Annotated in this window: 47 protein-coding genes and 1 tRNA gene (1 of these 48 running past the window's edge); 9 read left to right on the top strand and 39 right to left on the bottom strand. The window is 51.0% G+C overall.

Going from position 1 to position 57,671, the window contains the following annotated elements; translation table 11 throughout:
* The 8 genes from MJZ26_04280 to MJZ26_04245 all read right to left on the bottom strand — a co-directional run.
* Nucleotides 1-416: the start of an O-acetylhomoserine aminocarboxypropyltransferase/cysteine synthase gene (locus MJZ26_04280; GenBank protein MCQ2104992.1), read on the bottom strand. 862 nt of this gene lie to the left of the window's left edge; the window shows 416 of its 1,278 coding nt (coding positions 1-416); the start codon lies at nucleotides 414-416; its stop codon lies off the left edge, out of view.
* A gap of 310 nt (nucleotides 417-726) precedes the next feature.
* Nucleotides 727-1,890, bottom strand: coding sequence for a GGDEF domain-containing protein (locus tag MJZ26_04275; GenBank protein ID MCQ2104991.1), 1,164 nt, complete (start codon nucleotides 1,888-1,890; stop codon nucleotides 727-729).
* A gap of 20 nt (nucleotides 1,891-1,910) precedes the next feature.
* Entirely contained in the window at nucleotides 1,911-2,774 is an 864-nt protein-coding gene (locus MJZ26_04270) for a patatin family protein (GenBank protein MCQ2104990.1), read from the bottom strand.
* A gap of 36 nt (nucleotides 2,775-2,810) precedes the next feature.
* Nucleotides 2,811-3,347 (bottom strand): NUDIX domain-containing protein, encoded by a 537-nt coding sequence (locus MJZ26_04265; protein ID MCQ2104989.1) that lies wholly within the window; start codon nucleotides 3,345-3,347, stop codon nucleotides 2,811-2,813.
* A gap of 16 nt (nucleotides 3,348-3,363) precedes the next feature.
* On the bottom strand, nucleotides 3,364-5,952 hold the full coding sequence (locus MJZ26_04260; GenBank protein MCQ2104988.1) for an ATP-binding protein: 2,589 nt from the start codon (nucleotides 5,950-5,952) through the stop codon (nucleotides 3,364-3,366).
* Between the two features lie 25 nt (nucleotides 5,953-5,977).
* Entirely contained in the window at nucleotides 5,978-7,072 is a 1,095-nt protein-coding gene (locus MJZ26_04255) for a BMP family ABC transporter substrate-binding protein (GenBank protein ID MCQ2104987.1), read from the bottom strand.
* Entirely contained in the window at nucleotides 7,062-8,156 is a 1,095-nt protein-coding gene (locus tag MJZ26_04250; protein ID MCQ2104986.1) for a BMP family ABC transporter substrate-binding protein, read from the bottom strand. Before MJZ26_04250 ends, MJZ26_04255 begins: the two co-directional genes overlap by 11 nt.
* Nucleotides 8,153-10,708: a response regulator gene (locus MJZ26_04245; GenBank protein ID MCQ2104985.1), complete on the bottom strand. Its 2,556-nt coding sequence runs from the start codon at nucleotides 10,706-10,708 to the stop codon at nucleotides 8,153-8,155. Before MJZ26_04245 ends, MJZ26_04250 begins: the two co-directional genes overlap by 4 nt.
* Nucleotides 10,709-10,785: 77 nt before the next feature.
* Here MJZ26_04245 and MJZ26_04240 point away from each other — a divergent pair, with 77 nt between their 5' ends.
* Nucleotides 10,786-11,880: a beta-lactamase family protein gene (locus tag MJZ26_04240; GenBank protein ID MCQ2104984.1), complete on the top strand. Its 1,095-nt coding sequence runs from the start codon at nucleotides 10,786-10,788 to the stop codon at nucleotides 11,878-11,880.
* A gap of 184 nt (nucleotides 11,881-12,064) precedes the next feature.
* Here MJZ26_04240 and MJZ26_04235 read toward each other — a convergent pair whose 3' ends face one another.
* The 10 genes from MJZ26_04235 to MJZ26_04190 form a co-directional block, all read right to left on the bottom strand.
* Nucleotides 12,065-12,529 (bottom strand): TraR/DksA C4-type zinc finger protein, encoded by a 465-nt coding sequence (locus MJZ26_04235; protein ID MCQ2104983.1) that lies wholly within the window; start codon nucleotides 12,527-12,529, stop codon nucleotides 12,065-12,067.
* Between the two features lie 96 nt (nucleotides 12,530-12,625).
* A complete protein-coding gene (locus MJZ26_04230) occupies nucleotides 12,626-13,540 on the bottom strand; it encodes an MlaD family protein (protein ID MCQ2104982.1) in 915 nt (304 codons plus the stop codon).
* Nucleotides 13,533-14,564: an HPr(Ser) kinase/phosphatase gene (gene hprK / locus MJZ26_04225; GenBank protein MCQ2104981.1), complete on the bottom strand. Its 1,032-nt coding sequence runs from the start codon at nucleotides 14,562-14,564 to the stop codon at nucleotides 13,533-13,535. Before hprK ends, MJZ26_04230 begins: the two co-directional genes overlap by 8 nt.
* Before the next feature lie 5 nt (nucleotides 14,565-14,569).
* Entirely contained in the window at nucleotides 14,570-14,887 is a 318-nt protein-coding gene (gene raiA / locus MJZ26_04220; GenBank protein ID MCQ2104980.1) for a ribosome-associated translation inhibitor RaiA, read from the bottom strand.
* Between the two features lie 164 nt (nucleotides 14,888-15,051).
* Nucleotides 15,052-16,647, bottom strand: a complete 1,596-nt coding sequence (rpoN, locus tag MJZ26_04215; protein MCQ2104979.1) for an RNA polymerase factor sigma-54 — start codon at nucleotides 16,645-16,647, stop codon at nucleotides 15,052-15,054.
* Between the two features lie 12 nt (nucleotides 16,648-16,659).
* A complete protein-coding gene (lptB, locus tag MJZ26_04210) occupies nucleotides 16,660-17,397 on the bottom strand; it encodes an LPS export ABC transporter ATP-binding protein (protein ID MCQ2104978.1) in 738 nt (245 codons plus the stop codon).
* Nucleotides 17,394-19,019, bottom strand: a complete 1,626-nt coding sequence (gene lptC, locus MJZ26_04205; GenBank protein ID MCQ2104977.1) for an LPS export ABC transporter periplasmic protein LptC — start codon at nucleotides 19,017-19,019, stop codon at nucleotides 17,394-17,396. Before lptC (MJZ26_04205) ends, lptB begins: the two co-directional genes overlap by 4 nt.
* Nucleotides 19,016-19,852 carry an LPS export ABC transporter periplasmic protein LptC gene (gene lptC / locus MJZ26_04200; GenBank protein MCQ2104976.1) on the bottom strand — a complete coding sequence of 279 codons (837 nt, stop codon included), beginning with the start codon at nucleotides 19,850-19,852 and terminating at the stop codon, nucleotides 19,016-19,018. The genes lptC (MJZ26_04205) and lptC (MJZ26_04200) overlap by 4 nt, the downstream gene beginning before the upstream one ends.
* 167 nt (nucleotides 19,853-20,019) lie before the next feature.
* The gene (locus tag MJZ26_04195) at nucleotides 20,020-20,379 is read right to left on the bottom strand and encodes a hypothetical protein (protein ID MCQ2104975.1); all 360 of its coding nucleotides are present in this window, start codon (nucleotides 20,377-20,379) and stop codon (nucleotides 20,020-20,022) included.
* Nucleotides 20,380-20,531: 152 nt separating this feature from the next.
* A tRNA-Ser gene (locus tag MJZ26_04190) sits at nucleotides 20,532-20,620 on the bottom strand.
* Nucleotides 20,621-20,695: 75 nt separating this feature from the next.
* Between MJZ26_04190 and MJZ26_04185 the strand changes: the two genes are divergently transcribed.
* From MJZ26_04185 to MJZ26_04170, 4 genes are all read left to right on the top strand, one after another.
* Nucleotides 20,696-24,013: a transglycosylase domain-containing protein gene (locus MJZ26_04185; protein ID MCQ2104974.1), complete on the top strand. Its 3,318-nt coding sequence runs from the start codon at nucleotides 20,696-20,698 to the stop codon at nucleotides 24,011-24,013.
* A 31-nt stretch (nucleotides 24,014-24,044) separates the two neighbouring features.
* Nucleotides 24,045-25,373, top strand: a complete 1,329-nt coding sequence (locus MJZ26_04180; protein ID MCQ2104973.1) for a hypothetical protein — start codon at nucleotides 24,045-24,047, stop codon at nucleotides 25,371-25,373.
* 8 nt (nucleotides 25,374-25,381) lie between these two features.
* Nucleotides 25,382-26,167, top strand: coding sequence for a sulfite exporter TauE/SafE family protein (locus MJZ26_04175; GenBank protein MCQ2104972.1), 786 nt, complete (start codon nucleotides 25,382-25,384; stop codon nucleotides 26,165-26,167).
* Between the two features lie 93 nt (nucleotides 26,168-26,260).
* A complete protein-coding gene (locus MJZ26_04170; protein ID MCQ2104971.1) occupies nucleotides 26,261-26,599 on the top strand; it encodes a helix-turn-helix domain-containing protein in 339 nt (112 codons plus the stop codon).
* A gap of 5 nt (nucleotides 26,600-26,604) precedes the next feature.
* Here the strand turns inward: MJZ26_04170 and MJZ26_04165 are convergent, their stop codons facing one another.
* From MJZ26_04165 to MJZ26_04155, 3 genes are all read right to left on the bottom strand, one after another.
* Nucleotides 26,605-26,922 carry a GIY-YIG nuclease family protein gene (locus MJZ26_04165; GenBank protein ID MCQ2104970.1) on the bottom strand — a complete coding sequence of 106 codons (318 nt, stop codon included), beginning with the start codon at nucleotides 26,920-26,922 and terminating at the stop codon, nucleotides 26,605-26,607.
* A 97-nt stretch (nucleotides 26,923-27,019) separates the two neighbouring features.
* Nucleotides 27,020-28,408, bottom strand: coding sequence for a Na+/H+ antiporter NhaA (gene nhaA, locus MJZ26_04160; GenBank protein MCQ2104969.1), 1,389 nt, complete (start codon nucleotides 28,406-28,408; stop codon nucleotides 27,020-27,022).
* 263 nt (nucleotides 28,409-28,671) lie between these two features.
* A complete protein-coding gene (locus MJZ26_04155) occupies nucleotides 28,672-29,838 on the bottom strand; it encodes a ribose-phosphate pyrophosphokinase (GenBank protein MCQ2104968.1) in 1,167 nt (388 codons plus the stop codon).
* 93 nt (nucleotides 29,839-29,931) lie between these two features.
* Between MJZ26_04155 and MJZ26_04150 the strand changes: the two genes are divergently transcribed.
* Nucleotides 29,932-31,107, top strand: a complete 1,176-nt coding sequence (locus MJZ26_04150) for a BamA/TamA family outer membrane protein (protein MCQ2104967.1) — start codon at nucleotides 29,932-29,934, stop codon at nucleotides 31,105-31,107.
* Nucleotides 31,108-31,186: 79 nt separating this feature from the next.
* Here the strand turns inward: MJZ26_04150 and MJZ26_04145 are convergent, their stop codons facing one another.
* Nucleotides 31,187-31,579, bottom strand: a complete 393-nt coding sequence (locus MJZ26_04145) for an NADH-quinone oxidoreductase subunit A (protein ID MCQ2104966.1) — start codon at nucleotides 31,577-31,579, stop codon at nucleotides 31,187-31,189.
* 68 nt (nucleotides 31,580-31,647) lie between these two features.
* On the opposite strand from MJZ26_04145, the gene MJZ26_04140 reads away from it, so the two are divergent.
* Nucleotides 31,648-32,502, top strand: a complete 855-nt coding sequence (locus MJZ26_04140) for a hypothetical protein (protein MCQ2104965.1) — start codon at nucleotides 31,648-31,650, stop codon at nucleotides 32,500-32,502.
* Nucleotides 32,503-32,587: 85 nt separating this feature from the next.
* Here MJZ26_04140 and zapA read toward each other — a convergent pair whose 3' ends face one another.
* Both zapA and MJZ26_04130 read right to left on the bottom strand, forming a co-directional pair.
* A complete protein-coding gene (zapA, locus tag MJZ26_04135; protein MCQ2104964.1) occupies nucleotides 32,588-32,908 on the bottom strand; it encodes a cell division protein ZapA in 321 nt (106 codons plus the stop codon).
* Nucleotides 32,908-33,720 carry a hypothetical protein gene (locus MJZ26_04130; protein ID MCQ2104963.1) on the bottom strand — a complete coding sequence of 271 codons (813 nt, stop codon included), beginning with the start codon at nucleotides 33,718-33,720 and terminating at the stop codon, nucleotides 32,908-32,910. The genes zapA and MJZ26_04130 overlap by 1 nt, the downstream gene beginning before the upstream one ends.
* A gap of 155 nt (nucleotides 33,721-33,875) precedes the next feature.
* On the opposite strand from MJZ26_04130, the gene uvrC reads away from it, so the two are divergent.
* A complete protein-coding gene (gene uvrC / locus MJZ26_04125) occupies nucleotides 33,876-35,705 on the top strand; it encodes an excinuclease ABC subunit UvrC (protein MCQ2104962.1) in 1,830 nt (609 codons plus the stop codon).
* A 515-nt stretch (nucleotides 35,706-36,220) separates the two neighbouring features.
* Here uvrC and lysA read toward each other — a convergent pair.
* From lysA to MJZ26_04105, 4 genes are all read right to left on the bottom strand, one after another.
* Nucleotides 36,221-37,483 (bottom strand): diaminopimelate decarboxylase, encoded by a 1,263-nt coding sequence (lysA, locus tag MJZ26_04120; protein ID MCQ2104961.1) that lies wholly within the window; start codon nucleotides 37,481-37,483, stop codon nucleotides 36,221-36,223.
* A gap of 271 nt (nucleotides 37,484-37,754) precedes the next feature.
* Nucleotides 37,755-38,402 carry a VWA domain-containing protein gene (locus MJZ26_04115; GenBank protein ID MCQ2104960.1) on the bottom strand — a complete coding sequence of 216 codons (648 nt, stop codon included), beginning with the start codon at nucleotides 38,400-38,402 and terminating at the stop codon, nucleotides 37,755-37,757.
* 130 nt (nucleotides 38,403-38,532) lie between these two features.
* Nucleotides 38,533-39,630 carry a macro domain-containing protein gene (locus MJZ26_04110; GenBank protein MCQ2104959.1) on the bottom strand — a complete coding sequence of 366 codons (1,098 nt, stop codon included), beginning with the start codon at nucleotides 39,628-39,630 and terminating at the stop codon, nucleotides 38,533-38,535.
* 102 nt (nucleotides 39,631-39,732) lie between these two features.
* A complete protein-coding gene (locus tag MJZ26_04105; GenBank protein MCQ2104958.1) occupies nucleotides 39,733-40,272 on the bottom strand; it encodes a glycogen-binding domain-containing protein in 540 nt (179 codons plus the stop codon).
* Between the two features lie 184 nt (nucleotides 40,273-40,456).
* On the opposite strand from MJZ26_04105, the gene rpe reads away from it, so the two are divergent.
* Complete coding sequence (gene rpe / locus MJZ26_04100) at nucleotides 40,457-41,104, top strand: ribulose-phosphate 3-epimerase (GenBank protein ID MCQ2104957.1); 648 nt, start codon at nucleotides 40,457-40,459, stop codon at nucleotides 41,102-41,104.
* 50 nt (nucleotides 41,105-41,154) lie between these two features.
* Here rpe and MJZ26_04095 read toward each other — a convergent pair whose 3' ends face one another.
* The 11 genes from MJZ26_04095 to MJZ26_04045 form a co-directional block, all read right to left on the bottom strand.
* A complete protein-coding gene (locus MJZ26_04095; protein ID MCQ2104956.1) occupies nucleotides 41,155-41,907 on the bottom strand; it encodes a hypothetical protein in 753 nt (250 codons plus the stop codon).
* A gap of 281 nt (nucleotides 41,908-42,188) precedes the next feature.
* Complete coding sequence (locus MJZ26_04090) at nucleotides 42,189-43,925, bottom strand: DUF4832 domain-containing protein (GenBank protein ID MCQ2104955.1); 1,737 nt, start codon at nucleotides 43,923-43,925, stop codon at nucleotides 42,189-42,191.
* 105 nt (nucleotides 43,926-44,030) lie between these two features.
* Nucleotides 44,031-46,778: a glycoside hydrolase family 127 protein gene (locus MJZ26_04085; protein MCQ2104954.1), complete on the bottom strand. Its 2,748-nt coding sequence runs from the start codon at nucleotides 46,776-46,778 to the stop codon at nucleotides 44,031-44,033.
* A 236-nt stretch (nucleotides 46,779-47,014) separates the two neighbouring features.
* Nucleotides 47,015-48,802: a glycoside hydrolase family 9 protein gene (locus MJZ26_04080; GenBank protein ID MCQ2104953.1), complete on the bottom strand. Its 1,788-nt coding sequence runs from the start codon at nucleotides 48,800-48,802 to the stop codon at nucleotides 47,015-47,017.
* Between the two features lie 176 nt (nucleotides 48,803-48,978).
* Nucleotides 48,979-49,791 (bottom strand): dipeptide/oligopeptide/nickel ABC transporter ATP-binding protein, encoded by an 813-nt coding sequence (locus MJZ26_04075; GenBank protein ID MCQ2104952.1) that lies wholly within the window; start codon nucleotides 49,789-49,791, stop codon nucleotides 48,979-48,981.
* Nucleotides 49,781-50,779, bottom strand: coding sequence for an ABC transporter ATP-binding protein (locus MJZ26_04070; GenBank protein MCQ2104951.1), 999 nt, complete (start codon nucleotides 50,777-50,779; stop codon nucleotides 49,781-49,783). The genes MJZ26_04075 and MJZ26_04070 overlap by 11 nt, the downstream gene beginning before the upstream one ends.
* A gap of 11 nt (nucleotides 50,780-50,790) precedes the next feature.
* Nucleotides 50,791-51,636 (bottom strand): ABC transporter permease, encoded by an 846-nt coding sequence (locus tag MJZ26_04065; protein MCQ2104950.1) that lies wholly within the window; start codon nucleotides 51,634-51,636, stop codon nucleotides 50,791-50,793.
* Nucleotides 51,637-51,638: 2 nt separating this feature from the next.
* Nucleotides 51,639-52,808, bottom strand: a complete 1,170-nt coding sequence (locus MJZ26_04060; GenBank protein ID MCQ2104949.1) for an ABC transporter permease — start codon at nucleotides 52,806-52,808, stop codon at nucleotides 51,639-51,641.
* Between the two features lie 18 nt (nucleotides 52,809-52,826).
* Nucleotides 52,827-54,656: an ABC transporter substrate-binding protein gene (locus MJZ26_04055; protein ID MCQ2104948.1), complete on the bottom strand. Its 1,830-nt coding sequence runs from the start codon at nucleotides 54,654-54,656 to the stop codon at nucleotides 52,827-52,829.
* 354 nt (nucleotides 54,657-55,010) lie between these two features.
* The gene (eno, locus tag MJZ26_04050; protein ID MCQ2104947.1) at nucleotides 55,011-56,429 is read right to left on the bottom strand and encodes a phosphopyruvate hydratase; all 1,419 of its coding nucleotides are present in this window, start codon (nucleotides 56,427-56,429) and stop codon (nucleotides 55,011-55,013) included.
* A gap of 139 nt (nucleotides 56,430-56,568) precedes the next feature.
* Nucleotides 56,569-57,390, bottom strand: coding sequence for a hypothetical protein (locus MJZ26_04045; protein MCQ2104946.1), 822 nt, complete (start codon nucleotides 57,388-57,390; stop codon nucleotides 56,569-56,571).
* Nucleotides 57,391-57,671 lie beyond the last annotated feature (281 nt).

Below are 57,671 nucleotides of genomic sequence, written 5' to 3'. Positions count from 1 at the left end.
TTCTCGACTTCTTCGTCAGAAGCGTCCTGGTCGATGAAGGTGCATTCGATGCCCAGCTTCTTCATGGTAACGCTGAAGAGGTTGCTGGTACCGCCGTAAATTGCGGAAGTGGAAATGAAGTGGTCGCCAGCTTCGCAGATGTTGAACACGGCGTAGAAGTTTGCAGCCTGACCGGAGGAAGTGAGCATGGCACCTACGCCACCTTCCAGCTGGGCGATCTTGGAAGCCACAGCGTCGTTGGTGGGGTTCTGGAGACGAGTATAGAAGTAGCCGGATTCCTTCAGGTCGAACAGGTCAGCCATCTGGGCGGAAGTGTCGTACTTGAAAGTGGTGCTCTGGTAAATGGGGAGAACGCGGGGTTCGCCCTTTTTCGGGGTCCAGCCAGCCTGAACGCACAATGTTTCGAGATTTGCCATGATTTTTCCTTTTTACACTGTTCAGATCCCTCGACGATGCTCGGGATGACATTACATTGCGGGGGTCATCTTGAGCTATACGAAACTAAGAACTTTAGTTCTCAAGTTGAGTTATGCCCTTTGGGTAGGAGAGCGTAGCACAGAGTCGAAAGATCCAAGATATACTTGCATGTCAAAATATAGCTAGACCCTATAGCTTTTTATATAAAAATCCAATACACTAATTAACGATTGTTTAAATAATCACAGCCGATTAAGGTGCAGATTATAAGTAGTAATAAGATTTTTCTATAACCTTGCAGACCTAGGTCTAACGACGGCGACGATCCTGGTCCACATTCTGGGCGTAGTACGTCTTCTTGTCCTCGTACATGCGCTTATCGATTTCATTGATGAACTCATCAACACTGAACTTCTCGAAATTCATCTTGCAGCTTCCCATGGAAACCGTCAGCTTATACGGCGCGCTAGAATTTTGATTGAACTCCTGGAAGGTACGACGGATCTCGGACATGCAGGATGCAATCACACGGTCATCCTGGCTGTTGACAAGGACGATGAACTCATCGCCAGCATAGCGGATAACTGCACCCAGGTCAACCACAACACCGCGCAAGACCTTCGCCGCAGAAACCAAGGCGAGATCACCGACTGCGTGTCCATAGGTATCGTTAATGGACTTAAACCCGTTCAAGTCCAACATGATGCCCGTAACGGACTTGTCCTTCTTCTTCGAATACATCTTGAGAAGATAATCCAGGTAGGACCGGTTATAAAGTCCTGTAAGCGAATCCCTGAAGATCATCTCGTTCTGCAAGCTAGAGAGAATTCCCGCTACAGAAATGGCCAGGCAGACAGAAGTAACAGAAATACCGTAGAACAGGGACTGTACAACGCCGCCCACCATCACCGGCATAGCAAAGACAAACACCGGGAAGAACTTCAGCGCCCCGCCACGGACTCGGCTTCGCAGGTAGATAACCAAGGAATCCAATAGAATCACGTAATTGGCAACCGCAAAGCCAAAGAAGAGAGGCTTTCGCACATACACGTTAGCGTCGGACACGTCAAAGACCATCGGTACAAACAAATTAACAATCAATAAAATCAGGGATAGGGCATGGGTTCCTATAAGGAAAACATGCTGCCTCCGAGAAATACTGCCGTTCAGGTGGATGCAGAAGAAATAGACCCAGGCAATGGCCGCTGATATCTGTGCAAAGAACAGCCAGCTGTTCCCGGCATAAATCAGGAAACGGTAAAAATTCCCGGGCTTTCCATCCACAGCGTAAACAAGGGGATCGACCAGGCAGTTGGTCAAGGAGAAGAACATCAACAGCAGCAGGGAGAAGTTATCCGATGACCGATCACGGAAACGCCAGATATTGCCGACAAAGAGCACGCACAGCAACAACACGCCCAACATGTTGGACACGTTAATGGTGGTCAGATCAAAGCTCGGCGCATTCGTCATACAAAACCCAGTATACCGTTTTACAGCCCCAGGAATTCCTTCAGCCTAGGCATATTGGCCTCCCCATCCTTAAGGCCCATCTTGTAGAGTTCCACAAGCTTACTTGCATCCTTCTCGATGCGGCTGATCTTGAATGGTTCGCTAGGACGGAAGACAAAACTCTTTCCGGCCTTTTCGTTTTCCTTCAGTTTTGCAAGAGCCTCATTGTAGCGGATGTGGCGGGTTGCAGCAGCCTCCACAAACTTCGGGTACTTGCGGTACATCAGCTTGAACAGCGGAATCAGGGAGTTGGGCTTTTTCACATAGCCTTCCTGCTGAGTCAGGATAACCACCTGCTTTTTAAAGCCCTTGCGTTCCATGAATCCAAAGGGAATGCTGTCGCCAATGCCACCATCCAGAAGCTTCATGCCGCGAAGTTCCACGATCTTGCTCATCAGGGGCAGCGATGCAGAAGCACGAACACATTCCAGGCCATCGCCCTTGTCCACTTCCTGTGTCAGCAGGTACTCCGCCTCGCCTGTCTCCAGATTGGTAGCCACGGAGTAGAAGTCGGAAACCTTTGCGTTCTCCTCGAACTTGGCGTAGTCAAAGGGATCGATTTCACGAGGAATGGTAATGTAGCAGAACTCCCTGGGGAAATAGTCACCCGTCTTGATAAGCTGCTTAAAGCCCATGTAGCGCGGATCCTGGGAATGGACCGTATCGATACGCATATTGCGTTCACGCTGTTCCGACATGAAACTGCAAATATGGGTGGCTCCGGCAGAGGTTCCCGCGTAACCGCCAAACTTCAAGCCATTATCGTGCATGACATCCAATACGCCGGAACTGTATGCCCCGCGCATGCCACCACCTTCAAGAACCAGTGCAATATCCTTATACATATTCTACAAACCCGCAATTACATTATTCAAGACAAATTATACAATATTTCCCTTGAGCCACTCAAAATCCTTAGGATGAGATACAAATTTTTGAGGGCACAGTCTATACTTTGTTAAAAACTGATCCCTGGTCATCCATACGAAATCATCCACTTCACCAGGCTGAGGAACCAGCGACGCCGCTTCCTCCGGAGACAAGGTAATGCGATAGACATCGTAGTATTCGTTGTCCAGGTAGGCACCGCCATTCAATACACTTTCGTGTGTCGACTCGAACAGGTATTCCAGATCCCCGGGGCGCTTGGTTACACCCAATTCCTCGCGGAGTTCCCTGACGGCGGCATTCAGGCTACTGTCGCCAGCGGAGATATGGCCAGCGCAACTTGTATCCAAAAGGCCGGGGTTGTTTTCCTTTACTGCAGCACGAAGCTGGAACAGGATACGCTCATCCTTGTCAAAGGCCCAGATATGCACGGTACGGTGCCAGAGGCCTTCGGCATGAACCTTGGTTCGGCCACAGGAGTAGCCACTAAAGTTTCCATCCCTGTTCAAGATATCAATCTGTTCTTCCATAAGTCCTCCTCTCGAATCAAGCCAGGATATCCTTAAGCACCTTCAAGAAGTTGCTGTATTCGCGGATAACATCGCCATGTTTCATCTGGACAAAGTCGTAACGACCTTCCTTGCAGGCAAACTCCAGAGATTTCGCCTTGCCGGAAAGTTCCACCGCCCCGATGGTGAGCGACGTACTCTTCAGGGCATGAACCTCTATACGATACTTCTCAAAATCGCCATCCTTGAGGGCATCTTCCAAAACCGCAATCTTCGAGCTATTGCAATATTCAATCAGCATCTCGCGATAGAACGCTTCGTCATTCATGCAATAGCCCAAGCCCACCTTGACGTCTACAAATCCTGTGGCTGCAAGGTCGGCAAGCCCCTTTGGAACGTCGTCATTCAAGGGCTGCGACTCCGGCACCTGTCCCATCTGGACATGGACGGCAGGCTCGTTTACCAGAGGTCGACTTTCTACCCCATTTCGTATTTCCAGACCCTCTGCAAAAGCTTGCTCTGTCGCCTGCTTGCATTCAACCACAAGATTTCTCGGAAGATACTTCTTGAGCATGACCAGCAGATCGTCTTCGCGAACAGGCTTTGAGAGATAATCCGTAAAGCCAGCCTTGATGTAACCTTCACGTACACCAGTAATGGCGTTTGCCGTAAGCATAATCACCGGAGTCTTCTCGTTGGGATTTCCTACCAGAGTCTTCATCACCTCAAGTGTTTCAATACCATCCATCACAGGCATCATGTGGTCTAGGAAGATGACATCGTAATGCTTGCGCTTGATTCGTTCCAAGGCCTCCATACCATTGTTGGCTTCGTCAATCTGGATTTCGGTATCCTTAAGAAGGCCGCGCATCACGCGGAGGTTCATAGGCACGTCATCAACCACAAGGATATTGGCGTCCGACGCACGGAACTTGTCTCGCACAATTTCGGAAGCCTCTGTATACACCTTGTACTTGGCGTTAAAATCACCCATGGGCGTATGCTTCTTGACAACCTGGGGAATGCAGACCGTAAACGAGGAGCCCTTTCCGTAGATGCTTTCCACTCGAATGACACCGTTCATCAGATCCACAAGATGCTTGGTCAAGTTCAAGCCAAGTCCCGTGCCTTCGATATTCCTGTTGCGTTTTTCTTCAAGACGCTGGAATGTCATGAACAACTTACCCTTGTCCTCTTCGCGAATACCGATGCCCGTATCCTCCACAGAAACGATCAGGTTAATGCTGGATACTTCCTCGGCAGCCAACGGATTGCTGGGAGTTGTCTTTTCGTAGCGGACATTCAGGGTGATGCTTCCGCGTGACGTATACTTTACTGCATTTGACAGCAAGTTGTTTATAATCTGGCGTACACGAACTTCGTCGCCGTACAATTCCGAGGGAATATTCTCATCGACTTTCACTACAAAGTCAAGGGACTTGTCCTTAGCTCGGGAGGCAACCATGTTGTAGCAATCATTCAAAACCGAGAACAGGCTATATTCCACCGGAACAATTTCCATCTTGCCCGATTCAATCTTTGAAATATCCAGGATATCGTTAATCAAGGAAAGCAGGGTATGTCCAGCACTTCGAATGTTGTTGGCATACTCTCTCAATGTCGGGTCCTTGCATTCCTTCAGCAACATGGTGTCCATGCCCAATATGCCATTAATAGGAGTACGAATCTCATGGCTCATGTTTGCAAGGAACTGGCTCTTGGCCTGGCTTGCATTTTCGGCAATGGACTTGGCGCGACGCAAGCTTTCGTTTTCGTCAATCTTTCTCTGGGAAATAACCAGGTAGCCATAGCCTACAACAAAAAGCAGCACCAGCATGCCGAACACCCAGAATATAAGGCGATTGATATTTTCCACGCCCTTGGTTGCCTCATGTTCAGAAACAGCACCGACCAAGGAAAGTCCGGGGAACTTCAAGTCTGCCATAAAGACATAGTAGCCATCGCCATCGACTTTCTCCAGCACAGAGGCCGTAATGGAAGTATTCAATAGTTTCTTAAGCTTGTAGCGGACATCAGAAAAACGTTCAGCCTGCCACAGGGATAACGAGGACAAGGAAGTATCCAGAGCGCCCACCACCTCAATGCCATCCTCGTCACGAATGGAAACGTAGCTATCGTCGTTGTAGCCCCTTAAGCCAAAATAAGCCCTGGCACTGCTGTCGCTATAGAACTTGTAAAGAACATAAAGGACGTTACGATTATGGAACACGGGAACACTAAGCAAGAAGCCTTCGTCCTTCTTGTAGCTTGCAGCAAGGTTTCCACGAGAAGAACGGGTAATACCGGAATAATCCCTTGCAGAAAGATTAAGACTACTGTCTCCACTTACCAGGAACCCCTTCGTGGAGAGCAAGCCATAAGAAACACCCGGTTCCACATCGGCATAGGCCTCTAGAACTTTATGGGCGCTGGAATTGTCAAGTTCAATTTCCTTGGAAATACCCTTCAGAGCCTGTAACTGGATCTCAAACTTTTCATTCACCAAGTCGGCCATAATTGCAGACTGCTTGGATACCTGACTGCACATGTACTCGGTATAAAGAATGTTCAGCTTGGCAAAAAGCAAGAAACCTACAACAACAAAGACCGCACATAAAACGGCCATCAAAAAAATGGTCCGAAAACTAAGGTTATTCTTCATTGAACTTTACTCCCGCCACAAACCAGTTCATTTCTTCGCGCAGCGTCAAATCACTAACAATTTCATCCTTGCCACAACGGATCACACCCGTGTTATCTACAATAGGGCCTACAAACACGTCACGACCAGACAGCAATTCAAGAGTGGCGCTCTGAATCAAAGACCTGGTGGAATCCGAAACAAACTCGGAATAGAAGGCAAGAGAAACTGCATCTTTCTCCAAGCCAAGCCAGTAATTATTTTCGCTGTTCTTCTGCTGTAGATAATCCTGAATAAATTCCTTATAGACCACCTTCCAGTCAGTCACTACGGAAGTAAGCATTTTCTGGGAACGGTCACCCCTCCCCACGTTGTAGCCAACGGAATAGATGTTCATGGATTCCGCGGCATCGATTACATGGGCCTGATTCTGATGGTAAGCCACCAGGTCAACGTTCTCGGAGGCAACAAGCTTTTCCACGGCCCTTGTTTCGGCAGTGGCATCATCCCACGATTTCGTCCAGCTCACAACGACCGTGGCCTCGGGATTCACGCGCCTAACGCCCAGCGTAAAGGCATTGATACCGCGGTTCACCTCGCTATTGTTCATTGCCGCCACATAGCCAATCCGTCCGGTTTTCGTCTGCATACCAGCCACGATACCCGACAGGTACCGCGCCTGGTAAACGCGGGCAAAGAACGCCTTGTAATTGTTGGCAGAAAAACCTCCGGAACAGCAGAAAAACTGTACGTCGGGATGAGTCTTTATAATGTCGGCAACTTCGTCGGGATAGTTGTAGCTGCCAAGAATAATCATCTTGACCCCGGACTGGATCATCTTTTCAATGGCCTTGCCGCAAAGTCCCGAATATTCCGTCACATTCTGCTCCAGCACAAGGTCTACGCCAAGTTCGTCGGTGGCTTGCTTGACGCCTTCATAGTGAATGCGGTTCCAGCCCACCTCATCGATACTGCCCGGCACAATAATACCGATGGTCACCTTATCAACCTTCTTCTCACTGCCGAAAGTGGTGATCAGCACAACAATCACAGCAAGAATCGCCATAAGGAACATGGCAATGGCGGTAATGTGCTTATTGTTCATTTACAACTCCCTCAACATACCAGTCGAAATTATTCAGCATGTCCATATCCGTCATGCTTTCGCCAGACTCGATACGCAAATTCCCGCTGTTATCCTTGATCGGTCCAAAAAACACATCGAACTCACCGCTTTCAAGACGAAGCATTTCCCGTTCGACAACCTTACGCGCCTCCTCGGAGACGTTCTTGGACAAAGGCGCAAGACCGATCATACCGCTTTCTGCGCCAAGCCAGTACTGGTTGCTGACAAACTTATTCTGCAGCACTTCCAAGATTCGAGGCACATAAAAGCGGTCCCATTTCCATACGGGGGCCGTCAGGAATTTCCCTGGATAGCGGGAACCATTGTCCAGGTTGTAACCGATAATCCAGACATCACGTTCCTGCGCCACGTCGTAGGCGGACAGAGCATCAGAATGAACCGTGATTACATCAATTGGATGGCTATCCAGAAGTTCCTTCGTCACCTGGGCCGTGACAACGCTATCTACCCAGGACTTACTCCAGCGAACAAAAACCTTGGCATCGGGATTCACCTTACGAACGCCCAGGGTAAAAGCATTAATACCTCGATTGACTTCGGAAATGTCAAAGGCGGCCACATAGCCAATGTTCCCTGTCTTGGTAGTCAAACCAGCAACGATTCCAGACAGGTATCGCATCTGGTAGATTCGACCGAAGAATGTGGAGAAATTATTGCTGTTCTTGATTCCGGACGCATGAAAGAACTTTACCTCGGGATGTCTTGCAGCCACCTTCAACGCCACCTCGCCAAGCCCGAAGGAATTGCACACGACAACCTTTGCGCCTTCGCTAATCACGCGTTCCATGTCAGATTCCATAACGGAATCGCCAACAGCATTCTCTATGTAGGTAACGTTCAAATTAAGTTCCTTGGCAGCCACCTCCATGCCATTGAAATGCGACTCGCTCCAGCTATGGTCATTTCGGTCGCCATTCATGAACATGACCACCTTGGTCTTGTTCAAGGTCACGTTGGTTTCTCTCTTCTGGACTTCGGTAAAAAGCATTCCTCCAAGAATCAAGGCTACCACAATCGCGGCGATAACACCTACTATTCTCATAAGTCGTTCAATCCTTTTCTAAGCTCGGAAATTAACGATTCGTATACACCAAGCAATTCTGCATGATGTTCCTGGATGTAATCAAATCTCTGGTCCTTGCAGGCAAGGTCGATATTCTTCGCAATCTCGTACACATTCTCGGCCCCGATGGTCAAAGACATTCCCTTAAGGGAGTGAACAAGAATCTGGTAATTTTTCCAGTCCCTACGTTCAAAGGTACTCCGGATGGACTTGGACTTTTCATCATTGACATACTCGCCAAGCATTTCAATGTAGAACGATTCGTCATTAGCGCAATACTCAAGTCCTACACTGACATTCAGGCAACGGCGGAAAACAGCAATACGTTCCGCAGGGGACACCGTTACCGTTTTCAACTCAATTTCCTGAGATTCCTCCTTAACGGGAGTTTCCTTCTTGACCTCAATATCTGCCAAGTCGTCCTGGGTCAGCACCTGATCCTTAGGCAGATGCCACTTCAGCAAGCGAACAAGGTCGCGCTCCTTGAGGGGCTTCGGAATATAATCCGCAAAGCCGGCGTTCAGGAACGATTTCGTCGAATCCTCCCCATTGCCTGCAGTAAACATGATTACCGGAGTTTCCTGATTGGGCGAATCCTTCAGGGCCTTGATGCGTTCCAACGTTTCAAAGCCGTCCATGGCAGGCATCATCTGGTCTAGGAATATAATGTTATAACGACGGTTCTGGATAAGTTCCAGGGCGCGGGCTCCATTCAACGCCGTATCGATCTGAGCCTTGGAATCCTTCAGCAGACCACAGAAAACCTTCAAGTTCATTTCCATGTCATCCACCACAAGAATACGGACACCAGGAATAAAGATCTTCTCGGCAAAGCCGTTGTCAATACCCGTGGCAATCTTGTACTTAGTGGCAAAATCACCCATAGGTTCCACATTCAGAACCTGCTGAGGAATGGAGAGGGTGGTGGTGGTACCTTCCCCATACTTATGATTCACGGTGCAATCCCCGCCATAGGCAGACATCAGCATCTTGGTCAGATTCGCTCCCAAGCCAAGTCCGTTCCCTTCAGATCGTGCGGCACCAAGGCCAGAATCCTTCACCGTAATATTCAGCATCACACTCTCGCCCGTGGCAAGCCCAAGAATATTAGGCATGGGCGAATAATCCACCATTACCTGGACACCGCCTATTTCCGTATGCTCCACGGCATCCATCAAAACATTATTCAACGCCTGGCGCAAGCGGCTCCTGTCACCCCAGATACTCGAAGGAATGGACGGATTGCAGTCGATGCTCAATCTCAGGTTTTTGGCGGCAGCCTTCGCGGAAACAGAATCAAAACAATCCTTCAGCACAGAGAACAAGTCGTATTCCATCTCGCTCAGCTTGAGCGCTCCACCTTCTATTCGGGCATAGTCCTGCACGTCGTTAATAACAGAAAGCAACCCGTTGCCAACGCTCCTTATGTTCGCGCCATAATCCGAAATGGATTTTTCACGGGAACTTTTTTGAATAATGGAGGATAGCCCAACAATTCCGCTGACAGGTCCCCTCAGCTCGTTACAGATGTTTCCCAGGAACAGAAGTTTTGAACGATTGCCTCGTTCAGCCTTGATACAAATGCGATAAAGAATGGTGACCACAACGAAAGAGAAAACGAAAAGAAGTATCATCACCAGGATATTCTGCAGGAAAAATCCTCTATCCCTTCCGCTTACCAGTGAACGATCCACAAGGCGTACCATGTACCAGTAATTCAAAATAGGTTCTACATATACCGTATATTTTCGGGAATCAAGAATAAAGTCGAAACTTCCAAGTTCCACCTGAATAATCTTACGTGCAAGCGCTTCCTTTTCGCTGCCCCAGAAAAGGGACGACAAGTAGCCAACACCCTGGTCGGAAACATTGGAGTGGGATACAACAAGCCCACTCTTGCTCATGATAAACCACTGGTCGTTTTCGAACTCAACCTTGGTAACGCGGGTTTTAACCTTATCCAGCAAAATGTTGAACACAAGAACGCTTTTCTTGTCGGCCAGCCTCTTGCATACAGACACCACGGGCACACCGTACTTGGCATCTGTATAGGTCGGAACAATGGCAATCTCACCACGTTGCTTGAAAGCCTCGCTATACCACGGTCGCCTCGTTGGATCATAGGATACGTCCGACTGCCAGTTCAAAGGGTCGACCAATCGATCGTTGATATAGGCGAACAATCCTCTGAAATTGGGATGATTCTCGCTTACATGGCGTTCCGTTTCCTTAAGCAGCAAAGCCTCCACCTCGGCGGCGGCAGCACCTCTCTCCATCATTTCATCAATACGTAAACTCGTTGCTTCCAGGAATTGAATTCCCTCCTGCAATACGTTTTCCACACTGGCGGCATCCCGCTGGGTAACGGATTCCGCCACCTTAGCGGCACCCCTAAACAAAAGGTTCTTGTAGGATTTGTATGTATTGAATACAATCAAAACAAGGCCAACAGAAAAAATCGCCACGAACGTGACGTACAAGATCATGGAGCCTTGTTTCTTCAAGGTTTTGAGACGGTTTGTTTCTGGCATACTTATTAAACTACACTACTGATACAAAATATAAGATAATGGCTTCCGCCTCATTTCCAGTTTGCTATTTTCCTTATATGAATTTCAACCAGGAAAAAATCAGCAGCCTCATGCAGGAAGCCCTCCGACAAGGGATTTTCAACAAAGCCGTGGCAGGCTTTATTCTCCCCGACGGAAGCACACGAATGGAAGCCCTCGGAACCCCCGAGGACACGGTTTTTGACATAGCCTCACTGACCAAGGTTTGCCCCACGTCGACACTTGCCCTCAGTTATATTCTAGAAGGAAAGCTCTCCGTCGATACCAAGGTCATCGACTATATTCCTGAATTACAGACAAACTACCGCGAAGACATCAAGGTGTTCCATCTGCTGACCCACAGCCTGGACTACCGCGTGCCCATGAAGACCTTGCGGGAACTTCCGCCGGAGGGGATTCTTGACGCCTTGTATAGATACCAGTTCAATGCCGCGCCAGGCGCACAGTTCAACTACGGTAATCCGGCAAGCGTGCTGCTGGGCATGATCCTCTGCCGCCTTACGGGCAAGAGCCTGCAGGAGCAAGGTTACGAGCGTTTCTTCAAGCCTCTCGGAATGACCCGCTCCGGCTGGGACCCGCTAATTCGAGATGTAAACCCGATTCCCAGGGAAGAAATTAGCCCTACCGAAATCTGCGGCTTCCGCGGTCGCGAAATCCAGGGCGAAATTCACGACGAAAGCGCCTGGGTTTTGCGTAAGCTTTTTCCGGTAGGTAGCGCAGGCATGTTCAGTTGCGTTCCCGACCTTCTAAAGTTCGTCCAGATGATGTTAAACGACGGCATCAACGTAAATGCCCCCGAAGGCGCTAGCAACAGGAGAGTCGCTCCCGCAGGCATTCTCCAACTGGCTAGCGTCAACGCTTTCACCAACCCAACCTACGGCAACTGCCCTGCAGGCGCCGCTGGCGACTGCACCGCCCTAGGCTGGGAACTGAACGCAGCCAAGTTCATGGGAACCAAGGTCTCCCCCAGGACCTTCGGAAAAACAGGCTTTACCGGGGCAAGCATCGTCGCCGACCCAGACAAGGGGGCCGCCGTGGTATTGCTAAGCAACTTCACCTATCCCCATAGGGAACCCAACGCAGACCGCATCCACGCCTTCCGTGCCCAGCTGGCCGACGCCTTCTTCGGGTAGGAACACGCCCTAAGTCAGGCCCATTTCCTCCGGCATTCGCACGATAAAAAAATCCCCCCGCGGACTCTATCCGCGGGGGATTTTTCGCACCTGCCAGGCCGAACACTCTACGGCCTCTCAGCGATGCGACACCCAAATTCTATCGCAAGAGAATCGTTTCTCCCCTGCTTCGCATAAAGAAGAATTACTTCTTCTTGCTGAGCATTTCTTTACGCTGGGCTTCGGCAAGCATGCGGGCCATTTCAAGACGGTTGTCTTCACGTTCCTTACGCTTGGTTTCTTCCTTACAGTTGACGCACTTGGTTGCGGTCGGCACTGCCATCAGACGAGCCTTGGGAATCAGCTGGCCACAAACCTTACAGATACCGAAGGTACCCTTCTTGATGCGCTTGAGGGCTTCTTCCAGGTAAACAAGGTACTTGCCTTCGCGAGCAGCCAAGGAGAAGTTGGTTTCGAGAGCGTTATAGTCGGTTGCAAGGTCTGCGCTATTGGTGTCGCCACCATCGCCTGCCTGCACCTGGCTCTTGAAAGTTTCAGCCTTTTCGGATTCGCTCTGGGCTGTTACCAATTCGCGGCGTTTTTCAATCAGCATATCCTCAAAGAACTTGAGATCAGCGTCGCTCATTTTTACAGGTTTCTTTTCAGCCATGGTTACTCCTTGGTTGTGTTAAACTCTACAATATGATGAGATAATAAGTTTTTTTTTACAAAAGCGGACAAACTTTTTTCACAAATTAAAAATTTGTTAGAAAATATCCACATTGAAACGTACACCGTTCTTTTTCATGTCGTCCACAAGGGCCTTTACGTCCTTAATAAGTTTGTCAAACTCTTGAGAAAATTCTTCGCCGTTAAGAACCGCACCCGCGGTATTATCGTCTTTGCCAAGGGGGTCGGCAAGGACTACGGCACGGTTCTTCAGTTCCTCGACCTTGGAAAGCAACGGATTGACACGTTCCAGGAGAGCGGCCACCTCGTCTACCTTGGGGCCAGCCTTACTGCTTACGTCTTCCAAAACGGACCTGGCCTTTTTCAGGGATCCGTCAAGGTTGTCAAGCACCTGGCTTGCATCGTCAAGCCAAGACTTTACATCGGACTGGGCCAGGTTTACAATGTTCTTTCCCTTGGAGATAACACGGTCAAGCCTCTTTCGGCTGTCGCCATAGCTCAGGGAATCCAAAACCGCATTCACAGTATCCATGATAACATCGAAATCCTGCAGAGCCGCGTTCAAATTCTTCATCACACCGGAGGTGCCTTCGTCATAGTGACCGATTACGGTATCGCCCGGGTGAATCAGCTGGTCGCTGTCCCCAGTCAAAATGCACATCTCACGTTCGCCCATCAGGCCGGAGTTAATCAAGCGGTACTCTGAATTTACAGGAATCTTGGTATCCGCAAGGACCTCCGCAGTCACAAAAACTGCGTCGTCCGTCAGTTCCACCTTAAGGATCTGCCCCTTGGCAATGCCACGGACTTCCACCCGGTTTCCGGGGCTCAAGGTACCGATAGCCTCGTAGGATACCACAAAGGAATACCGTTCGTGATAGGGACTGGCCGGATGCAGGAAATACCATGCAGCACAACAGGAAAACGCCAGTATCGCGAACACGATACTGGGTAAAAGGTTTTCCTTGACCAGTTTTGCGAATCTATTCATAGTAGGACCAATGCTGTGGATCAAAATCTAATAAATCATCCACATATTCGCCCTTGGCCTTGGCCTTAATCTTCTGCATTAAGGAGGTATTGAAGTCTTCTGCCACGTTCTGACCGTTCATTTTCATGAGGGTATTCATGGCAATGACTTCGGAAATCACCGTCAGGTTCTTGCCCGGAGCCACGGGAATCACGATTTTAGGGATCTTGACCCCCATGATTTCCTCGTCCTGGGTGTTGAGGCCCGTACGGTCGTAACCCCCATCCTGACGCCACTGCTGCAGTTCCACGATAGTCTCGATCTTCTTCTGCTTACGGATAGCGTGGATTCCGAACATGGAGCGGATATCAAGGATACCCACGCCTCGGATTTCCATATGGTGCTTGATCAAGGGATCGGGGCGGCCAATGATGGACTTTCCCACGTGACTGATATGGACCACGTCGTCGGCAACCATGCGGTGACCACTTTCCACAAGGTCCAGCACGCATTCGGACTTGCCCACGTTACTGTCGCCAATAAAGAGCATGCCGATACCGTAAACGTCCACAAGGCTTCCGTGAATCACGGCATGGGGAGCAAAGAACTCCTCCAGGATTCGCTGGGCCAGCTTGACAAATTCGTAAGTGTGGAGCGTCGTAGAGAACAGAGGAATTCCTAGACGTTCACACATGTCCCTCAGCTCCGGATGAGGCATCTGGGCATGGGTCACAACCCACATGGGAGCCTTGAACTGAGACAGGTCCTCGAAGACCTTGGCTCGACCCTCAGGACCGATGGATTCCAGATAGTTCCATTCCGTATGGCCAACCACCTGAATCTGCTGGGAACTGTAAACCTTGGTATAGCCGGCCATAGCAAGGCCGGGTCGATGGATACCGCTCTCGGCGATCTGGGCATCCAGCGTATTGTCGGAGGAATGGCAAGCCATCTGCAGGTCCTTGCCATAACGACAAAAAAAGTCCCGCACCAGGAGACTATCCCGGTGCAGGATTTTCAGATCTTTCAATCTAGATTCAGCCATCTTGATTATACGACTTCAGAGACGGGCTGGGCACGATGATCGTTCTGCTTTTCGTTTGCCTTCTTCAACTGGGTCTTGATGCGTTCGAGGGTAACATCAACAGCCTTACCCATGTTTTCTTCGTCTGCGGAAGCTACAACCTGAGAACCGGTAATGTTCACGGTGATTTCGCAGTGACGCTGGTGTTCCACTTCATGATCAAGGATGACGGAGGCGCTGGTAATGTTCGGGTAGAACTTTGCGAGTTTGTCCATTTCTTCCTGAATACGATCCTGAAGGCCAGCAGAAGCATTGAAGTGACGAGCAGAGAACTGAATTTCCATAGTAATATCCTCCGTAGAAAAAAGGTTTCGATTCGAGGCTTTGTCAGCCTCACGTTTAGAGTATATACATCTTTTTTCGAATAAAGAACAACTTTATTTCAATTTTTTTAGGCACAACGATATTCCAACTTGGAACACGCGTTTTATGCCTAAAAATTGGGAAATCAGCGTTTTCTTTGGCTTGCAGTCAAAATATGCAGATTATTTTCGCGATACTTGGCCACCGTACGGCGAGCAACCTTCACGCCCTGTTCTGCAAGCTTGTCTGAAATAGCCTGGTCGGAGAGAGGCTTCTTCTTGTCTTCCTCATCGATCATCTTCTTGATGGCATCGATAATTTGGGCGGAGCCAACCTCCTCGGCATCGGGAGCGGAACCCTGCTTAACACCGGAGGTAAAGAAACGCTTCAGCTCGTACACGCCAAAGGGAGTATCCACGAACTTGCCGTTGGTAACACGGTTCACCGTACTTACGTCGCGCTTTACATCGTCGGCAATGTCCTGCAACACCATGGGCTTGAGGAAAGCGGGGCCCTGGGAGAAGAAGGCCTTCTGACGTTTCAAGATGGCCTGCATCACAAGCTCCATGGTGGAGTAGCGGTTGTCCACCGCCTTCATGAATTCCACGGCCTTGTTCAAGTGAGTGCGAACGTAATCCTTGTCGCTCTTGGATGCGTTCTTGTCGTCGAGAATGGACTTGTAAGTCTGATTGATTCGAAGTCGCTTCTGGAGGGATGAACGAACGGCCTCCACGGTAAAGCGTCCCTTCTTCTCTACAATCTTGAGATCGGCGGAAATGGTCTGCAGGCGGGCATTGGACAGCTGGAAGCCCGGATGGGGATTGAGCCTTGCAAAACTTGCCACCGCCTTCTGCACTTCCTCGGTAGAAGCGCCAAGAGATTTTCCGATCTTGGCATAACGCAGGGCCAGAAGATCCTCGTAGCAGTTCTCCAGAATCTTGATGCCAAGAGTCGGGAAGCCCGGCATGGCGTAGGCCTGAATCAGGAAGCATTCCCGCTGGTCACGGGCGCCAATTCCCTTCGGGTTGAAACCCTGCAGAACATGGACCGCTTCCCGAACGGGAATTGAACAGGAGTCCAGCTCCTGTTCGGCACGGAGCATGGCCTCGATTTCGTTAATGTATTCATCGTGAGACAGCTGGATAGGGGCCTGCTCCGGGCCCGCGCCCTGCAAGAAGCCCTCCTCGCTGACAGAGTCAATGAGGTATTCCACCAGAGCACGGAAACGACGTTCAGAGCAGCCGCATTCCGCAAGCTGTTCCAGAAGTTCGCGGGTACCAGACCAGAGCATCAGCTGGTCGCGCAAGTTATCCTGCAGAGACTTGCCCACATCCTTCAGAGGGCGGTCCCATTCGTCTTCCGCGTCGGTGGATCTTTCGTTCAGATCCTTGAAAGGAGCGTCGTCATTGTTTCCGTTTTCCAAAAAACGGTCGAAGTTAAAGTCAAGGAGGGAATCGCCGTCCTGGTAACGCTCATCCATGTCGCGATCGTCAACGTCCCGCATGTCGGAGCCGGAATCCGCCGGGTTATCCTCGTTGTTTTCGCTGTATTCGTCAGACTCACGGCTTTCATCGGGAACGCTTTCATCCAGCTCCAGCAGGGGATTGCTTTCCAGCTCATCCTTGATGGCGGTCTCCAATTCAAGAGACGTCTTTTGCAGGATATTAACGGACTGCAAAAGCTGGGGCGATAAAGTCTGCTCCAGACGCTGGCTAGTACCTATGTTGATTCCTAAATCCATCTTGACCCCAAACTAATCCAAACGGAAACTGTCACCGAGGTAAATACGGCGTGCCTCGGGATCGTTGGCCAGGTACTCGGAGGAACCCTCGGTCAACACCTGGCTCTTGTACATGATGTAGGCGCGATCCGTAATAGAGAGCGTCTCACGCACGTTGTGGTCCGTAATGAGAACGCCCATGCCCTTTTCCTTAAGGCCCGAAATAATGGACTGGATGTCGGCCACCGCAATGGGGTCGATACCTGCGAAAGGTTCATCCAGCAACAGGAAGCTGGGATCGCTGGCGAGAGCGCGGGCGATTTCCAGACGGCGGCGTTCACCACCGGAACAGCTCATGGACTTTGTCTTACGGATATGGGTAATCTTGAATTCTTCCAGGAGTTCTTCCAGACGCTTCTTGCGCTGGGCTCGCTTCATGTCCTGAGTTTCAAGAATAGCCATGATATTATCTTCTACACTAAGCTTTCTAAAGATGGAGGCTTCCTGGGGCAGATAGCCAATGCCAAGGCGGGCCCGCTTGTACATGGGCTTGTCCGTCATCTCGATATCGTCCAGAAAGATGTGGCCGGACTCCGGACGGACCATGCCCACGATCATATAGAAAGATGTGGTCTTGCCTGCACCATTGGGCCCTAGCAGTCCAACAATCTCTCCCTGGGAAACACGGATAGAAACATCACTTACCACCTGGCGGCCGCCATAGACCTTGCGCAGATGTTCTGTACGGATTGTACTGACTAGATTCTTCATTTGTTCTTCTCCGCCTTCTCTTTCTTCAATTTCTGTGCCTTGCGCAATTCCTCGACTCGCCTCAATACGTTCTTGGATGCAAGGGAATCCTTCGGGGTTGCAGGCCTAGGCAGGTCGACCTTCGCAGAGTCTGCCTTTGCCGCTTCGGTTTTTGTAAGGCCAGCCTTATCTGAATCCAATTCCTTTTGGGCCATGGCTTCAAGGGAATCCTTCTCGGCCTTTTCCTTGTTGCGACGTTCCTTTTCCATGTCCACGTATCGACCGCTTGCCATGGCGGAATTACCCAACAGTTTAAGGGACTTCACCGCATTCTTCTGAGCATCAAACAGAATGTGAATCGTGTCGCCGGTTGCTTCATTCTTGCCGGCAACAGATCGATCCTTCTTCACGTAGAAATAAGTGCTTTGGGCCTTGCCCGAAACAACAGCCTTGTCCATCTTGCCCTTGTTGAAATACAGGTCAAGACGATCGCCATCCATCAAGTTGCGAAAATCCTTCAGGTCGGTTTCGTAAAAGAATCCGCGTGCATTGAGATTTACGTAAAGCCGTTCAATCTTGCTATCCGCAAATTCCGCATAGAGAGTATCCCCAAAGGCTTCCGTCACAGAGCCAGGAGCATTGCGTTTGGCTTCCTCTTGCTGGATGCCATGAGCATTGCGAATCACCAAGGCGCTCTTCATTGTCTTTCCGGCAGAATCCAGCACCAGGAAAATGGAGTCTCCAGTCAAATGGTAGTTCTTCATGTCGAAGGTGGGATTTCCCTTCATGGAAAGCCATCCAGCACCATGGTTGAAATATCCGGTGTCGCAGGTCACCACCATGTCGTTCTGCACCAGTTTCACATGGTTGAATGCTTCCGCATAATCATCCTTGCGGTTGTAGTTCATGATGTCCGCAGAGACTGTAATGTCCTTATGGGTCAAGGTCACATTATCCCTGGCCGTAGCATATTCCGTCTTGCGGTCGTAATTGATACGGTCCGCAGCGATGGTCACTTCCTGATGGGTCAAAACCACATTGTCCTTGGCCGCGGCAAAATCCTTCTGGCGATCGTAATTGATATGGTCCGCAGAGATGGTTACTTCCTTCTGGGTGATCACAACCTGGTCGTGGGCTTCCGCAAAGGAGTCCTTCTTGTTGTAGGCGATACGCTTGGCCACCACCTTCACCGTATCCTCGCCGCCTTCCTTGTTCTTCTCGAACTGGTACAGCACCGGTTTCTCGGGCATGGTCAGGATTTCCTTTTCCCTGTCGTAAATCAGGTGCTCCCCGGTAAAGTAGTAGCTGTGGGCAGAGTCAGACGCATGCACGTTTCCTGTGGCCGTAGCGATTCCCTGTTTCTTCTGGTACACACCTGTATTGGCATTGATATATCCGGAAGGATGGTTCAACCTGAAATAGCCATCACACTGCACTACCTCGGACCCCTTGTTCCAGGTGGCACGCTGGGTGCGGAACTGCACACTGTCGTGAACAAAATACACACGGCCCTGCAGCAACAGGGTTCCCCTGGTACGGGCCACCGCAAGGCTGTCCGCATGCTTCATGATCAAGGGTGACGTCTGGGAAAACGCCATGGACGAAAGCAGGAACATGGTTAAAACCAGAAGGCGAATCATCATTCCTCCCGGCTCTTTGCTGTAGCGCGCTTTATCCTGTTTCGCATCCTGTTAACTCGATCGATAGTCGCAGAGTCGTTAACCGCCTGGGCTACCGAGGAGGAGGACGATACAGAGCTGCTGGATTTCGCCATGGCTGCAGGCATCCCTCGATGGATAGAAGCCGCCGTCATGGAGGAAGAAGACTGTTCCGCATGGTCGCGGTTCTCGATTTCCACAGCCTCCTTCTTGTCTTCATCCTTGAGGCGTTTGGCCGCATCCTGGAAAATACCCGTCACCTCGGAAACAATGCGCCAGTTATCCAACTTGGCATCGCTGACAAAGCCCTTGCCCTGCAGCACGTCGCCATCTTCACTGACCACACGAACATGGCTGTCGGTACGAACCAGGTTGTCCTTCTTGTTCCAATGCAGGGAGTCGGACCTAACGGAAGCGCCCTTGGGAGTCAAAGCGTAAACATGGCCATAAGCATACACGTAGGTGAACTTCATGTCGAGACGGCCGGAGTCTGCACGCAAGAACGCCGTACGTTCGCCCAGGGAGTCATAAATATCCACAAGAACCGGACGGACAAACACCACTTCCTTGTCGTTCCAGCGCTCCAGATAGGCGGTCTTCAATTTCCAGGCCAGCACTCCCTTGTCGTAACTATCCAGGAGGGTGGTATCCGTAAAAAGCATTTCAGGGCGTTCCACATGGAGCCAGGGCTTTTCTTCCTCAATTTCCTCACAGGCGGTCAAAAACAGGGCGGCACAACCCATAACCACGCTTAGGCAGAGCGTGATAAAGGAGCCTTTTTGCGTCAGGCGCAACGTCATTTGCAAAAATCGTGCCATCGTACTCAAATTTACAATTTTAGAGACGCAAATTCCACCTTCCGACCCTTTATAGGCGACCTTTTTTCTAAAAAAAAATCCAAAGCCGAGCGTTGCGGAGCAAAAAAAATCCGGGGCCTCTTGGCTCCGGATCAAATTTGTTGGACTTTCGCCCTATGCGTCGGGGACTACTTTTCCTTGACGTCGTCCAGTTCCACTTCCAGCTTCTTGGTGAGGCCGGCCTGCTTGTCGCAGATGTTCTGGAGGTTGCGGATTTCAACGTCCTTCTTGGCCACCTGGTCCTTAAGGTCTTCGCATTCGGCTGCGTAGGTCTGCTCGGACTCGATGCGGGTATTCAGTTCCTTGCGGAGAATGTCCACGGAGCTGCGGAGGGTTTCTACAGCGTTCTCTGCATCCTTGAGGGCCGGGCTCTCGGAGGCGTCGGTTGCGCTGCTTTCGCCGGACTTTACCAAGTTGAACTTCTTGACAACAGCGACGGCTGCGGCTGCGCCCAGGGCAAGGCCCGTGATGAAACTAGATGCTTTCATTCGGATTTCTCCTTAAAAATCGTTTTTTCACCGCATAATATCGTTTTTTGGGCGCCAAAAGTCAAGTAAAAAAGGGATTTTGACCCATTTCGGGCAATTTTTAATAAAAATAAAAGCAAAAGACCCCCAGCTTTCGCCAGGGGTCTTTGCAGCGGGAAGAGCGAGATTCGAACTCGCGATAGGATTAAGTCCTATACGTCCTTAGCAGGGACGCGCCTTCGGCCAGCTCGGCCATCTTCCCATCTTGGAGACCCCAATTTTACATATATTCGACGGATTTTTCAAGGGGTACCCCCAAAATTTCTAGATTTTAGCTATGCGACTCCTTAGTAAACTGTTCAAAATCGTCGCAGCGCTGGCATTGGTTGGCCTTATTTGCTGCATCCCCCTCTATATCCTGGTTTTCAAGGTGCTTCCGGACCAGGATCCCGATAACCAGTTCGACAAAAAGAACATCATGCAGGTTCTCTCGGGCGAAACCCGAGTCTACTACAACAACGACGAGTTGCTGGGTGCCTTCTTTGACGCAAACCACCGCGTGTACGTGAACTACGGTGACATTCCCAAGAACATCGTCAACGCACTTATCGCCGCCGAAGATGCCGGCTACTGGCACCACGACGGTTTCAGCATTTACGGTTTTGCCCGCGCCATGGCAAGCAACATCAAGAGCGGCCACATGCGCCAGGGTGGTTCCACACTGACCCAGCAGACCGTAAAGAACATCTTCGGTCGTGAGGAGCGTTCCATCAAGGAGAAGGGCAAGGAGTTGCTTAACGCCCTCCGCATGGAACGTCACTTCAGCAAGGAAGAGATCCTGGAATTCTACCTGAACCAGTTCCACGTTTCCGGTACGGGCAAGGGTGTGGCCATTGCAGCGCAGTACTTCTTCAACAAGGAACTGAAGGACCTGACTCTCGCCGAGTGCGCCTTTATCGCAGGCTCCGTCAAGGGTCCCTTCAACTACGACCCCTTTATCCAGCGCAGCACCGAACGTCGCGAAAAGGCGATCAAGCGCGGCGAGGAACGCCTTCGCTATGTCCTTGGCCGCATGGTGGAAGAGGAATACATTTCCCAGGAAGACATGGACAACGCCCTGGCCAAGCCCCTGGCATTCAACCACGGCAACTTCCGCTTTAGCGTAAGCACCATCCTGGAACGCATCGAGGAAAAGCTGGACGGCGAGTACTTCAACAAGCTTTTCGACAAGGAAGGTATCGACGATTGGCGCAAGGCCCAGCTCTCCATTACTACCACCTTGGACGCCAAGGCACAGGACGCCGCCAAGCGCGCCCTGCAGACAAACATCAGCGGACTCCAGATGCAGCTGGGCGGTTTTACCTTGCCCAAGGCACAGTTTGCAAACAAGGCCCAGAGCGCCCGCAAGGGTGACTACCTCTACGGCGCCGTAGACAGCATCATGGTGGATGCCCAAGGCAAGCTCAAGTCTCTTACACTGAGCTTCGGTCAGTTGAAGGGTATCGTTACCGAGGAATCCGTAAAGGACTTCGCCAAGAAGGTGAGCGGCGATTCCAGGCACCCGGCCGATGTAAACAAGATTCTTGCAAGCCAGCTCAAGAAGGACGCCATCCTGCTGGTGAGCGTTCTTGACGACAAGACCGTAGATGGTTACGCTCCCTGCCAGATTGAAACGGAGCCTGTGCTCCAGGGCGGTCTCTTCGCTATCCATAACGGTAACGTCATTGCCACCCAGGGCGGTTTCCACAACACAGGCTATGACCGTAGCTTCAAGGCGATTCGTCAGCTGGGCTCCAGCTGGAAGCCCCTGCTCTATGCCCTGGCCCTACAGCACCACTGGAACTACCTGGACCCTGTGGAAAACGACTTCAACGTTTTCCAGTACGTGAACCAGTTCTACTTCCCAAGACCCGACCACAAGAACAAGGGTGACTACGTAAGCATCGCCTGGTCTGCCACCCGTTCCGAAAACATCGCCAGCATCTGGCTCCTGGAACACCTGCTGGACAAGCTGAGTGACGACGAGTTTGCCGAAGTGGCTGCGCAAAACGGATACGCCCGGGAAGCCGAGGAAGAATACAAGTCCTACTTTGCAAGGCTCCGCGACAAGTTCGGCCTTACCATGAAGGAAGATGTCAAGCGTGAAATCGAGTTTACCAAGGCCCGCGACGCCCTGGCCGAACGTTACAGGAACGAAGGCAAGGACGACAAGGCACGCGCCGTGCTGAACCTGCGTTACGGCACCTACAACGACGTGGCCCTCAAGCAGGCCAAGAAAGACGCCGACATCATCAAGTTCATTAACCATAACTTCAAGAACTACTACGAAATCCTTCGTGCCCGCGAGGCAAAGGAACTTGACCCCGATGTGGCCAGCTCCTTGCCTCCCCTGGAATCCGTACAGCTCCTTGGCGAATTCACACTGGCAGACTTTAAGCGCCTGAATACGATGATCGAGCCCGTGGACGGCGAGGCGGACTACCTGGACGCCGAGCACGTGCGGTACTGGCCCGACTACAGACGTTCCCTCTCCATGGCGGAATACGCCCGATTCGCAAAGGAGATCGGCATCCACCAGAAGTTGCAGAAAGTATTCAGCATGCCTCTTGGCGTAAACGAAATCACCCTGGTGGAAATCTCTACCGCCTACCAGGCGCTCCTTACCGGAAAGATCTTTAAGTGCAAGGATGGCGATTGGACGGACCCCTGCTTCATCAAGGAAATCAAGAACCGTGACGGCCGCGTAATCTTTACGAACAGCACCGAAAGCAAGACTGTGCTTGACGATACGGTTACCACCCAGATGGCTGTGATGCTCCACTCCGTATTTGTGAACGGTACGGCCCGCAGCCAGTACAACAACCTGACCGTTACTTCCCCGGACAAGGCGACCACCCTGCGGTACCCGGCCTTCGGTAAGACGGGTACAACCAACGACTACCGTAACGTAGCCTTCATGGGCGCCATCCCCACGTATGTAGACAGCAAGAACGGACTCGCCGCGGATTCTGTGGTAGCCATCGGTAGCTATGTGGGCTTCGACGACAACAAGCCCTTGAAATCCGGCCGTACACGAATTGCAGGTTCCTCCGGCGGCCTTCCCCAGTGGGCGGCATTTGCCCAGGAAGAAATCGAGATTCTCGGCGTGGCAAAGAAGATTGACTTTTTGGATATCAGCATGCTTGCCGCTGGAGAAGTCCCCCTGGTACTTACCAACGAACGCGGCCAGCTGACGGTCGACCCCATGACGGGCATGGCGCTGGCTGGCGCAAGCGCAAGCCAGGGACGTCCGCTCCCATGGCTGGACGTTCCGGGCTTTACGCCGCCGCAGGTGCAGGCGATCGCTGCTGAATCCGCCGCAGAAAGCGGCATCATGATCAGCCTGCCTATGCCGGGCACAGAACCTGCGGCACCTGCCGAACAGAATACCGCAGCAGCAGAAACCGCTTCTGGCGACGCAGCCCAGGTACAGCCCGCTGCAACCGAACAGGCCGCCACCACTGAACAGAACGTGGTGCAGGCCGCACAACCTGCAGTTTCCCAGCCCGCGGCAGCACCGGCGGCAGAAAAGCCCGCCGCCATGCCCAAGGACGACGAGTGGGATCTGCCCGAAGGCTTTAGCGGAAACGCATTCGTTCCTATCGAGGCAGAGTAACATCAAGCTTTAAGGCAAAGGGAATCTTATTATGAACAAGCAAATCAGAAAAGTTCTTGCAGCCCCCGCAATTTTATCCGCGGCAATCTCGCTTAGCGCCTGTGCAGGTTCAGTCCCCGCTCCTTGCACAGAGTCCGGCCTGCCTCAGGAGCAGTCCGTTCCCAGTGACGCCGCCTCCGTACAGGAGTCAAGCACAAGCGTTGCAACCGAGGCCAAGTCCAGCGATTCCAAGCAGGCCAATTCCTCCACTGCAGGCGAAGTCCCGCAGGCCGCCGCTCCCGTCAAGCCCTCGTCTATCGCGGTAGAATCCAAGAAGGACCCCGCCGCAGTTTCCGCCTCTGCAACTGTTTCTGGCTCCGCCGCTGCTTCTAGTTCCGCAGCCTCCGGCTCTGCAATCGCTTCCAGTTCGGCAACATCTTCCATTCCGGCAGATACTGCAAACGCAATCCTCCCGCCGGATCCTTACGTAGCCTTCCCCGCCCTGGCCAACGAAATTCTCGCCTTCGCCGACTCGCTGTACAAGCAGGGCAAGGAAGATTCCGCCTCCGCCTACCTGGAACGTTTCAGAGTCATCAAGCCCTTATGGAACCAGTGGGAAGCCCAGGCAGACTCCATGCTGAACGAGTTCGGCAAGACCCGCGCAGAAAAGGCCAAGGCATTCGAGCCCATGGTCCTTGAAATCCAGAATATGAACCGAGCACAGGCCGCCTACAGCCTGGTAAGCGAAGCGGTGGACAGCCTGATTGCAAAAGCCCCGGGCGATTCCCTCGTAAGCTGGGCCAAAATCCAAAAGCAGACCGCTTACGCAAACACCTTGAACAAGGCAAAGAAGGAATTTGAACAAATTAACAGCCTTGCCAATAGCCAGGCAAAATTTGCAGAAGCCCTCAAGAAGGCCGAAGAATTCCTAATGCGATATAGCGACTTCGCCGATGCCCTCAAGGTTCAGGAATTCATCGACAAAATTCGCAACATGGCAGAATCTGCAGATTCCGAAGCCGTCAAGTACTGGGAATCCCACGATCCGGCAGAAGCCCTTAAGAAGGCAAAGGAACTTATCGAAAAATCCAAGTTCGCAGAAGCCAAGGAAATCCTGAACAAGCTCAAGGTAAGTTCTCTCCGCAAGGAAGCCATGGAAGAATACAACAAGCTGGCAGAAGCCTTCTGCAACGCAGAACGCAAGACCACTAGCCAGCTGTTCGCCAAGGCCCAGAAGCAAAAGGACGCCGCAAAGAAAAAGCAACTGCTGAAAGAAGCCATCGCGCCTCTTGACCGTTGCATCCAGGAATATCCCGAATACAACAACATGCAGAAAGTCCTGGACAACAAGACTTTCCTTGAAAAGGAAATTGAACGCTAGAGCCTGTCATGGATAGCCTAACCAGTACCGAAATTTGGCAGTACGCACAGTACCCCGCCTTCTTCATCCTGGGCGCAGTCGTCAGTCTCATCAACAGTATCGCCGGCGGCGGCAGCACCTTGAGCCTGCCCATCATGATTTTCCTGGGAATGCCGCCTACCGTTGCAAACGGAACCAACCGAATCGGGCTTATCATCGGGAACCTGAGCAGCGTCCACAATCTGGCTAAGCATGGCTACCTGAACAAGAAAATTTTTAAGCAGCTTTTTATACCGTCCTTTATAGGCGCATGCATCGGCGTATGTTTCCTGGTGAATATCGGGGACAAGGCCTTCCAGGCAATTTTGGCAGGCGTTATCTGCCTTGTTGTCGTCATGAGCAGGCTGCGTAAAGATATCCTGGGCAAACCTCCCGCTACACCTCCGGAAAGGCTCACCCCTGGCGGCGCCATCGGTTTCGCCTTAGTGTCCATCTACGGATGTATCGTGCAGGTGGGTGTCGGTTTCGTCCAGATATTCAGCCTCACGCGTTATACCGGCCTCGACCCCATCCACGTAAACGCTTTAAAGAACGCGCTCACAACCATATTCCTGATTCTCAGTACCATAGCCCTAGGCATCGCAGGCAAAATCCTTTGGCCTGTCGCCATCGTCATGGCAGCCGGCGCCTGGTTCGGAGGCTACCTCGGGAGTTCCCTGCAGCGCAAGAAAGGCAACAAGTTCGTAGAGAACTTTGTCAGCGTCTGTAGCATCGCCATGGCCATCTACCTGGCCGTAGATCTAATCATCGCCTAGTAAATACAAACAACTATTTACAATGAAGCCCTAAAAATCGCAACTACTTCGTTGCGCATTTTCCCCTAAAAATTCCTAATAAGTTGTTTCTGTATGGAAGACGGAAATGACTTAAAAGAGCTATCCAAAATATTGGGGATTCTTCTCAAAAAAAGGCGTGATGACGGTCATCATAGCCAGGAGGAGTTTTCTCTTAAAGTCGGCAAGCATCGCCAGTGGGTTAGCAAGATCGAAAACGGCAACAGTCTCCCCTCCATATTGAATTTACACTACTATACCAAAGCCGTCGGCATAGACATGGGTGAGTTACTGAACGAAGCCTGCAGAATCTTCGACCAACAGAAAGCCCCGGCAAAAATGGTAGCAGAACACAATCAAGGCCTTGAATACTTTAAAAAGAACAAACGTCGCAAGGCCAACAACAAGGACTAGTCTTTTTAAGACGGGCCATCCGATTTTTCAGAAGGGTCATTTCCCCCATCGGTTATGGCAAAACCTAGTTCCTCCGATAACATCTCCAAGATTTTCCGACAACCCTGAGCAAGCAGGTCCTTTTGCGGCCGGGGCATTTTCTTTATCCGGGCTTCCAGTCGAAGGGCAGAACCCTTCTCCTCAAGGATGAAATAACGTAAAATACATTCCGGCGGAAATGCCTTGGTAAACTTGGCCCCCTTTCCGTTCCTGTGCTGATCAAAACGGGCAGCAACATCTACTGCGTACCCGGTGTAGATACGGCTTCCCTGACAACGGAGCATGTAGACAAAGTGCGACATGTGTTTCAATGAAGAATGAAGAGTGAAGGATGTATTGTAAGGGTGAAAAAAAAGGCGGGGCGAACCCCGCTTTTAAACCTTAGTGATGACCATGGCCTTCAGGCTCGTCCTTGCCAGGCTTGGAAACCACACTCATGTAGATGGTTCCAAGGATTGCGGCACTGAAGCTTCCAAGCAGGATACCCAGCTTTGCGGAGTCCTGACGGTCGCCCACGTCAAAGGCGAGGCTAGCAACGAACAGGGCCATGGTAAAGCCGATACCGGCCAGCATGCCACCACCCCAAAGAATCTTCCAGCTGTAGCTGGGCTTCTTGGAAATGCCGACCTTTACAGAAATCAAGCTGAAGAGGAAAATGCCAATGGGCTTACCAAAGACAAGAGCTAGAGCCACAGCACCCATAACCGGGACTTCCACACCGCCAAGCTTGATTTCCACGCCGGCGTTGGAAAGAGCAAAGAGAGGCATAATGAAGAAGTTGACCCAGGGGGCCAGGGACTTGTAGAGGCGTTCCTGCATAGAGATACTGTCGCTGGAAGCCTTCTTCAGCAAAGAGAACACGCGGTACTTTTCGTTTTCATCCTTGGTTTCGCCAGAGAGGACATGGTCCACACCGCTTACAAAGCTACGGACCTTGCCGCTGGTAATCACGGCCTTGGCAGGAACAGAAAGGCCGAGCAGCACACCGGCAATGGTGGGATGAACGCCGGACTTCACAAAGAAGGCCCATACGGCAACACCAACGAGGCAGTGGAGCAGAAGGTTGCGGACACCGATACGGAACAGCACGTTGATCAAGACAAGGAGAGCGATACCGGTTCCGAGGGCGGCAAAGTTCAAGCCGTCGCCGCTGGGATAACCGATGGCAATCACCAGGATTGCGCCGATATCATCGGCAATGGCAAGGGTCAGGATCATGACACGAAGAGCGTGGGGAACCTTCTTGCCAAGGATCGCCATACAGCCAACCACGAAGGCAATATCAGTGGCAGTAGGAATACCCCAACCGCGGGCGGCATCCGTGCCAGTCAGTCCGTTAATAGCCAGGTAGATCAATGCGGGGAAAAGCATACCGCCGGCAGCCGCGATAATGGGCAGGCTGGCAGCCTTCGGGTCGCGAAGTTCGCCGTAGGTCATTTCGCCCTTCACCTCAAGACCGATGTTGAAGAAGAAGATGGTCATGAGGGCGTCGTTAATGAGCCAGTGAAGGTTGAAGCCTTCCTTGATCCCCAGCAGGGAAGCAAGGTCATAGCCGGCGATATTCACAGCAAAGGGCAGATGCCAAACGTGATGATAGGCGTGGGTACCGAAGTTAGCCCAGAGGAGAGCCGCCACCGTCATAATAATCAGCACAATGCCGCCGGTGGTTTCCACCTGCATCAGGCGCTCGATGGGAGTTATAATCTTACGGACCGGGGTTTCCGGGAACAGTTCTTCTACGCGATCGCTGCTAGTCACTTTTGCCGACATAGGCACCTATTGAATGGTTGGAGGTTTATTCTTCAGCCTTTGTGTCTATAAAATAATCATTTTTAAAAAATTCGTGGGAAAAAGATTCAACAAAACTGACGAAACGCCAAATAATAATCCCCGAAGGCCAGTGCAACAGTGGTTTGGCATAAAAAGCAAAATCCCCAGACAGAACGTCCGGGGATTTTTTAAATGCGAATTCCGCGAGCCTTATGCCGCGCGAGCTCGAACTCGAACCTTGAGCCTCGAGCCTCGAGCCTAAATTAGTACTGCTGAGGCGGCCAACGGGGGTTCTTGGAGGACATGTCGATCTTGTAGAAGTCGCGTTCGAAACGACCGTCGTCCATGCCGTACATCTGCATCACGTGGCGAGCAATCCACTTACCCAGCTTGAGGACGGTGAGCTTCTTACGGAGACGACCCTGGCAGTCACGGTTCATGATATCCGGCAGGGTGGAGGTGGTAAGAATTTCGTCGATTGCGGGGCTGTTCAGCTTTTCACGAGCTTCTGCACTGGTGTGGAAGTGGGTGACGCCGAAGCACACGCGGTTGGGGTTGCCCTTCTTGATGTGTTCGCAGCACTGAACGATGGTGGTACCGGTACGGACCATGTCGTCGAATACGATCACGTCCTTGCCTTCGATTTCGTCGATGCTGATGTCGGAAAGTTCCGGGTTGAAGGTCATGGAGATTTCACGTTCGCCGGTACGGACCTTGTCCATCACCACGCGCTTGCATTCCGGGAGCTGGAGAGCATCGTAGACAGCGTTCATGAAGGGGCGTGCGCCCTTGTCCGGGGAGACGATCACCAGGTTGTTGCCATCCTTACCGCACTGCACGAAGTTGCTGTTCTTGATGTAGTGAGCGTAAACGTCAGTCGGAATCAGGTTGTGGAAGTGACCTTCGAAAATGTCGTTGAAGAGGTTCTGGACCTTGATGGAGTGGTTGTGGCAGGTGACCACAGCGTCCACGCCGGACTTCTTCAGGAGTTCAGCATAGAGCATGCTGGAGAAAGCCTGGCCGTCGAACTTCTTGAGGTCTGCATCCGGGCGATCCTTTTCAAGTTCGCCAACGCGGTGCGGGCCGCGGTCCTGTGCAGAGTAGAACAAGTCCGGTTCCACGAGAACGACCTGTTCGGCACCATTGTCCTTGGCGGCGCGAGCGAGGATCATGTTACGCATGGCGTAGTCGTTACGGCTGCGTTCGTGGTTGGAAACGGAGCAGATAAGGACAATCTTGCCTTCGAGGCGGCGACCGATATGTTCGATGTCATCGGCATCCAGCATATAGCGGGGGCAGAATTCGGAGTTGGCGAAGGTCTTGAGGGAAACCACGTCGGAAATATCTTCACGAAGACCAATGTACTGGGCCATGTCGATGGCGAACGGATCATCGGTGAAGTTACCGGTCACGATAAAACGATCTGACATAAGATTGCCTTTTGGTTTAAAGTTGTTCCGCAAATATAGATAGATTGCAGGAGTGTTTCAACCTTTAAAAGACTATATTTCAATGTAATGAAATTGTCCCCGTGCTTACATGCAGCTATTCTCGCCCTGGCAGGGGTGGCGGCCGCAGCCGACTCCACATCCGCGAAAGACGACGGATTCCAAAGGTTCTCGGCGCTGCCTATCCTGGGGTATTCCGAGGAAACCAAGCTGCAGTACGGAGCCATGGCGCTGGTGTTCTTCCGGCCCGAAGCTCCCGGCGGAGAAGTCCCCGAGATAGACATTTCCGTCCAGGGTACCAGCCGCGGTCAATACAGCTTCATGTTCACGCCTTACTTCTACCTGATGCACGACCAGGTCAGTGGCTGGTTCAATCTGCGTTACCAGGACTGGGTGGCAAGCTACTTCGGCATGGGGAACAATCCGGACTTCGACGAATACATTCTCTTCGACCGCCAAAAGCTTAACGTAGGCCTTGAACTGGAGTCCAACCTGGGTATTTCCGAAATCCTTCCCAAGGGTTTCAAGTACGGCATGGAAATAGACCTGGAATACGCCGACATCAGCTTCCGAAGCGGCAAGTCCGACAGCAAAGGCGTTCGTGACGACCAGGGCGACCCCAAAGACCTCGACGGCACCTACCTCCTTGACGAGAGTGCAGATAAAGTAACAAACAACATTGCCGCCCCCGACGCAAATTCCGGCTTCCGTAACGGACTTGGCTACCTGCTGGCCTACGACACCCGCGACAACAAGAACTGGGCCCGCCACGGGTTCCTGCTGCAATGGCAGCAGATGTTCTACAGTGACCTGATCGGCGACTACAGCTACCAGACCGAGACCCTGGACCTGCGAGGTTACACCTATCTGTTCTGGAAGACTTCCATGGCCGTAGGCGCCCTGTGGCAGCGCACCAGCGGCGACACCCCCTTCGATAAACTGTCCGGGCCCGACGGAGTCAAGAGGTTCCGCGGTGTGGAAAGTCTTTACTTCCGCGACAATCAATCCCTGATTTTGCAGGCGGAACTGAGAAAGGTCCTGTTCTGGAGACTGGCCGGAGACATCTTCTTCGAAGGCGGAAAGGTCGGAGACCACTTCAGCGAACTGCTCCGAAATCAGTGGCACCGAGCCATCGGGTTCGGAGGCGAACTGGCCCTGAACCTCAAGGAAAGCCTTTACGCCCGAGGCGAATTCTCCTGGATCGACAACGAGCATCTGGCACTGACGGTCTACATCCGCCAGGCATTCTAACAGACACTTCAAATAAAAAAGGCGGCCGCAAGTTGGACTTGCGACCGTCATTTTTGAGATAGAATAATCTACGCTAGTACTAGTCCTGAACGCGGGTCCAGTTGAGGACACCCTTCTTCATCAGGTAGCAGTAGCCGGCTTCGAGGATAACCAGGAATGCCAAAAGCACATAGAGAAGTTCCCAGCCACCAGCGAGGAACTGGATGGTCCAGGGGTAGAGGAACGCTACTTCAAGGTCGAACACCAGGAACAGCATTGCCACCATGTAGTACTTAACCGGGTAACGTTCGTTGGAGGTACCGGCAACATGGGCGATACCACTTTCGTAGGAAGTACCCTTGATGGAGGTATCCTTGATCTTGCCCGGATGAAGAATCCAGTTGGCAAGGAGCAGGATGGTGGGGATGCAAAGAGCCATAATGACCAAAATGGTCATAGCAAAGGTGGTGTCGAAAATTTCAACGTTCGTCATAGTGACGAAAAAGATAGTAAAAAACTTTTTGCAAGTGCAAAAAAGATTTGTAAACTATATTTAGGCACATGAAAAAGATCACTGCATTTTTGGGATTAGTGGGTGTAGTGTGCCTTTCAGGATGCTCCGACACAGCAACTCTTTCTGCGCCGGATGACACCAGTGTGGCAATTTCCTCGGACGCGGGTAACTCACCTTCGTCTTCATCTTCAGTCAAGAGGTCCTCGTCCTCCGCGGCAAAGCCTTCTGGTTCCGTCGACAATGGCACCGGAGGCGTAGTTCATGACACCATTCACACACAGGTGGTCATCAACAGCGCCGGTTCCTACGAGACTCCGAACTACAGTAGCGGCGTTTTCTGCTGGAACGAACCCTGCGAGGCGGTCCAGGCACCCGCAAGTTCCTCTTCTATAGCAAGCATAGACATCAACATGAGCTCAAGCCAGCCGACACCTCCTGTGATCAATGGCAACCAGATGCTCGACCAGCGCGACCAGAAGAGCTACCCCCTTGTTGACATTGCCGGCAAGAAGTGGATGGCACAGAACATCAACTACGCAGTCAAGGGCGGATATTACTGCTCCGGCAGCGGTAGTGACGACATGTGCGCAACCTACGGCGGTTACTACAGCTATTCTGGAGCCCTCAAGGCATGCCCCGATGGCTGGCGTCTGCCTACCGAAGCAGAGTTCGAAGCCGCAATCGAGAGCCAGGAATGGAAATGGTGGAATTTCGGCGGTCGCTTCAAACTTGAAAACGGCGAAATAACCGAATTCGGCGACGACAAGAAGCTGGGTTACCTTTGGGTTGCCGACAACAAGTACGTCCAGTTGAAGAACTACGCCGACGACGGAACAAAGGAATACGAGTTCCACGCAATGTCCGAACGCGGCTACAACGTCCGTTGCGTTCAGGGCGAGTAATCAAGTCAAACTTTATCCATAAAAAGAGCCCCGCCATTTGGCGGGGTTTCTTGTTTTGGCCTTAGCCAGATTATTCAAGCATTCACTAGATACCGTCGGAGCCCGTGTGACTCATTCCCTCGTCCAGCAAAAGCGCAAGATTCTTAAGGTCCTGCTCAGTCTGTTCATAGTAGACCTTCGCACGACGCAACTGCTTACGCAATTCAAAAATTTCGGAAGACAGTTCCACAGCCAAGAGAGCAAGACGCTTGCGGTTGTCCATCTGGAACTTGGAGGAACGTCCAAAACGCTGGTCAATGAAGTCCGCAATCTCCTTCAGCTCCGCATCGGGCAAGTCCGTGCGAATCTGAATGCTTTCCTGCGCAACATTGACGTTTACAGATCTAAGAGCTTGAATTTCTGCCATTATTTCATTCCTACGCCGAAGGGATCAGCATCCATCAGCCAGTTCAACCTAAAAAAACTTGTCTGCGAGCCCTCCCCGCTCGCATTGTTCTTTGCAGGTTCCTTGGAAAGGATTTCAGGTTCTTCAACAACGTCTTCAGCCTTGACTTCGGGCTCCTGATTCATTTCAGGAACGTCTGCAGCATCGATGAAGGATTCTTCGTCGGAGATTTCGTCAGCAGGCATTTCGTCTGCTTCTACAATGGGCAGCTCCGTACCCAGTTCAGTTTCGATGGTGGAAACAAGCTGCTGGAACTTTTCCTGAGCTTCGGCGATTTCATCGGCCTGGGCCTGGAGTTCCTGATCCTTGACTTCAATTTCCTGGTTCTTGGAAGCAAGTTCCTGTTCCTTTGCAGCAAGCTGTTCGGTAAGGTTCGCAATGGAAACAAGCTTTTCATTTACAGTTGCGTTAAGAGCCGCAATCTTTTCGCTCATTTCCTGCAGCTGGGACTGGAGGCTTGCCACAGCGGCATTCTGCGCATTGAGCTGCTCGCTAAGGGAATTGATTTCTGCCTGCTTTGCGGTAACGGACTCGTCAAGAGCTGCAGCCTGGTTTGCACGGGCGTCAAGGGCGGCCTTTGCATCGGTCAAGGCGGCGTTCATGCCGGCGAGATTCTGATTGGCAGAATCCAAAAGCATCGTCTTATCCTGAAGAGCAGCCTGGGCGGAAGCCAACTGAGCCTTGACCTTGGCGTTCTCTTCTCTAAGGGTGCGAACAGTTCCCAGGACCCCTTCGATCTTCTGGGAAAGGACATTCATGTTTTCTAAATTCATCTTTGCTCCATGAGTTGAATTCTCTTGTAGACTTTTACCTTCATAAGATAACTAAATTTCAAATAAAAAGAAAAGCCGTACTGCAGATGATTTCGGTAAATGAACATATCCAACGAAGGCTCGACGAGCTGCCGGACCGACCGGGCGTTTACATCATGAAAAACGCCTCGGGCAAGATCATCTATATCGGCAAGGCAAAGGTCCTGAAGAACCGCGTGCGAAGCTACTTCGACGGTACAGAACACAACGGGCACCGTGCGGCAACCCTGATGCTCCCCTACATCCGGGACATCGAATGGATCATTACCGAAACTGAAGAAGAAGCGCTGATCCTTGAAGCAAACCTGATCCGCAAGCACACTCCAAAGTACAACGTACTGCTAAAGGACGACAAGCATTTCCCCTACCTAGCCTTCAGCGTTCGCGAGCCCTTCCCCCGTTTATTCCTGACCCGTTCCGTAAAAAAAGACTGCAATCAGTATTACGGCCCCTACATGAGCTCCCGCTATGTAGACAAACTAAAAGACATTTGCGCAAGGTTATTCAACATCCGCGAATGCACCATGGACTTGCCGGCCCGAACACCCCAGCGCCCCTGCCTCAACTACCACATAGGCCGTTGCAAGGCGCCCTGCGCAGGCCTTGTCTCCCAGGAGGAGTATTACAAGGACGTAATGCAGGCAAGGCTTCTGCTAGAGGGCAAGCGAGACGACCTCCAGGAAATCTGGCAAAAGGAAATGGAGGAGGCTGCGGCCAATCTAGACTTTGAAGCCGCGGCAAAAAAACGTGACGCCATCCAAGCGCTTCAGTCTACGGGAATTCACGCCAAGACAGATACCAGCGACCCCAACCTTTCGCTGGATATCGTCACACTACGCCGCAACGGAACGCTGGCTGCCGCAGTGATCCTGGAATACCGCGAGGGCGTTCTTACCGGACGCAGGCACTACCGCCTAGAATGCGCCCTAGAAGACGACGAGACCGAAATCTTCCGCCAGATGATCCTGAACTGGTACCTGGACCAGGATTTCATCCCGAAGGAGATTGCCACCGACATCGCCCTGCCCGAGGACGCCACACTGCTCAGCGACGCCCTTACGGAAAAAGCCGGCAGAAAGGTTTTCTTCAACGTTCCCCAACGAGGAGAAAAACTTGGGTTCCTGAAACTGGCTGGCGCCAACGCTGACATGATCCTGGTGGAAATGCGTGCAGAGGTCCAAAAGTACAGCGAAATCGACCAGAGCGTCTTTGAACTGCAGAAAGTCCTTGGCCTCAAGAAGACGCCTTTCCGCATCGAGTGCGTGGACATCTCCCATCTGTCGGGAACGAACACCGTGGCAAGCCTTGTGGCCTTCAAGAACGGAAAGCCCGACAAGGCCAACTACCGTAAGTTCATTATCAAGACCGTAGAAGGCGTAGACGACTTTGCCAGCATGCGCGAAGTCATGACCCGCCGTATCCGCCGCCTGGAAGACGAAGGCACCCCCATGCCCGACCTGTGGGTATGCGATGGCGGTAAAGGCCAGGTAGACGCCACCATGCAGATCCTGAAGGAGCTAGGCCACGACAAGGACCTCCCCCTTATCGGGCTAGCAAAGCGCCTGGAAGAAATCGTATTCCCCGATGAACGCCAGAGCATCGTGCTGCACCGAACCAGCCCCGCCCTAAAGCTTTTGCAGAACGCCCGTGACGAGGCCCACCGATTCGCCATCACCTACCAGCGCAGCAAGCGCAAGAAGGACTTGGAAGTGGAATGGCTTAAACAGCCTGGCGTCGGTCACGAGACCCGCGTGAAAGTTCTTTCCAAGTACAAGAGTGCCGAAGCCTTCATGGCCGCCCCTCTGGAGGACATCGAAATACTCTTGGGCAAGGCCCGAGGAAACAAGCTCCGGGAACAGGTTGCGGAGTACTGCAAGGAATTCATTACGCCCGATTTTTCCCAGGATTTCGCGGAAAACGATGAATTTCCGCCTTCCGACAACTAACAGTTGACACATTTCTGCTTTTTGGAAGAAAAATATATTTCCGGGTCTTATTGTTTTTGGAACTGCAGTTAGGTATATTAAGCCTAGGCATCCTCACGGATCAATGCCCGATCTAACAATATTATTAAAGCTCGTTGCTCTTGTGATACAGTTTAGGCACGCCATCGGCCAAGCGGTTTCGGACCAGCTCCGATTATAGTATGAAGCGTGAAAAACGAACTTCCAAGGCACTGCTATCTTTTTTTATAAAGTAGCTTCGAGTATTTTGCCGTGCATGGATGCCAATCCTTTTCTCTCTTGTAAAAAAAGACCGATGAAGAACTCTCTTCATCGGCCTTTTTAATTGCATATACGCCACTGCGTGGATCCTATCGCGACTTCGTCGCTCCAGGATGACGTGACGAATTAGAATTCAATAATCTTGTCGTTCTGCATCATCTGTTCGAAAGTTTCCGAAGCCGAGCGATGCAAAATCAAGTTCACTTGATTTTATATCCGAGGCGAAGAAACTAGGATCAGAACTCTATGATTTTATCATTCTGCAGTAACTGATCCCAGGTCTGGCGTTCGCGGACAACCTTCATTTCGCCGTTGGTGTACATCACTTCGGCAGCGTAACGACGGCTGTTGTAGTTGCTACTCATTGCAGCACCGTAGGCGCCAGCATCGTGGAGAACCAGGAGGTCGCCCACCTTAGCCTTCGGGAGCTTGCGGGTCACGACGAAACCGCCTTCTTCCTGGGTGAACACGTCACCGGATTCGCAAAGCGGGCCACCAACAACGGCGTCAACAGTTTCGTTCAGTTCGCGGCCATCGCGGGCGATCACAGAAATCTGATGGTAGGAGCCGTAGAAGCTGGGGCGAACCAGGTCGGTAAAGCCAGCGTCCACGATGTAGAACAGATTGTCGCCCTGCTTCTTCACAGCGCGGATTTCAGCCATGAGGTAGCCGCTTTCTGCAACCAGGTAGCGACCCGGTTCCACTTCCAGATGAACATCGTGACCGATGCTCTGCTGGATGTTCTTGCGGGCCTTGTCCCAAATGCCGTAGTAGGCAGCCATGTCGATATGCGGGCCCTTGTTCTCTTCGTGGTATTCGATGGGAAGACCACCGCCTGCGCTGATGGTGCGGAGGTGAGAACCGAGACGGCGGCTTGCGTCGCACATAGCCTCTGCAACAGAAGCCAGATGTTCAAAGTCAGAACCGGAACCGATATGCATATGCAGACCAGTGATCCACATGCCGTTTGCCTGGGCAAGCTTTACGCAGTCCTTGATCTGTTCGTGCCAGATACCGTGCTTAGAAAGATCGCCACCGGTGTTGGTCTTGCGGGAATGACCGTGACCGAAACCCGGGTTCACGCGGATGGTGAGTTCGGACTTCACGCCTGCATCGGCAAGCTGCTGGATCATGTCCGGGGAACCAACGTTCACAGCGATGTTGTGCTGCTTCACCAGTTCCAGAGCATCCTTGTCGAAGATGTCTGCGGTGTAGACGATTTCGGGAACCTTACCCTTTTCGCAGCCGCCCTTGTAGCCAGCCTTGAGAGCGCGGACAATTTCACCGGCGCTCACAGCGTCCACCACGCAACCCTGCTTGCGGACCAGGGAGATCACGCTCAGGTTGGGGCAAGCCTTCTGGGCAAAACGCACGTTATCAAAAACCTTCACTTCCTTGCAACGCTGTTCGATGGTTGCGCGGTCGTAAATCCAAAGCGGGGTGCCGAACTGAGCGGCAGCCTTCACAAACTGTTCTTCGGGGATATTGGTGTTCTTCATTTTGTATTCCCTTTCTGGGCGAAACTTCAAAAAGCCGCCCCGTTAAATTACGGGAAAAATTTAGAAAAATTTCTCACTCGTCACCCTGGAGGGAGGAACGACCGATAGGGCCCAGCAAATCTAAACAAGCTCAATTTTTGGCTGTGCTGGCATTCGCCAATAATACAGATCGTTCAACCGGGTTTACGGAACATCATCCCCGCGAAGGCGGGAACCTTACAAAAAACGTAAACTCGTTCGAATGGCTACGCCACTTCGGTCCCTAACATTATCAGCGACGAGAACGTTTTTTTACATCCGCTTCGATATTAGTCTTCCAGGAACAATCCTTCCTTCCCTTTCGGAAATTCGTCATCATTGCGTCCTGAGCCTCGTAGCACAAGGCAATGCCTTTCTCGTCGCACATAAAGTTTGCCGCGCACTCTTCCGAAATTCCAAAGCCTCGGGCCGTTTCCACGGCATCGATGTTTGCGCCTAGAAAAATGAATTCCCAGCCGTACTTGGATTTCTGACGTTCCACCATTTCCTTTACCTTCCTGGCAGTATACATATGACTGGAATTTTCGTAGCCATCGGTAGTAATCACAAAGATGGTCTTTTCCGGGCGGTCCTCGTCACGGGCGTATTTGTGGACGTTTCCGATATGATGAATGGCGCTACCAACCGCATCCAGCAAGGCGGTACAGCCACGGGCATAGTATTCCTTATCTGTCAAGGTGGGAATTTCGGCGATAGGGACTCGGTCATGAAGAACTTCCGTATCGCCATCGAATAGGACTGTAGAAACAATGGCTTCGCCTGGTTCCTGTCTCTGCTTTGCTATAGTGGAATTGAAACCACCGATAGTATCTTTTTCAAGACCGCTCATGGAACCGCTGCGATCCATAATGAAAACCATTTCAGTCAAACCTTGCTTCATATTTTGCCTCGTTTTGTTTGGGTTGGCGGAATTGCCATTCCCTCTTAACGAAAACAAAGATACTCCATCGCAAGGGCCGTTGGGTCGCTCATCAAGCGACAAAAAAAACGCCGGTTTCCCGGCGCGATGTTTAACCAAGTTGAGGTAGTTTATGCAGTGAAAGCGAATAGTTTATTCGAATGATATCGTAGACTTTTTGCTCAATGAACGCTTCAACGATTGTATCAGTCAAATTAACTTGAGGATTAAAGGAGTACTCCGCGTGAGAAAGTAAATCCTTCGTCTCAGTAACGGTCAGTTTCATACCAATAGCAAGAGCCAAAATAGTTCCTCGCCTAGGATTCTTGATTTTATCACTCAACAACTTCGAAAAATGCTTGCGATCCATGAACACTGCGTTATAGACCATTGTTGATTCAAGTTTCTTTTTGTGAAGGTAATACGCCAAACGCTGTCCGAATGTCGGCACTTCAAATTCCCTGACTTTTTTATCAAGATCTTCCTCCAACTTACCGACAAAAGAAACATAGGCCTTAGCGTTTGGACGATCTTCAACAAGACAATCTTCATTCTCGCAGGCGGCTTCTAACACCGGGCTACGTCTGTTCAAAGAACTTTCACCACGCCACTGCCAGCGTTCCTCCTCCGGGGAATTCATGTCGCTGTACATTTTCAAGCGCTTTTCGGTAACCTTGCCTACATAATGCTCATCGATATAGGCACTCACAAAATCGGACAGTTCCGAAGTCAAGCCAAAGGACTCTTCGTCATAAACAACAAGAATCACATCCAGCTTGTGCTCGCTGGTGAATTCCTTGGCAATCTCGGTAACAATATCCAGCGCCTGGTCCTTGGGATACTTGAAGGCTCCCGTAGAAATCAGCGGAAAGGCAATGGACTTTGCCCTAAGCGCAACAGCCTTGGTAAGACATTCACGATAGCAACTGCGCAAGGCCTCGGGCTCGCCGGAATTACCATCGATCCACTTGGGACCCACCGTGTGGATGACATACTTGGCCGGAAGCTTGAATGCCGGGGTAACTTCGGCGTGGCCCACCTGGATGTCACCAATCTTTTGACGGGCAGCAAGCATCTCATCGTAACCGGCAGCCTCGTAAATGGCTGCATCGGTACGGTAGCCAGCGCAAATGGGTTTCGTGTTAGCCGAGTTCACAATGACATCGGCCTTAACCTTGGTAATATCGTTTCGAATAATCTTGAATGCCATGACCATAATATAGATTTGATGTCATGACAAAAGATGACATTTTGAACAAAAAAAGAAGCCCCTTGAAAAGGAGCTTCCTCTAAATTTGCAAAAAATACTGAATTAGGCCTTGAGAACCTTGTTGGCACCTTCGTCCCAGTTCTTGCCGTCGCATACGAACTTGTATTCGTATTCGCCGGGGAGGACTTCCAGCTTGATCTTCCAGAGACCAGACTTCTTGTCCTTCTTGAGCATGTCAACGTCAACCATCCAGTTGTTGAAAGAACCAGCAACGGAAACGGTGGTAGCCAGCGGGCAATCAGCTTCGAGGGTCACGGAAACCTTCTTAGCGGCAGCAGCCTTGGGGGCAGCCTTCTTAGCAGCGGCCTTGGGAGCAGCAACCTTTGCAGCAACTTTCTTTTCGGCAGCGGGCTTTGCTGCAGCCTTCTTTGCAGGAGCAGCCTTAACAGCGGCAGCCTTGGCAACAACCTTCTTTTCGGCAGCAGGCTTTGCAGCCTTAGCCTTGGCAGGGGCTTCCTTCTTGGCAGCAGCCTTAGCAGCAACCTTCTTTTCGGCAACGGGCTTTGCTGCAGCCTTTGCCTTAGCGGGAGCAGCCTTCTTGGCGGCCGGCTTAGCAACTACAGTCTTAGTACCTTTGGACATAATCTTCTCCTTTGAATTTGGTGCCAAAAATAGTAATAAAACTTTTTTTTGTCTAATATTTACTTACATCATTTTGACGAACGACAATCTTTTGACGACGAATCAACCCTACCAAAACACGAATCATTTGTTCTTCCTATGAACCGCCTTGCGACTCAGTTTCAAAATTTCTAACTTGTTCATCATGAAGCAGATTATCGCACCCAGCGTATTGAACGCAAACTTTCTGGAATTAGGTAACGGCCTCAAGGCTATCGAAAACGGCGGCGCAGGCCTTGTTCACCTGGACATCATGGACGGTCATTTCGTTCCCAACATCAGCTTTGGCCCGGGCATTTCCGCCTGCGTCAAGAAGGGCACAAGCCTTCCGCTGGATTGCCACCTGATGATTGCAAATCCCGAAAACTACGTGGGCGAATTTGCAAAGGCCGGCGCACACCTCATTAGCGTCCACGCCGAAACCACCAACCACCTGGATCGCCTGCTGCACCAGATTGCAGAACTGGGCGTAAAGCCCGCCGTGGCCATCAATCCTGCAACTCCGCTTACAAGCATCAAGCATGTGCTTGACATCGTGGACATGGTCCTCGTGATGAGCGTGAATCCGGGTTTCGGCGGCCAGAGCCTCATTCCCTATTGCCTGGACAAGATCCGCGAACTTCGCCAGATGAAGCCGGAACTTGACATCCAGATCGATGGCGGCGTCAAGCTGGACAACATCCTCGCCTGCAAGGATGCCGGCGCCAACGTCTTCGTGGTGGGTTCCGCAATCTTCGGCAAACCCAACCCCGAAGAAGTCTGCCATCAGTTCGTTGAACTCGTCAACGGCTAATTGAATCTACGAAAGCATTAAACCCCGACACTTCTGTGCCGGGGATTTTTTTACTTCACCATTTCCCCGTTCACACGGAATAGTTTGTTGCTGGGTGAACCGTCCACACCGCGATCATTTTGCAAACCGCCACGACCATCGCGGACCTGAATTTTCTGGCCAGCACGCTCCACACGAACTCCGCGGAATCCATTATTACGTAAAACAGGTGAAAAAATCGCTAGAGTATTTCCGTTGCGCATATTCACGACACTGTCCACATAGTCTGATTGAGGAACAGGAAGTTCACCTACATTAGTAAATGCTGGCTGAGAAGAACCATCCAACGACCGTCTATAAGAATACATGAAGAAATAACCAATGTCAAATGTAACGCTATCCAAAGCGGGCTGCAAATCCCTTTTCAAAATGAATTCAATGGAATCCATGCCCGTTTCCGTCGCAACGATTAAACCACAATCATGGTAATGTCTAAATTCATCCATAATCACGTCAAGGATCGAATGCGTGGCATCAGAGAGATGGTAGAAATATCCATTGGCTTCAGAAGTCCAAGCTTGGCTCCAATAAAAAAACACACTGGAGTCCAACAAACTTTGGCACACGACGTTCTCTCTATTGAAGCATCCTAGACTGTCATCTGCATTTTCCAAACGCAGATAGGTTTGACAATCTTCAGTACGGCTATATTCTTCAAAATTCCATAATTCACGAGGAAAAACAGCATCCACCCCTCGATCAATCTTGACCTGGGCAAATAGGCTTGCAGCGATGACTAAGATTACAAGTAAGATTTTTTTCATAAATCAATCCCTATAAGCGATAGCACTACTACTCAACGGATTAAAAACAACGTTTATCACACGAGAATACTGATGAACAGACAAACCATTTCCCAAAAACTGACCATACAAAGATTTATATTGCGTCTGTCCAAGAATCAACTTCGCATTTGGAGCAATAATCGTACCTCCCCAAGAACCTTCAACAAAGAAACGCTCCGTTCCATAATGATATAATTTGAAACCCCTTGCTATAGAAACAATATTTGCTTTTGGGTCAAATTTTCCACGCCAGATGACTTTTATTTCACGGCTTTTCCATTCACACGGAACAGCTTGTCGCCAGACCCGTTGCGATTTTTGCCGCGGCCATCGCGGACTTGGATTTTCTGGTCGGCACGTTCTACGCGAGTTTCAGTCCCCTTGTTTCGAACATTGCGCAACACTCCAATAGCATCTGATTTCTCGCGATCATACACAAAAGAACCTAAGTACATTGCATTTTTATTTTCATGAAAAACAAAAGGATCTCTTGATGATTTATTGGCAAAGGACACGTTACCCACAAGGAGGTAAACATCATTCTTTCCATAAGCCATGGGGCAATCCTTTACATCAATATCAATGTCATTGACTCCATCAAAAGTCATGTTGGTATCACCATCGGCAACGACGATTTTCCTACTCAACACATTTCTAAAGTCAAGATTTTCTAGCAGAAGAGAATCACCACTCGGTTCAACAGCAAGGCCGCCCATGTCACGGTCCTGTTCAATAAGAAGATACACTGGCTGATCTTTAGTCAGATTTCCAAAGCCCACGTTTTGAATTTTCAGCTTCGCCTGAAAATGTCGGCTAGAACCAATTGTATCGGGCAACCAGGATTCTCGCAGCACAAATCGATAACCTAGATGATCTTCAATAAACTTGTAACCTGTAAGGGAATCAATTTTTGTTCCGTCGTATTCAAAATCCTTGCCGCTAAAATGCTTGGCCTTCCAGCCATCCACCACATTGTTATTCCAATGCATGTTCAAGTAACTGGTGTGGGTACGGAAGCCTTCGTAGGCCAGGAACTCCGGCGTATTGATGACTTGGTAACCGCTGGCCGTCGCCACAGCCTCGCCACCATAAGGCGTGTTGATGCTGTACTTTTCAAGCCAGGCCACACCTTCTTCACGACAGATGGAAGTCTTGCAATCCGCACCCCAGGTTCCGTAATCGTATTGCGTCCCCAGGTAGCCATCGTTGAACATTCCTACGCGGTACATGGTATCGCCCTTGGCCTCGGCGATTCGCTTGAACACGTCACCGTCAATATGGAAATCAACGCCCCAGTTTTCAAAGCCAAGAACTGCGGCAGAGTAATTTCCCGTGCGGGTGAGAATCTTAAGTTCCGGAGGAGTCAGGCGCAGCATCTTGTTCACGGCCTCCACAACTCGCGGGTAAGTAATCGCCGTATCGGAGTGCATTTCACCGAAGGCGCCATGCATGCCCATTTCAAGAGCCACGATGATGTCTACGTTCTTTGTCAGAAGCGGAGCCAGCTGTTCAATGTGGCGCAGCACCCACTCGTGTTCCGCGGTTGTGTTGGAGTGCCCATCAAACCACGGGTCGTAACAGAATCGCACAATGACCTTGCTACCGTTCTTGCGGATGTTATCGAAGGTGGTCTGCAAAACGTTCAGGGCATCTTCTGTTAGATCCTGGGACTTGCCCCAAGTGGTATCGCGCCGGCCCCCAGTAGTATCAATCTTCAGCCAAGCACGGCTGCTGAATTCCGCAAGGTCTGCACGAAGGTGAACCAGCTTACCGTATGGCTTTTCAATAGGCTTGGAGCCTTCCACCTTAACGTGGAGCGCCTGGGAATAATAAAAACCACGATCGTAATTGGGCAATGTCTGCAAGTGGTCCGTATAGTCCAAATCCTGAAGCGTCAATCTTTCAATGGAGTCAGCAACTGCAGCAGCGGTATTCGATGCGCCAATCACAAGCGCCATGGTTGCAAAAGCAAGAGCGCAGCTGTTTTTTAGAATCATTCTTTTTCTCCTTACCATTTCCATACCCGTAAATATAAATCCCTTAGACAAAAAAAGGTACCCCGCTTTCGCGAAGTACCTCTTTGGATGTGTGTTAGGCTCTTTTTAGAAGTTTCCAGTCTTATTGAATATGGAACTGCTGTATACCGCCCCATTCTGGATTACTCGAAGAATATACATGCCATTCTGCACGTCAGAAATTCCAATGTTGAAGGAAGATTCACCCGATTTCAGCACCTGCGCCTTCACGACGCGTCCATCCATGGAATAAATCTTCACAGCCATGTTACCCTGCAACGGCATACTGGATTCGATCTGGAGATTATCCTGGGTAGCGCGAGCACGAAGCTGCGGCACAGTTTTTGCAAAGCCGGTTTCAACCTTTGTAACTGTAGAATCATCAACAGAAGTTGCAGTGGTGTCGGTCTTTGTGGAATCCACTTCTTCAACAGGTTCAGGCTTAGGTTTATTGCGAAGCAGTCGCACAGCAAAGATACCGCCCACCATGCCGGTGCTTGCCTGGAACTTTACGGTAATCACCTTCTTGCCCTTCACCATGTTGTCGGGAATGGGATACTTCACGTTGACGAATTCATCCACCTTCCACTTGTTGGAAATATTTTCGCTGGCAAGTTTCTTGTCATCAATCATGATATCAAAGGCTCGGTTACAGCCTTCGTTACCCCAGTAACGCACCATCAGGTCCAGGGAGTCCTCGCTGTTGGTTTCCAGCTCGTAGCTAATGAATCCTCCATCGCCACCGGAACACTGGCCCGCATCGCGGTAGAATTCGCCCTGATGATTTCCGGTAGAGGAATTTTCCTTCTGCATGCGGTGATCTGCTTCGGGCTGCTGCTCACCCGGCGACACCTTGTCCACCGTCTTTTCGTCAAGTGCCAACGCCTCGGCCTGTTCCTTCTTCAGTTTTTCAAGAATTGCAGGATCCGTCAGCACCATCCAATACATCATGTAGCGAGCGTCGTGAACTTCATAGAAAGGTTCCAACAGCAGGTTTGCGTCCTTCTGGGCGGCAAACAAGTAAGGAGCCTTAAAGTGGAGCGGTTCGCCCTTCACCGGAGTCACCTTGGAAGGAATGTCCTTCTTTTCGCTGGCCAGCATAGGAGCGCCATCCAGAGACTGGAGGGGGCCACCTGCAATATGGCTCCAGCGACCATCATCAGCCACAAGGCCGCTCAAGTTTTCGGTACCGGTCTTTGCACTCAGCACAATGGGGCCGTGAAGCAAAGCCACGTAGTTATCCATGCCGCGCAGGTCTTCGGTATGAGTGTACATGGGGTAAATCACTTCCACCACGTCGCCGCCCTTGACAGTGCCTGCAGAAACATAGCTGGACACATCAGACTTCGACACAACGGTATCGCCATTTACCACAACCTTGAATTCGTCGGCCTTCACCCAGTAGGGGTGACGAAGCATCATCTTGAAACTGCCGGCGCCGCTCACGGTAAACTTGGAAGATTCACCCTTGGGGAAAGCTGTTTCCTGCTTGATCTTAATGCCCTTATCCTTCCAATCCAATTCGGTGGCAGCGTAAAGGTTCACATACAGAGCATCATTTTCCTTGGTATAAACAAACTGGGCGTACTTACCCGGGTTTTCCATGCCGGAACCCACACAGCACCACATGCCCGCATTTACCTTGGAATACACGCGGTAATGACGCGGTCTTGCAGGAGTAAAGTAGCAGTAGCCGCCGTGCTTCGGATGAAGTGTAGAAAGAATATGGTTGAACAAGGCTCGTTCATAGAAATCCGCATACTTGGCATTGGGCGTCATATGGAACAAGCGTTCCGTCAGCTTCAGCATGTTGTATGTATTGCAGGATTCAGGTCCTTCACGTTCCTCGATGTACTTGTTGTACTTGTCGTAATCCGGGAAGTGTTCAGAAATGCTGTTGCCACCGATGGCAATACTACGCTTGTTCACCACGATGTCCCAGAAAGTTTCAGCGCCAGCCTTGTAAGTCTTGTCGCCGCTCAGTTCCGCCACGCGGGCAAAACCCACAACCTTGGGAACCTGGGTATTGGCATGCCTATTGGAAAGCACATCATTGTTAGATGCCATGGAATTCAGCAGCCACTTGTGGGACCACTTCTTTGCCGCATCCAGGTACTTGGAGTTCTTTGTGATTTCGTAGGCGTCGGCGTACACTTCGTTCATGCCACCGTATTCCGTACCCATCATGGATTCCATCTTGGAATCGTTAAGGCCGTTGGTAATGGTAATGCCCCAGTCGCAAAGGGCAAGGAACATGGTCTTGGCCTTGGAAATACCGCCGTACATCCAGGCGTCACGCAAGCCAGCGTATGTCTTGTGAATATTGTACCAAGGAACCCAATAGCCGTTCTGTGCGCCGGCATCGCCGTTCTTGAACTTGAGCCACATGGCCTTGCCATTAGGCACGCCGCTGATATAGCCCACAAAATTTGCATCCTTGGAATTCTGCTTCTGGATGATTTCCAACTCATCCACCACATATTCCATACGGGCCTTGATCTTGGAATCACCGGTAGCAGCATAATGCATGGCCAAGGCGCTCAGGTAATGGCCTAGCACATGTCCATCGAGGCCCGCCCAGTTGCTGAACTTAACAGCCTTGGGGCGCATGCCGGCTTCTTCGTAGAAAGGCGCGATCAGCTTGTCCGTATCATAGGCAAGCAAGGTTTCGCCATTAAGATCCTGGCGTTCCTTCAAGGGACCGTCCAGAAGCTTCACCGCAGACAGCGGAAACATTTCCGAATAAAGTTGATCCTGGGCAAAGCCTGCACCAGCCATCAGGCCAAGAGACAGCGCGAGAGCGCGTGCCGATGTCCGTAGAGAAATTCCAAACATACCATTTCCTCTTGTTGCACGGACGCCAAACACCTATCCCGCCCGTAATTCACTGATATAAAAATACCTCCGCAGGGCTACACCTGCAGAGGTACCAAAAAACTTTCTTTTGTCAAAAATGCAAAAGCCGAGCGTCATGGCGTCCAAGTTTACTTGGTAACGACATGACCGAGGCGCCGCATTTTCTATAAAAATGCAAAAGCCGAGTGTCATGGCATCCAAGTTTACTTGAATTTTTACTTAGAAACTACCGGTTTGTGTCCATTGTAAATTGCCTGCAAGGCGCCAGCCAAGTAAGCCAAGGGAGCATTCCAGTTAATAGCCACTTCGTTGGTAGCGTAGCTGCAACGGTCATCGATGTAGGCCAAGGCTTCCTTATCAGCGGCAGCATAGTTGGGGCACTTCCAAAGTTCCTTGCCATCCAGGTTAATATCCTGCTTGCCAAGATGGGGGCCACCAGCCAACATGCCCGGTACCGGATCGTCTACCATGTCGGATTCGCTGGGACGATGATGGGGGTTACGGACACTTCTGTAGCCAAAGCCGGTCACATAGCTGATTTCCATGGGATTCTTACCCAGGAGATAGTCCAGGGCCTGCTGGGCGCCATCCACGTAACTCTTGTCGCCGGTCATATAGTAGGCGTAAAGAAGGACAATACCGTTGTTGGCCACAGCGCTGTTGCTGCCCCAGTTCCAGTTCCACTTGTTCATAGGCAGGCGGTAGGCGCTGGTATCGCCAATGGCACGGAGATTGTTGGCCTCGTTCATCACAACACTCTTGGCGGTCTCGGAAAGTTCCTTGCCAAAAAGCTTTGCCTCGGTTGCCACGCGGAAGGCGGCAATCATGTTCATGTCGCCCCACCAGGGACCATTGGCGTTAAAGGCGTTGGTCTTGAACTCGTCAAGATACATGGCCTTCTTGGTTGCGCGATAAAGTTCTGCAGCGGCAAAGCGGAATTCATCCTTACCGTCTTCGCCACCATGCATGTAGTTACCGGTCTGTACGTCCTCGGGCTGCTTGTAGAATTCCGTAGGATGTTCCTTTGCCCAGGCATAAGCCTTTTCGGCTGCGTCCAGCATCTTCTTGGCATAGGCGGCATCCTTCTTCTTGTAAATCACGGAAGCCTGGGCCATGACGCCGGCAAAGTCCAGAGTGGCGGTAACGTTCTTGATGATGGCATAGCGGGCGGCGCCATCCATCTCAGGCATCACGGAACCGCTGAACTTCAAGGTGGTCACCTTATGGTAAACACCGCCATCGGAATCCTGCATGGTCAGCATCCAGTCAAGATTGTAGCGGATTTCCTCAAGAAGCTGCGGGTACTTCTTGAATTCCTGGGGAATGTTCCACTTCAGGGTGTCGCCGAACTTCGGGAAACGTTCATAGAGATCCAGCAAGGTGAACACGGTAATGCCGGAGTTCACGATGTACTTGCCGTAGTCACCGGCGTCGTACCAACCGCGGTCAGACTTGATCACCTGCGGTTTGTCCGTCTTGGGGGCAGGCTTACCAGTAGCCTTCTCGTAGCCGGGAGCAGTTGCAGCGTCTGTACCGTAGACAATCACCTGGTCATCCATATGGCCTGCAGAACGGGCCCACTTGCCTGCATACTGGGTTTCCAGAGGCATGCTTGCACGCTGGTAGTAGAACCACTTCAGCGCAGCCTTGGTCACGTCCTCGTAGGCATTCTTTGAAATTACGATGGGAGCCGCCATATAGCCGTCACGATAAATGCGGTAGGTGCCGGGAGTCTTCAAAGCGGAAATATCGTAAGTCTGGACTTCCTCACCGCTAAATTCCCAGTCATAGACCATGGGAGCATCAAGCTTCAGCACAGTCTTTCCGTTAAGGTCACGGATTTCCAGCGGGTTGGCGTCACTACCCGGAATTACAATCTGTTTTTCGGACTCGGGAGTATAACCCACCTGGTTGAAAAGGGGAACAGCAAAGGCACTGGTGGCCAGGAGCATAAGAGGGGCGGACAAAGCCACCTTGCTAAAAGCAGAGTTACGATTCATCATGTCCAGAATATACCTACAAAATCCATCTAGAGGGAACTTTTCCGTCTTTTTTCCGTTTTCAAAAGAAAACGGATGGGAAACGCAAAAAAAAGAAACCCCGGCACCGATTTCTCGGAGCCGAGGCTTCAATCTTTCAATAACCTTGTGCAGTTACCCGCACCAAGCTATCAAGGGAATTAACCCTTCTTAGAACGATGGCTGTTCTTGATCCATTCGGTCTTGTGGACTTCAGGAATATCGTCGAGCAGCTTCAGGGTGTGCGGTTCGGTGGTGTTGTCCAACACTTCAGCCGGAGTACCCTGGTTAACGATCTTACCGTCGTGCATGATGAAGATACGGTCGGAAACGTAGTTTGCAAGACCGATATCGTGGGTCACGAACACAACAGTCATCTTCAGTTCGTCTTTCAGCTTACGGAGGTAATCGAGGATGTTTGCACGAACGCAAGCGTCCACCATGGAGGTAGCTTCGTCAGCGATCAACACCTTCGGACGGAGGGCGAAGATACGGGCGAGAAGCATACGCTGCATCTGACCACCGGAAAGTTCGAACGGATACTTGCCTTCAATATCGGAGGGCTTAACGTTAACAGCCATCAGGCCTTCGTCCACGCGACGGCGAACTTCTTCCTTAGAGGGCTTGTCCTTCAGGATGTTCAAGGCGTCTTCCAGCTGGCTACGGATAGTAAAGAACTGGTTGAAGCAGCCGAACGGATCCTGGAACACAGACTGGACTTCGTTCCAGTGGTCCTTCAGGTTCTTGATGGGCTTGTCGCGATAGAGGAACTGACCGCGGGTCGGTTCGTAAAGACCAAGCATGATCTTTGCGAGAACAGACTTACCGCAACCGGAACCACCCACGATGGAGATGAATTCTTCGTCGTAGATGTCGAAGGACACGTCCTTCACTGCAGTCTTCAGAGACTTGCCGGCACCAAAGTCCTTGCTGATGCGCTTGGCAGAAAATACAACTGGCTTATTACTGGGCATAATCGCACCTCACTTGACGGCCGCCGACAATGCGGATTTCCTGAGTGTTCTTCTTGCAATCCGGGCATGCCTTCTTGCAGCGGTCTGCAAAGCGGCAACCCACAATCTTGTTCTTGAGGCTGGGAGGAGCACCTTCGATTGCTTCCGGGTGACGAGTACGCTGAGAAGCTTCAGTGGAGAGCATTGCGCCCATCAAAGCCTGGGTGTACGGGTGACGCGGATCCTTAACGATCTGTTCTGCAGTACCCATTTCAACGATTTCGCCGGCGTACATGATAGCGATATTGTCGGCCACATGATAGAGCAGCGGAAGTTCGTGGGTAATGAAGATCATGGTGCTGAAGATCTTCTTGTCCAAAAGATCGAAGATCATGCTGATCACTTCCTTCTGGGTAGAAACGTCCAGAGCGGAAGTAGGTTCGTCAGCGATCACCATCTGCGGGTTGAGCAAGGTGGAGATACCGATCACAGAACGCTGGCGTTCGCCTGCGGTCAGCTGGATCGGGTAAGAGTTCAGCACACGGTCAGTGTCCATACCGAACAGGTCGAAACGCTTGCGGAGGGTTTCGTAGATCTGGGCCTTGTCAAGAGACTTGCCAGCCTGCTGGTGAGCAGCGATCACGTCTGCAGCGATGTCCTTGATCTTACGAACCGGGTTCAGAGCGTTGAATGCGCCCTGAGGAATCATGGAGACCTTCTGAGCCAAAACGTTGGCACGAACGTCTTCGATGGAGCGGTTCATGAGAGATTCCATCTTGTCGCCCACCTTAACGCGGACGTCACCCTTTTCGGGGTACAGAGGAGGAATGCACATGCCCATGAGGCCGGACACGAGAGTGGACTTACCGCAACCAGATTCACCTGCGATACCGAGGATTTCGCCCTGCTTCATGGAGAAGGACACGTCGGTAACAGCGTGAGTCTTGTCGCCGAAACGACCCAAGTAATAGAGGCCGAGGTTTTCTACTTCAAATACATTTTCAGACATTTCGTTACCTCTTACTTGCGCAGACGCGGGTTAAAGACGCCTTCCATGGAAGTATTGATCAGGTAGAGGGCGAACACAGTCAAAGTAACAACGATGGTTGCCGGCAGGAATGCAATCCAGATGGAGTCTGCCAGAGCGCCGTTGTCCTTAGCCTGGTTCAGGATGATACCCAGAGAAGTGGTATCCACAGGACCAAGACCGATCATGGAGATGGAAGCTTCAGAAAGAATACCGGAGCACACCTGCATGATGAACACCATGAACACGTAGGAGAGCAAGTACGGGAGCACATGCTTGATAACGATGGTCAGAGTGTTTGCACCGTTGATGCGTGCAAGGGAGATATGGTCACGGCTACGGAGAGAAGAAGCCTGGGCGCGCACTGCACGAGCAGACCAGCTCCAAGCGGTAAGGCCAATCACCACACCGATAAGAGTCAGGGAACGGCCATCCTTAAAGGCAGAGCTGATGAGCACGAGAATCACGAACTGCGGGATAACGATGAACAGGTTGGTGAACATGTTCAGGACTTCGTCAATCCAGCCGCCGCGGAAACCGCCATACAGACCAATAAGAACACCGAGAGTAGTAGCGATGATACCGGCAAGGAAACCCACATAGAGGGAGTTGCCAAGGCCTTCGATCAACAGGGATACGTAGTCACGACCAAGATGGTCGGTACCCAGCAAGTGAGCGGAGCTGGATCCAGCATAGGGGCCAGCAAGAATGTCACGGGCGTGGGTGTCCACGTTATAGATAACAGGTCCAAAGACGGCGATCAACATAGTGATCACGAAGATGGACAGACCGATGACGAACATCGGGGACTTGAGAAGGTTTCTAAAAAGCTTTCCCATAATTACTTACCTCCCATCTGGAGACCAGCCTTAACGCGCGGGTCAAAGATAGCGATCAAGACGTCCACTGCGAAGTTAGCGAGAAGCACGCAGGTGGAAATCATCAAGGTACAACCCTGGATAGTTGCATAGTCCTGCTTGTTGATTGCGTCAAGCATAGCCATGCCGAGACCCGGGTAAGAGAAGATCATTTCAGTAATGAGGGCGCCGCCCACCATTGCACCAAGAGACTGGGCAAGACCGGTAAGCTGCGGGAGCATTGCATTACGGAAAACGTAGCTAATGATACGACCTTCACGGAGACCCAGCCACTTAGCATACTTCATGTAGTCGGTACCAAGTTCATAGATGGACATGGAACGCATACCGGTAGCCTGGCCGGAAAGAAGAATCGGGAAGCAGGAGAAGAACGGAAGGATGTAGTACCAACCGACGCTCTTCAAGCAATTCCAGGAGAAGCTGAACTCGGAAATATCCGGGCTCATGTTACCCACAGCCGGGAACCAGCCGAGAGTGATGGAGAAGAGAGCCACGAGAAGCATACCGAACACGAAGTAGGGCACGCCGTTCAGGAACATGGCAACCGGGAAGAACACCTTGTCAAAGATGCCGCGCTTGTAAGCAGCAAATGCGCCAAGGAGGTTACCGATGATCCAACCAAGAAGAATGGTGGGAGCCTGGATGAGGAGAGTCCAGGGAAGAGCATTCTTGATGATGGTAGTCACTTCAGTGTTGTTAGAATAGGACTTGCCGAGGTCACCCTTGAACACGTTGCCGATGTAGGCAAAGAACTGGGAGATGGCAGAGGTACGCTTCGGTTCCTTCATGGAAACGACTTCGTTGACCATAACGGCATCATTGCCATTCATGACAGGATTTCCATCGGCGTCAAGCTTCGGAACCTTGCGAATGACGATGTTACCTTCTTCGTCAAACAGGTTGCCCTGTTCGTCCACGTCGGCCATACCGAAGGAGACAAGGAGTTCAGCCTTCTTCAACTGAGCTTCAGTCGGAGAAAGGCCCTTACCGGCCTGACCCATAATGATGTCGACCGGATCGCTACCGCCCACGCGGGGCAATGCGAAGTTCAATGCCACTGCAAAGATGAAGGTCAGGAGATACCAGAACCCCTTCTGCAGGACATAGCGTAGCATAGGATATTGTTTAAGCATTTGTATTCCCTTTAACCTTTATTTTGCAAGCTTTAAGTTCCAGAGGATCTTGGTGCCGGATGCAACCCAGGGGAGCTGGGCAGGAGCATACGGATTTTCAGCGGTGGGCCAGTTGGTCCATACACGGTCGCTGAATTCGTAGAACTGTTCCGGGAGGTATACCAGCGGAATGGACGGCTGATCTTCCATGAAGATCTTGTTCAGTTCGCGGTAAGCCTTGGCGATTTCAGTAGAATCAGTCATCAGCGGAATTGCAGACAAAAGCTGGTCAACTTCCGGACGATATTCCGGAGAACCGGGCTTGTTGTAACGGCCGATGTTCACGCCGGCCCAACCACCAAGGTCGGTCCAGTCACGAGAAGACATGATTTCGTTGAAGCGGCTCCAGGGGAGAGACGGAGTCACGTCGGCAACCGGCTTGTGCATAACCAGGTCGAAGTTGCCAAGACCCATAGCCGGCCAGTAAGCACCGCCATCTACGAAGCCTTCGCGAATGTCGATACCGGCCTTACGCATACCGTCGACAGCGATGGTGACCATGGCTTCCCAGTCGGTCCAACCAGCAGGGGAAGTAATGGAGAGAGTGGGAAGACGTTCGCCCTTGGCATTTTCCATGTGGTCCAGGGAACCGTCATCGTTAAACACAGACTTGAAGCCTGCTTCGGAAAGCATCTGCTTAACGGTTGCAAGACGTTCTGCGTCATCGGTAATGGCGAGGTTTGCGCCAAACTTGTCCAGGTCTTCGTCAACGATGTACTTGCCTTCCAGGTCGGTAGGCATAATGAGGCCAGCCTTCAGAGTGGAAGTGTAGTTGGAGACGGCGAACTGACGAAGAGCGTTGTAGTCAATGGCAGTGGCCAAGGCACGACGGAAGCGCTTGTCGTTAAGCGGTTCCTTAGTGGTATTGATCACAAGCATGGGCATTGCACCCGGGCGGAAGTAAGGCGGTTCATTCCACCAAGTGTGGACGCCTGCGCCAGCCTTGCGGTTAATGCGAGGAATGAAGCTCTGAGAAGCATCAAGGTTGCCTTCGCGCATTGCAATGGTGTTATGTTCGTTGTTCTTGTAAATCGGGTGAACCACGTACTTAGGAGCGGGAAGCTGACCGTTATGGAGAGCTGCGTTGCCCCAGTAGTCGTCACGACGTTCAAGGATAATCTTGGTTTCGTTAGCAGAGCGAAGACCATAGGGACCGGAAACAACCGGATTCTGGTCCATAGCCATCTTCTTCACTTCGTCCAAGCCCTTTTCCTTGATCATAGGTTCAAAGATATGGGACGGAGCGATACGAGTTGCCTGCAGCAAGTCGCGAACTGTAAGCGGGTTGTTACGAGCCTTCTTGTTAACCATAAAGGCAAGGCGTTCGGTAACCTGACCCTCCGGTCCGTTCTTCAAAGTATCGATATGAATAGCAGAAATCTGTTCTGCAGTATTCAGGGAACCGCGCAGGAACATGAAGGTTACGTCGGTGGAGGTCACCGGCTTGCCATCGCTCCACTTTGCAGCGGGGTTCAAGTCAACCACGATACTGTCGTTGTTGGAAAGTTCTTCAACCAGATGACCGAGAAGATCTTCGATCTGACCGTTCAGAGAGTTATAGGTGATGAGCGGTTCGTACATCAGGTTAAAACGTCCACCTACCGGCCAGGAGGCAGCCCAGCTTTCAGCCAGGGGGTTGAAGGAACCCGGAGCGGAGTTCTGCTGGCCAGAAAGGTACAGCGTTTCCTGACGGGGCAAGGAGCCGCCAGCCAGTGCGTCTTCCGAGGATGCGTCACCGCAGCCGGAAAGGAGCGCACCAGTTGCCGTCAGCGCAAGCGCCGTTTTGGCAATCGATTTCAATCCAATCATTTGTGTCCTCATTGATAGCTATTAAAAGCCTGTGTGAAAAAATTCTTTCGTAATATAGATTTTCTAGAAAAAAAGTATTCTCGCCAATAAAAAAAATGCCGTTTACAAACGAGTACAAGCTCCATATTGCCCCAAGTTCATAGAAAATAACATGCCGAGTTTATTGGCAGTATACAAAAGTTTACAAACAAGAGTCACATCACCTACATGCCCTCGTCTTACGGAAAATATTCGTCATCCAAGCCAGAGTTACATACAACATAATACATCGGATTAATCAATCATATTTTGTTATAAAAAAAGAAAGCCCCGACCTAAGTCGGAGCTCTCTTCAATTTCTAACAGAGTTAAAAATTACTTCTTGCAAGCCTTCTTGCAAGCAGCCTTCTTGGCAGCCGGCTTTGCAGCCTTGACAGCCTTGCGAGGATCACCGGCATAGACAGCAGCCTTGCCAAGTTCTTCTTCGATGCGGAGGAGGCGGTTGTACTTGCAGACGCGGTCGGTACGAGAGAGAGAACCGGTCTTGATCTGGCCAGCAGCGGTACCAACAGCGAGGTCAGCAATGAAGGTGTCTTCGGTTTCGCCGGAACGGTGAGAAACGATCGGAGCATAGCCTTCGTTCTGAGCGCGCTTGATAGCAGCGAGGGTTTCAGAAACGGAACCAACCTGGTTCACCTTGATGAGGATAGCGTTAGCGATGCCAGCCTTGATGCCTTCGTCGAAGATGGTCGGGTTGGTAACGAACAGGTCGTCACCCACGAGGTTGAGCTTGGAACCGAGCTTGTCGGTCATAACCTTCCAACCTGCCCAGTCAGCTTCATCCAGACCGTCTTCGATGGAGAAGATGGAATACTTGTCGATGAGCTTTTCATAGAGCTTCACCATGTCAGCAGACTTGAGGGTCTTCTTGGTGGACTTCTTGAAGGTGTAGGTTTCGGGCTTGCCAGCCTTGGTGTTCTTGTCGCAGAATTCAGAAGAAGCAACGTCAAGAGCGATCTTGATGTCGGTGCCGAACTTGTAACCAGCATTGGTGGTTGCAGTCTTCAGAGCGTCGAGAGCCTTTTCGAGGGTCATAACGCCAGTGATTTCGTAACCGAACTTGTTCTTAGCCGGCTTGATGCTTACGCCAGGAGCGAAGCCACCTTCGTCACCAACGGTGGTGTCGAAGCCACCCTTCTTAAGGACAGCCTTAAGAGCGTGGAAGATTTCGGTCACCATCTGGAGACCCTTGGAGAAAGTCTTAGCGCCAACCGGAGCGATCATGAATTCCTGGAAGTCGATCGGAGCGGAAGAGTGAGCACCGCCGTTGATGACGTTGCACATCGGGCAGGGGAGAGTGAGCTTGGTGGTGCCGTGCATCTTTGCGATGTACTGGTAGAGCGGCATCTTAGCGTCGTTAGCAGCAGCAACGCAAACAGCCATGGAAACGCCGAGGATAGCGTTTGCACCGAGCTTGTTCTTGAGCATGCGGTTGCCGTCGAGAGCGATCATAGCGTCGTCAATTTCGACCTGCTTGGAAGGATCCATGCCGACGAGCTTCTTAGCGATCTTGGTGTTGACGTTCTTAACAGCGGTAAGGGTGCCCTTGCCGAGGTAAGTCTTCTTGTCACCGTCGCGGAGTTCGCAAGCTTCGCGTTCACCGGTGGAAGCACCACTCGGAACAGCGGCGTGACCGGTCACACCGTTTTCGAGGGTAACATCAACTTCGAGGGAGGGATTGCCGCGAGAGTCGAGGATCTGGCGGGCAACAACGGACTTAATTTTAGAAGCCATTTTATTTGACCTTTGGTTAGAGTGAAAAAAATTCAACTATTCGTAATATAGAATAATTGTGGAAATGTTTGTGATAAAGAGTGAAGGAAATGAGGGTGAAAAAGCACACAAAAAATTCACCTACTCGTACCACACATACCTAGAACCATCCAATGATTTCATTTTTTACTACGCACCAGGATCCGTTCTCTTTTCGCAGGTAAAATCTATCCATCGTAATAGAATAGCCCTCAACAAGAGCCAAGTCTCTATTTTCATTCACATATATTCCAGTCACCTTAAGTAGTCCCTCATTTCCATACATCGGAACGCCATTAGGAGTCAAGTCGCTAACAGGAATAATGTTGCCTAGAAACTTCTTTTTCAGGAGATTGCTTTCGTAACTCCAGGGAGACTCAAGCTCCATAAATACATCCAAAGCATACTTATCGGTCTCGGTCATCAAGAGTCTATTCAGATTCAAGGAATCCGCTACAACACACAGATTGCTCGCCACTGGACATTTTTCATAATGACAATCAATCTTTTTAACGTAAGCCTCTAATTCCTCAAAACCTCCAGCAGAAATTACTTTGTACACAACATCTACTTGTTCTGCAAAGTACAAAGAGAATTGCGCGTTTCGGTCAGAACACCCACCTGGTTTATACAGAGCCAAGTAAATAGCCCTTAACTCGTCTGCAACGGGCCCCTGGGCAGCAGATGCAGCGCAGGTCAAATCAGAGCGCTGTTTCCATTTTTCAAAGAAAGGACGAGCAAGCAATTCCACGCTATCGTTAAAAGCCAGATCTTCATCTTCAGACAAGTTGAACCTGTAGAGTTCGTAGGCCTTATTCAGCAAGGCGTAGGTGGAGTCAGCATCCAGTCCATCCTTCGTCTGTTGGAACAAGGCTCGCTTGTGTAGGCGATCTTTCTCCACAGACTTTTCATGAGCCTCGTAGGCACGCCTTTCGGGCGACATGCAGCATCCCGAAAAAAGCATGGATAACAGTAAAAATAGAATGGAGCTCGTTAAAATTTTCATCATCTTTTTTTTAGCCTGAAGCAATCACCAATATACGAAAAACCTAAACAAAACAATTCCGATATCAGATACCAGCAACATGCGACACTTACCTTACGTGCTACTCTAGGATACTACAAAAGAAAAGGTTCCACTTTTCAGTGGAACCTTTTCTTCTAGGATATTCTTTACTATCGCAAGAATTAGAAACGGAAGTGAGCGAAAGCCTTGTTAGCTTC

Origin of the sequence: Fibrobacter sp., from assembly GCA_024398965.1 — a bacterium.
In the GTDB taxonomy this organism is placed as follows: domain Bacteria; phylum Fibrobacterota; class Fibrobacteria; order Fibrobacterales; family Fibrobacteraceae; genus Fibrobacter.
This window is presented reverse-complemented; position numbering and strand designations above follow the sequence as displayed.

Bases quoted from the DNA above. Each gene is read 5' to 3' on its own strand.
- MJZ26_04275 (MCQ2104991.1), bottom strand. From the start codon at position 1,890: ATGACGAATGCGCCGAGCTTTGATCTGACCACCATTAACGTGTCCAAC.
- MJZ26_04270 (MCQ2104990.1), bottom strand. From the start codon at position 2,774: ATGTATAAGGATATTGCACTGGTTCTTGAAGGTGGTGGCATGCGCGGG.
- MJZ26_04265 (MCQ2104989.1), bottom strand. From the start codon at position 3,347: ATGGAAGAACAGATTGATATCTTGAACAGGGATGGAAACTTTAGTGGC.
- MJZ26_04260 (MCQ2104988.1), bottom strand. From the start codon at position 5,952: ATGGCCGTTTTATGTGCGGTCTTTGTTGTTGTAGGTTTCTTGCTTTTT.
- MJZ26_04255 (MCQ2104987.1), bottom strand. From the start codon at position 7,072: ATGAACAATAAGCACATTACCGCCATTGCCATGTTCCTTATGGCGATT.
- MJZ26_04250 (MCQ2104986.1), bottom strand. From the start codon at position 8,156: ATGAGAATAGTAGGTGTTATCGCCGCGATTGTGGTAGCCTTGATTCTT.
- MJZ26_04245 (MCQ2104985.1), bottom strand. From the start codon at position 10,708: ATGCCAGAAACAAACCGTCTCAAAACCTTGAAGAAACAAGGCTCCATG.
- MJZ26_04240 (MCQ2104984.1), top strand. From the start codon at position 10,786: ATGAATTTCAACCAGGAAAAAATCAGCAGCCTCATGCAGGAAGCCCTC.
- MJZ26_04235 (MCQ2104983.1), bottom strand. From the start codon at position 12,529: ATGGCTGAAAAGAAACCTGTAAAAATGAGCGACGCTGATCTCAAGTTC.
- MJZ26_04230 (MCQ2104982.1), bottom strand. From the start codon at position 13,540: ATGAATAGATTCGCAAAACTGGTCAAGGAAAACCTTTTACCCAGTATC.
- hprK (MCQ2104981.1), bottom strand. From the start codon at position 14,564: ATGGCTGAATCTAGATTGAAAGATCTGAAAATCCTGCACCGGGATAGT.
- raiA (MCQ2104980.1), bottom strand. From the start codon at position 14,887: ATGGAAATTCAGTTCTCTGCTCGTCACTTCAATGCTTCTGCTGGCCTT.
- rpoN (MCQ2104979.1), bottom strand. From the start codon at position 16,647: ATGGATTTAGGAATCAACATAGGTACTAGCCAGCGTCTGGAGCAGACT.
- lptB (MCQ2104978.1), bottom strand. From the start codon at position 17,397: ATGAAGAATCTAGTCAGTACAATCCGTACAGAACATCTGCGCAAGGTC.
- lptC (MCQ2104977.1), bottom strand. From the start codon at position 19,019: ATGATGATTCGCCTTCTGGTTTTAACCATGTTCCTGCTTTCGTCCATG.
- lptC (MCQ2104976.1), bottom strand. From the start codon at position 19,852: ATGGCACGATTTTTGCAAATGACGTTGCGCCTGACGCAAAAAGGCTCC.
- MJZ26_04195 (MCQ2104975.1), bottom strand. From the start codon at position 20,379: ATGAAAGCATCTAGTTTCATCACGGGCCTTGCCCTGGGCGCAGCCGCA.
- MJZ26_04185 (MCQ2104974.1), top strand. From the start codon at position 20,696: ATGCGACTCCTTAGTAAACTGTTCAAAATCGTCGCAGCGCTGGCATTG.
- MJZ26_04180 (MCQ2104973.1), top strand. From the start codon at position 24,045: ATGAACAAGCAAATCAGAAAAGTTCTTGCAGCCCCCGCAATTTTATCC.
- MJZ26_04175 (MCQ2104972.1), top strand. From the start codon at position 25,382: ATGGATAGCCTAACCAGTACCGAAATTTGGCAGTACGCACAGTACCCC.
- MJZ26_04170 (MCQ2104971.1), top strand. From the start codon at position 26,261: ATGGAAGACGGAAATGACTTAAAAGAGCTATCCAAAATATTGGGGATT.
- MJZ26_04165 (MCQ2104970.1), bottom strand. From the start codon at position 26,922: ATGCTCCGTTGTCAGGGAAGCCGTATCTACACCGGGTACGCAGTAGAT.
- nhaA (MCQ2104969.1), bottom strand. From the start codon at position 28,408: ATGTCGGCAAAAGTGACTAGCAGCGATCGCGTAGAAGAACTGTTCCCG.
- MJZ26_04155 (MCQ2104968.1), bottom strand. From the start codon at position 29,838: ATGTCAGATCGTTTTATCGTGACCGGTAACTTCACCGATGATCCGTTC.
- MJZ26_04145 (MCQ2104966.1), bottom strand. From the start codon at position 31,579: ATGACGAACGTTGAAATTTTCGACACCACCTTTGCTATGACCATTTTG.
- MJZ26_04140 (MCQ2104965.1), top strand. From the start codon at position 31,648: ATGAAAAAGATCACTGCATTTTTGGGATTAGTGGGTGTAGTGTGCCTT.
- zapA (MCQ2104964.1), bottom strand. From the start codon at position 32,908: ATGGCAGAAATTCAAGCTCTTAGATCTGTAAACGTCAATGTTGCGCAG.
- MJZ26_04130 (MCQ2104963.1), bottom strand. From the start codon at position 33,720: ATGAATTTAGAAAACATGAATGTCCTTTCCCAGAAGATCGAAGGGGTC.
- uvrC (MCQ2104962.1), top strand. From the start codon at position 33,876: ATGAAAAACGCCTCGGGCAAGATCATCTATATCGGCAAGGCAAAGGTC.
- lysA (MCQ2104961.1), bottom strand. From the start codon at position 37,483: ATGAAGAACACCAATATCCCCGAAGAACAGTTTGTGAAGGCTGCCGCT.
- MJZ26_04115 (MCQ2104960.1), bottom strand. From the start codon at position 38,402: ATGAAGCAAGGTTTGACTGAAATGGTTTTCATTATGGATCGCAGCGGT.
- MJZ26_04110 (MCQ2104959.1), bottom strand. From the start codon at position 39,630: ATGGCATTCAAGATTATTCGAAACGATATTACCAAGGTTAAGGCCGAT.
- MJZ26_04105 (MCQ2104958.1), bottom strand. From the start codon at position 40,272: ATGTCCAAAGGTACTAAGACTGTAGTTGCTAAGCCGGCCGCCAAGAAG.
- rpe (MCQ2104957.1), top strand. From the start codon at position 40,457: ATGAAGCAGATTATCGCACCCAGCGTATTGAACGCAAACTTTCTGGAA.
- MJZ26_04095 (MCQ2104956.1), bottom strand. From the start codon at position 41,907: ATGAAAAAAATCTTACTTGTAATCTTAGTCATCGCTGCAAGCCTATTT.
- MJZ26_04090 (MCQ2104955.1), bottom strand. From the start codon at position 43,925: ATGATTCTAAAAAACAGCTGCGCTCTTGCTTTTGCAACCATGGCGCTT.
- MJZ26_04085 (MCQ2104954.1), bottom strand. From the start codon at position 46,778: ATGTTTGGAATTTCTCTACGGACATCGGCACGCGCTCTCGCGCTGTCT.
- MJZ26_04080 (MCQ2104953.1), bottom strand. From the start codon at position 48,802: ATGATGAATCGTAACTCTGCTTTTAGCAAGGTGGCTTTGTCCGCCCCT.
- MJZ26_04075 (MCQ2104952.1), bottom strand. From the start codon at position 49,791: ATGCCCAGTAATAAGCCAGTTGTATTTTCTGCCAAGCGCATCAGCAAG.
- MJZ26_04070 (MCQ2104951.1), bottom strand. From the start codon at position 50,779: ATGTCTGAAAATGTATTTGAAGTAGAAAACCTCGGCCTCTATTACTTG.
- MJZ26_04065 (MCQ2104950.1), bottom strand. From the start codon at position 51,636: ATGGGAAAGCTTTTTAGAAACCTTCTCAAGTCCCCGATGTTCGTCATC.
- MJZ26_04060 (MCQ2104949.1), bottom strand. From the start codon at position 52,808: ATGCTTAAACAATATCCTATGCTACGCTATGTCCTGCAGAAGGGGTTC.
- MJZ26_04055 (MCQ2104948.1), bottom strand. From the start codon at position 54,656: ATGATTGGATTGAAATCGATTGCCAAAACGGCGCTTGCGCTGACGGCA.
- eno (MCQ2104947.1), bottom strand. From the start codon at position 56,429: ATGGCTTCTAAAATTAAGTCCGTTGTTGCCCGCCAGATCCTCGACTCT.
- MJZ26_04045 (MCQ2104946.1), bottom strand. From the start codon at position 57,390: ATGTCGCCCGAAAGGCGTGCCTACGAGGCTCATGAAAAGTCTGTGGAG.